The following is a 57,671-nucleotide window of genomic DNA, read 5'->3' on the forward strand; positions in this document are numbered from 1 at the left end:
TTTGAAGAAAGTCGATCGTGCCCAATACGGAACTTACGAGAACAGGTACATTATGCGCGGCTTCCCCGGCTTCGAGGCCATGCTCAAAAGCGGAAAGCGCCTCCGGACGGCGGCCTTGAAGCAGCAGCAACCTTCCCTTTAAACCTTGATAGCTGCAAATCTCCCTTAAATAAGGGGTTTCGGCCAGCATGCCCTCGATCCGCTTCGAGCAGCGTTCCGCCTCCGAAATATGCCGCGCTTTCAGATGAACGTACAGTTCCGACGTGGCCACATGTACCTTAAAACCGTCAAGCTCACCGGCAAGTCCGTCAATCACCCGGTAAGCCGCTTCGATCTTGAGCAGGTCTTCTTCAAGGCGTCCGTTGTCGGTATAAAGTCCGATGATGTTCAGCATTCCCAGCTCCCGGTGCATATGAAACGGTAAAATTCCGGCTTTGATGGCCCGCTCAAAGTAATCCAGGCATTTCTGCGGCTCTCTGTAAAAAGCGAAATAGGAAACCAGCAGCCAATACAATTTATCCCGATCCTCCGCGTCGGGGCTGTGCAGAAACCAGTCCAAGTCCGCCTGCACAAAACGGAGAAAAATCAAATAAAAGGCATCAATGTTTACGCCAAGCAGTTCCTGCTGGTTGGCCAGAGCCAGCATCGATTGGCTTTGTCCCAGCTTTTGATAGGTATCGAGCAGCTGCGCGATCTGCTGCTGCAGACCGCCGTCCGACCGCGATGGAACGGCAATCGTCGGGGTTTCCTGCACGATCAGGCTGTAACCGAGTCCACGTACGGTAACCAGCCGGATCTGCCCGCTCCACCGCTTCAGCTTCTTCCGTAGGCGGTACACATGGTCGTCCACGGTGCGTTCGCCGGGATATTCCTCTCCCCACACCTGATCGAGCAGCTGCTCCCGCGTGAAGGGCCGGCCGGCATGGCGGTACAGAAACTGAAGCAGCGCGTATTCCTTAGCCAGCAGCGTAATGGTATCCGACTTGTATGTGACGGAATAATCGTTGGGGCGAAAGTCCAGATAAGCCATGCCGCTCTCCTCTCCTCATTGCTTGGTATTTATCAGTAACCCCATTAAATCATATACAGGATTTGACAGACAAGATATCGTTTGACGGCGCTGTGTTCATTTTTAGATTCTCGCAAAAAGCATGGTAACGGCAATAAGAAAAACGCCTATCGACATATTCCCTAAGAAGCCAAGACGCCGTCTCTTAAAGGGTGGTATTATTCTTGCAATATCGGAAAGTAGGCAGCGGCTGTAGTTCTTACTTGCTGATATTATAAAAAAGCCGCCCGCAATTCCCTAAGGGAAATTGGGGCGGCCTTTCCGGCCATAACATGCGTGCTTTGCGCGCCGTTATTTGATGCTGTCGCCGACTTCCTTCACCATTTCCTGAACGGACAGCAGACCGCCGCCGGAGAGGTACCAGTAGTTCGGGTCAAGATAGACGATATGTCCTTCTTTGTATGCATTCGTGTTTTTCACTAGATCGTTTTCTACGGTTTGCTTCGCTTTTTCTCCGTCTTTATCGGTGGCTACCGCGGCGTCGCGGTCCACGACAAACAGATAATCCGGATTTTTCTCGGCAACGTATTCGCTCGTTACGCTTTGTCCATGCGTCGATACCTCGATTTTGTCATCCGAAGCGGCAAATCCGAGAACGTCATGAATGAGGCCGAAACGGGATTTCGGGCCGTATGCGCTCAGCTTGCCTTCGTTGGAAAGGACGATCAGCGCTTTTTTGCCGGAAGCTGCAGCTTTGTCATGCACCTCGGCGATCGATTTGTCGATGGCTTCGAGTTCGGTTTTGATTTCGTCTTCCTTGCCGAAGATTTGACCGACGGTGGTCATGTTTTCCTTGAACGAATCCATGTAACGGGTCGTGTCCAGCCCAAGGTATACGGTCGGAGCGATTTTGTTCAGTTCTTCGTACGCTTCGGATTGTCTGCCGGAAATGATGATCAGGTCCGGATCCAGCGCGTTGATTTTTTCGAAATCGGGTTCTTTCAGACTGCCGACGTTTTGATAAGCATCTTTATCTTCATATTTGGACAGGTACGGAGGAATGTTGGCCTGCGGCACGCCGGTTACCTTCACGCCCAGCTTGTCGAGCGTATCCAGGATGCCGAAGTCGAATACGACGACCTTCTGCGGGTTTTTCTTCACTTTCGCTTCGCCGAGCTTATGTTTGATCGTCAATTCTTCCGAAGCGGAGGCATCGGAGGAGCCGCCGGCTGCATTGGCCGAAGTTTCCGTTACCGGCGTTTCCGCCGTCTTGTTATTGTTGCCGCAAGCCGCCAGCACGAACACCAGCATCGCGGATAGGATCAGCATGAACAAGTTTCTTGTTTTCAAGGGGGTCACCTCATTTATATTTTTTTAATTTTTACTTTCGTGCACGGCAGCCGCTACGGTGCCAATGTGCAATATTTCAATCACTCAAACACTTATATAAATAATGCGACGCACAGCCGTCCTGCCGGGCCCTGGCAAATTTGGCGAGCATCGATCTCAATACCAACGTCGGGAGACACAAGTCTTACGCAAAATAAACGCAAATCCGGTGATCGTTGATCGTTTCGATCTGGATATCCATGCCGTACACCTGCTTCAGCACGGACGAATCGATGATTTCCGCCGCCGGTCCTTCCTTGACGACCCGCCCGTTTTTGAGGGCGACGATATCGTCGGAATACACCGAAGCGAAGTTGATGTCGTGAATGACGATAATGACGGTTTTGCCGAGCTCGTCGACCATCCGCCGCAGCACCTTCATAATTTGCACCGAGTGCTTCATATCTAGGTTGTTCAGCGGCTCGTCGAGGAGCACGTAATCCGTGTTTTGCGCGATGACCATGGCGATAAAAGCCCGCTGCTGCTGGCCGCCGCTCAGCTGATCCAGGTATTGGTGCTGCAGATCCTCCAGCTCCATGTAGCGGATCGCCTCGTCGACGTATTCCCAATCCTCCGGCTTCAGCTTGCCCTGCGAATACGGGAAGCGCCCGAAGCTCACAAGCTCGCGGATCGTAAGCCGCACATTGATATGGTTGGATTGCTTGAGGATCGATATTTTTTTCGCGAGATCCCCGCTTTTGCACTTGTCGATCGGATCGCCTTCGATCAGGATGTCGCCTTCGTCTTTTTTGTTCAGGCGGCTGATCAGGGACAGGAGCGTGCTTTTGCCCGCGCCGTTCGCGCCGATGAAGGAAGTGATTTTTCCCTTGCGGATCGTGACGGACACATCGTCCAGGACCGTTTTGTTGTTGTATCGTTTGGTTACGTTTTTGACCTCGATCACGACGATTTACTCTCCTTTAGCAGCAGGTACAGGAAGTAGATCCCTCCGGCCAGATTGATGATGACGCTCAGCGTCGTAGAGAACGTAAATACCCGCTCGACCAGCAGCTGTCCGCCCACCAGGGCGATGATGCTGAGCAGCATGGAGCCAAGAATGAGAAAATGGTGTTTGTAGGTTTTCATGAACTGGTAGCCGACGTTGGCGACGAGCAGGCCGAGGAACGTAATCGGTCCGACGAGCGCGGTCGAAATCGAAATCAGGATCGCCACGACCACGAGCATTCGTTTGACGACCCGGTCGTAATCGACGCCCAGGTTCACGGCCTGGTCTTTTCCCAGGGCAATGACATCCAGATACTTGGTATAACGCGCAAAATAAATCGCGGTACCCGCCATCAGCACAATCGACAGAATCAGCAGCTCGGTGTTGATGTTGTTGAAGCTCGCAAACATTTTGTCCTGGACGATCTGGAATTCGTTCGGGTCGATCAATACCTCCATGAAGGTCGACAAGCTCTGGAACAACGTCCCGAAAATCAGCCCGAGCAGCAGCAGAAAGTAGATGTTTTGCCCCTCCCGCTTAAACAGCAGCTTGTAAAAGACCATCGAAAAAATTCCCATCAGTGCGACCGAAATGATGAAGTTCGCGTTTTTGCCCATCGCCGTAAGCCCTGCCGAACCAAATATGTACACCATAAACGTTTGGAACAGCATATACAGCGAATCCAGCCCCATGATGCTCGGCGTCAGGATGCGGTTGTTCGTAATGGTCTGGAACACGACGGTCGAAAAGGCGATCGCCCCGCCGGTAATCATCATGGCCAGCACCTTTTTGCCCCTGCGCGGAAGGATGTAGTCCCAGTGGCCTCCGGCCTGGATCAGCATGAACACGGCGATGAGGGCAAGTGCGATGACTGCCAGAAATATCAGCTTTTTTTTCATGACGCATATGCCTTTCTTCTCAGGAGTAGGAAAATAAAGATCGCGCTGCCCAAAACGCCGACCGTCAGACCGATGGAGATCTCATACGGATAAATGATGATCCGGCCCAGGATGTCGCAGAATAGGACGAACACGGCTCCGAGCAGGGCGGTATGCGTCAGGTTTTTTTTCAAATGGTCGCCCTGGTACATCGTCACGATGTTCGGGACGACCAGGCCAAGGAACGGAATCGTGCCGACCGTCAAAATGACGACCGACGACACCGCCGCGACCAGCACCAGCCCGATGTTGACGACGGCCTTGTAGTTGAGGCCCAGGTTGACCGCGAATTCCTCGCCCATACCCGCGATGGTGAAGCGGTTCGCGAACAGGTAAGCGATGATGAGGAGCGGGATGCTGACGTACAGCATTTCGTAGCGCCCTTTCAGCACCGTCGAGAAATCGCCCTGCAGCCAAGCGGACATATTCTGGATCAGGTCGTTTTTGTAAGCAAAAAAGGTCGTGATCGAACTGACGATATTGCCGAACATCAGTCCCACCAACGGAATGAAAATCGCATCCTTGAACTTCACCCGGTCCAGAATGCGCATAAAAATGAACGTGCCCAGCAGCGCAAACACGAACGCGACCAAAATTTTCTCCAGCGTGCTCGCGTTCGAAAACAGCATCATCGCGACCAATATGCCGAACCTTGCGGAATCCATCGTTCCCGCCGTCGTCGGCGAAACGAATTTGTTGCGCGTCAGCTGCTGCATGATCAGGCCGATGATGCTCATGCTGGTGCCGGCGATGATAATGCTGACGAGCCTTGGCAGACGGCTGATCCACAGTACCTGCTGCTGCTCCGGAGTCAGATGGAACAAATCCCACGGCGCGATGTCTTTGACTCCCACGAACAGGGAGATGATGGATAAAACGATGAATGCTGCCCACAAGTACCAAATTTTCATAAGGAATCAGACTCTTTCTATCCAGACTATATGTCATCATATTACATATAATAAGAATGATATTCATTCTCAATTAGATGGATTCTGTTATCATTCTACCAGCTGAACCAGTTTTGTCAATCGTTAAAGTGTGATCAAATCAAGGAATTTTAGGAGCAATGCAAAATTACGGAACGGCGGAAAGGCCGTAACCGCAAAGATTACAGCCTGCCCGATTTGTTGTTTTATGCACAAAACTGTATACAATTTATGCAAACACCGTCAGCAGCACCGCGACCGTGTTGGTCAGCCCGTGAACGATCATGCCGGGAACGACGGAGCGCGTTTTTTCATAGGTCCAGGCAAAAATCAGCCCGCTGGCGAAATTGAGGGGCAGCGTATTATACGTCGGGATGTGGGCGACCGTAAATAATGCGGAGCTGAGAAAAAGCGCCCACCCCGGCCCGCAGCGCGTTCGAAACCAGCGGTATAGAAAACCGCGATAGAGGATTTCCTCATACACCGGCGAGATCACGCCTCCGGCCGCAATGGCGATCAGGATGCCCAGCATGTTGGCATGGCTTTGCAAACTTTCGGTTTTCCCGTTTTCGTAGCCGCCTCCAAGCAGCGACATCAGCAGCAGCATGACTGCCCCAAGCGCCAGCACCGCAGCGGACCACAGCACAATGGGGCCCCAATACCTGCGCGGAAAAGAACGGAGACCCACCTCGGACCATCCGGCTTTATGCGGATAGAGCGCAATAAGATATAGGCTCGCCATGTACACGACGCTCAGGACGAACCCCATCAGCGTGCCCGCATACAGCGTGTTGTCAAACCACTGTTCAAGAAATGCGTATAATTTGACCTCGACCAGCCATGGCACGAGCACAAAAGCCAAAAATACGATGGCGGCCAGCTCTTTGACCGACCAGGGATCTTTGGGCCAAGCTTGTTTGTTGGTTGTTTTCATTTGCGATTCCCCCTATATTTTCCTTCGGTTATCATGTAGTCTACAAGGTGACGCAACGTCACCTGCAAGCACAAATTTAAACCTTAAAGAAAGCGGGGTCTGATCGACATGGGCCATACATGGACGACGGGGCAAGCGGCCGCGAAGCTTGGGGTGTCCATCCGCACCATCCGCTATTACGACCAGATCGGGCTGGTCACCCCCGGGATCAAGGAAGCGGGCGGCAGACGGCTTTATACCGAAGAGGATTTATTGCGCCTCGAAAAAATATCGCTGCTGAAGTCCTTGTCGCTTCCGCTCGAAGAAATCCGGCATCTGCTTGACGAGCTGTCCATCGGGCAGATTTTGGAGGCCCACCGGAAGCATTTGAAAACACAACTGGAGAATCTGCAAGAAAGCTTGGACAATACGAACGCTTTGCTGAATCTTCTCGAAGCGGAGGGCATGATCCGGTGGGAGACGCTGCTGCCGCTGGTGAAAGGATCAAAGGAGCGTACCGTAAGCTGGGAAGCTTATTTTGAAGATGAAGAGCTCCGCGTACTGAAGACGAAACTGCCCCGCCTCGAGGGCAGCGATGAATCGACGCGCGGCTGGGTGCGTGTAATCGCCCGAATTGAGCAGTGTTTACGAGAAGGTCGCGGACCGAAATCCGGCGAGGGAAAGGCGATTGCCGAAGAAATCGAACGGCTGTCCGAGCTGACCTTCGGCGGCGACCGGAAGCTGATGGAAAAGTTCTGGAAACTGCGCCGGGACCCCGCCTCTTCGAAGCAGGGCCTCGCCCCGATCCGGGAAGAAGTGCTTGCTTTCGTGGAGGCATGCCTCGCATCCCATGAATTCCATTCGCCCTCTTCGGAAATCGTAACAGGGAACCCCATTTCCGAAACAGAAGGGAGCGTGAAGGCAACATGACGGACAGCACGCGCGATTTCGTAAACAAGGTCCACGAGCAGCAGGAAAACCAGCGCAAAAACAAGCAGCGCGCCGCAGGCCAGCCCCAGGCCCAGCTGCAGAACAAACAGCACAGCACGAATAAGTAAGACGCAAATAAGCACCTGGCCTTCCATTGCGGAGGCGGGTGCTTTTTGCATGCTCTCCCGCCGGCGCCGGCGCATGCTTCGGACGTTGTCCCGTCCCCCTAGCCATTCCTTGTAACGATCCGCTTCCTGAGAACTTGCAGGGAAAGACGGGGCTAGGTCGTCTAAATCAATAACAGGCACGCGCGGGCGCGGCCAGACCAAGGTCTAGGGCTTAGACTGGACCACGGTCAGTTCCGAACGGTCTTCCGTTTCTTATAGAATGGACAATAGACGGAAACTCATTCCTGTACATGCGGATTTTGTATTGCCATTTGAATAAATATCCGGACATTTTCCGGCGATTAGAGATAAAAGGAGACTGAAACGATGGAGTGGATGAATCAACTGTTTGAACAATACGGTTACCTGGTGTTATTCCTCGGATTATTTTCGGAGTCGCTGGCGCTCCCTTTCCCGGGCGAATTGGCGATGGCCATATCGGGCCACATGTCCTCTTTCGGGGATTTCCATATCCCCTTCATCATTTTTTATTCCTACGTGGGCGCGATCATCGGCACGACCGTCACCTTTTTTGTCGGCTACAGGCTGGGGACTCCCTTCCTCGAACAGTACGGCAAATATGTGTTTCTCAATCAGGCGCGCTTGGCCAAGGTCAAGGAATGGTTCGGAAAATACGGCAACAAGCTGATCCTGATCAGTTATTTCGTGCCGGGGCTCCGCCATTTTACGGGGTACGTCTCCGGGGTGCTCAAAATCCGCCCGCGCACCTTTTTCGTTCTGAACTGCATCGGCGGATTGGTATGGGTTCTGGTTTACGTCATGATCGGCAAAATCTTCGGCCCGAACATCGAGCAGCTCCTCCACGTCGCCACCCGTTATTTTGCGCTGTCCATGGTCATTTTGGCCGTTGTCGTGGCCGCGTTGTTCTGGTTCAAGAAAAAAAGAAGCATGGCAAAAGGGCGCCTGTAATTTCAGGCGCCTTTTTCGTTAATCCCGGGCCGTTCCGGCGGCATCCGCCGCGCTTTCGAGGTTTTTGAACTGGCTTTCGAACATGCGGGCGTAAAAGCCCTGCCGCCGCATCAGCTCGTCATGGCTGCCCTGCTCGACGATCTCGCCATGGTCGATGACCATGATCGTATCGGCATCGCGGATCGTGTTCAGCCGGTGCGCGATAATGAAGGTCGTCCGGCCCTGCATCATCTGGAGCAGCGCATCCTGGATATGCAGCTCCGTCCGGGTATCGATGCTGCTGGTCGCCTCGTCGAGGATGAGAATGGACGGCCTTGCAAGCAGCACGCGGGCGATCGCCAGCAGCTGGCGCTGGCTTTGGCTCAGGTTGCCGCCGTTCTCGGACAGCACGGTATCGTATCCGTCCGGCAGCCGCCGGATAAACACGTCGGCATTGGCCATGGCCGCGGCCTCCCGGACCTCCTCGTCCGTCGCTTCCGGCTTGCCGTATTTGATGTTTTCCTTGATCGTCCCCGAAAACAAATACGTATCCTGCAGCACGAATCCGAAGCTGCGCCGGAGGCTGTCCCGCGTATAATCCCGAATGTCCGTCCCGTCGATGCGGATCGAACCGCCGGTCACGTCGTAAAACCGCGTCAGCAGGTTCACGATCGTCGTTTTGCCCGCTCCCGTCGGCCCGACAAGCGCCGTGCTGCTGCCGGGCTTTGCGGTAAAGCTGATATTTTTCAGGATCGGAACGTCCGGCCTGTACCCGAAGCTTACCTGATCGAAGACGACCTCGCCCTGAATCCGCTCCAGCGCCTTGGCATGTTCGGCATCAAGCGGCTCTTCGCGTTCATCCAGCACTTCGAAGACGCGCTCCGCGCCCGCGATCCCCGATTGAAGCAGGTTGTAAATGTTGGCGAGCTCGTTCAGCGGCCGGACGAACTGCCGCGAATAGCTGATGAAGCTCGCGATAACGCCGACGGTGATCAGGCTTTTGACGGCCAGAACCCCGCCGACGAGCGCCACGGCGGCAAAGCCGATATTGTTGATCACGTTCATCATCGGCATCATGAAACCGGAACGGATCTGCGCTTTTAAGCCCACCTCGAACAGCTTCCGGTTCACGCCCTCGAATTCCTCGATCGCTTTGTGTTCATGGTTGAAAGCCTTGACCACTTCCATCCCCGAAATGCTTTCTTCGATATGTCCGTTCAGCCTGCCCAGCTGCACCTGCTGCTCTTTGAACAGCACCTTCGTTTTCCGGGTGACGGTCCGCGTCAGCCAGAACAGGATTGGCACGGTAATGAGGCTCGCAAGCGTCAGGATCGGGCTCAAGACGATCATCATCACAAGCGACCCGATGATGGTGATGACGCCGGACATCAGCTGAACGGTCGATTGGGAAATGGTCGAGCTGACATTGTCGATATCGTTCGTCAGGCGGCTCATCACTTCGCCGTGCGAGCGGGCGTCGAAATACGATACCGGCAGCTTCTGCAGCTTCCCGAACAGCGCCCGGCGCAAGGAGGCGACGATCCGCTGCGATATGCCGGCCATCAGCCAGCCCTGCAGGAAGCTCAGCACGGCATCGGTTACGTACGCGGCGGCCAGGACGGCGATCAGGATGCGAAGCAGATGAAATTCGACGCCGCCGATATCAAGCGACATCGCGTCGATCGAGCGGCCGATCAAATACGGGCCGACCAGCGTCACGCCCGCGCCTATGACGATAAACAGCATAATGAGCGACAACAGGCCGCGTTCCCGGCCGATATACCCCCACAAACGCTTGAGCGTTCCCGCGAAGTTTTTCGGCTTTCCGCCGGGACCCCTGCCCATCATTCCCCGCATGGGACCCGGTCTCCCCCCGGGAGCGCCGGCCCCCTGGGGCGGGGGAGGAGCCTGCTGCTGGTCGCGTGCGGCATCATTGCGCGGCATTCGGCTGCATCTCCTTTCCCAGTTGGGACTTGTAAATCTCCTGGTATACGCGGCAAGTTTGCATCAATTCCTCATGCGTCCCGCTGCCCGCGATTTCCCCGCGGTCCATGACGACGATCCGGTCGGCGTCCATTACCGAGGTAATCCGCTGCGCGATCAAAATGCAGGTCAATCCCTTCGCATACGTTCGCAATGCCTGCTTGATCCGTCCTTCGGTCGCGACGTCCACCGCGCTGGTGCAGTCGTCCAAAATCAAAATCTCCGGTTTTCGGACAAGCGCCCGCGCGATGGAGAGCCGCTGCTTCTGCCCGCCGGAAAAGTTGACGCCGCCCTGGCCGATCCGGCTCCGGTAACCTTCCGGGGAGGCCATGATAAAGTCGTGCGCTTCCGCCGTCCGGGCCGCCTGCTCCAGCTCCTCGGCCGTCGCATCCTCTTTCCCCCAGCGCAGATTGTCTTCGACCGTTCCCGTAAACAGCATGATTTTTTGCGGGACGATGGCGATCGTTTCCCTAAGCTTGGCCGGGTCCATTTCCCGAACGTCCACGCCGTTCACTTTCACCGTGCCGGACGTCGCGTCGTAGAACCTCGGGATGAGGTGAACCAGCGACGTTTTGCCCGCGCCCGTCGACCCGATGATGCCTACGGTTTGCCCCGGCAAGCAGGTCAGCGTAAAATTCCGGATGACCGGATCGCCCGACGAACCGGCGTAAGCGAAGCTGACCTGCTCGAAATCGATCCGTCCCCGCTCCCCGGAGGCAGGCGCGGCATCCGCTCCTTCGCCCGGCATCCCGCTGTCCTCGGACATCACTTCGCCGATCCGGCCCGCCGATGCTTTCGCCCGAACGAACATGTTGAATACGTTCGAAATCATCATCAATGAAAACAATATTTGCGTCATATAATTGATGAATGCGATGATGCTGCCGACCTGCATTTGCCCGTTGTCAACGCGCAAGCCCCCAAGCCATAACACCGCGATGATGCCGAAATTGACCGCAAGCGATATGCCCGGACCGAATACCGACATGACGCGCATCGAGGTCACCGAACGGGCCGTAAGTTCGTCGTTGGCAGCTCGAAACTTCTCCACCTCGTAATCGAACCGGTTGAACGCCTTGACGACGCGCACGCCGGACAAATATTCCCTCATGACGCCGTTCACCCGATCCAGCGCGCGCTGCACGCGGATGAAAAACGGGAAGCCGATCTTCATATTCAGCACGATGAGCACCGCCACGAAGGGCACGACGACCGCAAGCACGACGGATAAATGGACGTCCAGCCGGACCGCCATGATTAAGCTGCCGAGCCCCAGCAAAGGCGCTTTGACGAAAAACCGCATCAGTCCGTTCACGAAGTTCTGCACCTGCGTTACGTCGTTCGTCAGGCGCGTGACCAGCGAGGCCCGGTCGAAGCGGTCCATCCGCTCGAACGAAAGCGACTGGATTTTGCGGAACAAATCGGACCTGACCTCGGCCCCGAAACGCTGCGACACATGGCTGGAAATGACGTTGCGGATCGATGCCGACAATGCGCCGATGCCCGTCACGAGCAGCATCAGTCCGCCCAGCTCGAATACCTTGTCCATGCTTCCTTTCGCGACGCCGTCGTCGATGACCTTCGACATGATGGTCGGCTGCAGCAAATCGCAAAACGCCTCCAGCGTCAAAAAGAGCACCGCCACGCAAAACAGCTTTCCGTATTTCCGGACATATTTCCGTAGAAATGACAAAGCGACACCCACCTCCCGCGGTTTAGGGCCGTATTTTCCGAACGCCCCGCCTCTTTATGTATGTACATACATATTCGCCGATCGGGACGGCATCCGTCAATCTCTCAACCATGCATCGAAAAAGTTTTTGTACCCTTCCTTCATCACCCGGCTGGAAAACTGGTCGAACGCATAATAACGGTTGTCCATCGAATGGGACTGCGGCAGCGCGGCCGCCATGTTCACGAGCTCGAACCAGTTTTCCTCATGCCCTGAAAAGGAATGACGCGCATTGATATGGCGGTAGCATGGATGCTCCGGTTTCACGACGATTTTGCCCATCGCAAGCGCCTCCGTGAGCGGCATGGCAAACGTATCGAAACGGGAGCAGTTCCAGTACACCTTCGCGGTGTTCATCAGCGCAAACACCTCGTCCTGGCTCAGCGCAAACCGCAGCCGCACGTTATCGGGAACGTCGTATTTTTTCATGCTTTCCCGGTAACGCTCGCCGCCGAACACCATAAACACTTCCTTGTCCGGATTCTGCTTCGCGTATTTCAGCACCAGATCTGGCCGCCGATTTTCCTCGTCCCTGCCGATCCATAAAATGCGGTTATGCACGACCTGTGAAGGGTCAAAATGCTTTTGCGCCAGGCTTTCGCTGAATCCGATAGGGATGACGTTGACGTCGGTAATCCCGAAGTTTCTGGCAAATTCCTCTTTTAAAAATTCCGTCTGCACGATCGCCTTGTCCACGATTTGATAAAAAGGCTTCATCATTTCGTATCCCGTCAAAGCCGGATCCGGAAAGCTGTGCGGAAAAAGGACGCTTTTTTCGATGAACATCTTCAGGTACGTAAACCCGGACACCGTGTAGATGACATGCTCGATGCCCTGTTCGTGGATTTGGTCCAGCACAACGTCGTAATTGACCAAATCCCCCTTTTCGTGCTCGTATCCCGGCAGCCAATCATACCCGCTGACATGGCGCTCCGGGGAAATGAACACGATATCCACGCCCAGCTCCTGCCCGATCGCTTTCAGGCGGTCCGCAAACACGCGCGGCCCCTGGTTTTCGCGAAACTGGATTTTTCTCATGACCAGTCCGACTTTTTTCATATGTCTAATCATCCTTTTTTGCTGTGTCTTTGGTTTAAGTTAAAAGCGGCAGCGCCAGCAGCGCCATTTCCAGGCAGACGCGCCGCTCGGGCTCCAAATAGTCTTCGCCGAGAATCTCCATCAATTTATCGAGCCGGTTGTAAAGGGTCTGCCGGTGGATATACAGCGCTTTGGCCGTGTCGTTTTTGGAACCCATGCATTTCAAATACATGTCGAGCGTCTGCAGCAGATGCAGATGATGCTCCTGATCATAGGCAATCAAGGCGCCGAGCTGGTCCTGGACGAACGATTCGAGCGCTTCCGCCGGGATGGCCTTCAGCAGCCGGTATACCCCGATCCGGTCGTAAAAAAGGGCATCCTGAACCGCAGCCCTTGATCTCGCCACCTCGAGCACCTGCTCCGCTTCCTTGAAGCTCCGGTGCATATCCGTCATCCGGTTGCGGACGAGGCCAAACCCGGCGTGCAGCCGGAATACAGGCGCCCCCGAAGCCGGATGCTGCAGCCGTTCCACGATTTTGCGGATCGTCTGCTGCAGGGAAACCGGCGTATCCTCTCTGGCGGGTTTCTCCCGCGCGCACAGCACGTAAATCCTGCGTCCCTTCTGCATGAGCAGGTTGTGAAGGGCGTATTTTTTCAAAAGCGCGCGCAGCCGAACGAGCAAATCCTGCTGATCCGATTCGACCTTGTCCCGGTCCGGCTCTTCGTCTCCCCCGCCATATTCCGCTTCGATCATCCCGCCGGCAAACCACATTTCGCTTTGCTTCGGCGGCCGCAGCCCCATGCGCATCCGCGCTTCCTCTTCGTCCTCGATCTGGTGGTTCAAAATGTCCTGGATCAGCTGATTCTGGTCGCGGAGCATTTTTTCCTCCAGAAAAAGCATTCTAAGGAGGAGCGAAGCCAGCGATTTGGCGGTGTAATCCAGCAGCAGCGTCAGCCTCTCCTGCACCTGCTGGCGGGGCAGCACCAGCCCGACATGGGCCAGCGTCTGCCCGAGGCAAATGACGGGCTGCGTCAGCAGCAGCCTCTCCTGCGGCAGCTCGAACATGCCCGCCTCCTGGTGGGCGGATTCGTTTCCTTCCACGCGCTGCCGGTAAAAGGCGGCAATTTCGTCCGCAGCGGCCGGGGATATGCCGCGGGGCATAAATTTATTCGTATCCACGGTGGAGTAGTACACAACCTGCTGCTTGGCGTATTCATATAATACATGGAGGATGGCGTTCACGTCGGTGCTTTGAAGGGTGATCTGCTGAAGCCTGCGGGAAAAGGCCTCCAAATCCTTCAGCATCTGGTGCTGCTGGTTGATGAGCAGGCCGTGGATATCCTGGGTAATTTCCACGAACCGGACAGGCTGCTCGAACACGATCAGGGGAAAATCGGATGCGTCTGCAAGTTCGATGATTTCGGCCGGGATGTTTTCGATGCTCGTGCCCAGCTCCACGCACAGCCCCGCCGCTTCCTGGCGGATGAGCTGCTGCATGTAGGACAGGCGCTGCTGCTCATAATGGCGGAGCCAAAGCCCGGTCGTCATGATCAGATCGTTTTTCGTGACGTATGGGGCCACGTTGGCGATTTCCAGGATGTGAACCCATCCGACCTTGCGGCCGGTTCCGCCCGCGCCTGCGATCAGCCGGGCCTTCCGAAATACGGGGCGTTCCAGAACGTCCCTGATATATAGCGTAAATTCGCCCAAAGCCGTCACGTCCCCTCTCGTTAATGGAGTCATTATAGAAGTTTGGAGATCCATTTTCAATATGGGCGACATGCCCGCCCGGCTGAACAAAATGTCCTGTCATGTGATCTATTCCATTGACAAGACGTATGATGCTTCACCGCAAAATCGATTGTAAACTTTTACTGTCAAGGTTTTGCGCGATTTGATGGAGCTTGCATTTATTTTTAGGAGAAGGTGATCTGTCATGAACATCGGAATACCGAAAGAGATCAAAAACAACGAAAATCGGGTTGCCGTTACCCCGGCAGGCGCCTTGGAGTTCGTCCAGCACGGCCACAAGGTCCTCGTCGAGCGCGGCGCCGGTCTTGGAAGCGGATTCACGGACGAAGAATACCATGAAGCAGGCGCGGTCCTGTTGGCGGAAGCCAAGGATGTATGGGATCAGGCCGACATGATCATGAAGGTTAAGGAGCCGCTGTTAAGCGAATACGGATATTTCCGCAAAGGGCTGATCCTGTTCACCTACCTGCATCTGGCTGCCGAACCCGAGCTGGCCAAAGCGCTTGTCGCCTCGGGCGTGCATGCCATCGCATATGAAACGGTCAACGTGAACGGCACGCTGCCGCTCCTGACGCCGATGAGCGAAGTGGCGGGACGGATGGCCGCGCAGATCGGCGCGCAGCTGCTCGAACGACCGCATGGCGGCAAAGGCATTTTGCTGTCCGGCGTTCCCGGCGTTGCCAGAGGCAAGGTCACGATCATCGGCGGAGGCGTCGTCGGCATGAACGCGGCCAAAATCGCCGTAGGATTAGGCGCTGACGTGACGCTGCTCGATTTGAGCATTCCGCGTCTGCGCCAGCTGGACGATATTTTCGGCAACCAGATCCATACCCTCGTCTCCAGCCCGGCCAACATCGCCAAGGCGGTGGCGGATACCGACCTGCTGATCTGCGCCGTTCTCATTCCGGGGGCCAAAGCGCCCCGCCTCGTCACGGAAGCGATGGTAAAAACGATGAAGCCCGGTTCCGTGATCGTCGACGTCGCGGTCGACCAGGGCGGCGTGGTCGAAACGATCGACCATATCACGACGCACGACAACCCGACTTACGTCAAACACGGCGTCGTCCATTACGCCGTCGCCAACATGCCGGGCGCGGTGCCCCGTACGTCGACGCTGGCGCTTACGAATGCGACGATGCCTTTCGCGCTCAAGCTTGCAGGCACGGAGCTGCGGCAGCTGCTTGCGGCGAACCCCGCCATCCGCAGCGGCGCAAACGTCATTAACGGCCGCGTGACGCATGAAGCGGTCGCCCGCGATTTGGGATACGACTACGTCCCGGCGGAAAAAGCGTTCAGCCAGGTGACGATTTAACCTATGCCGGCAACGAAAAACAGGGTCCCTTGCGGCGGCCCTGTTTTTCCTTTTCATATGATGGCGTGCACCTAGATCAAGGTGCCCTTTCTCAGCATTTTGATAGGATGATCGTTGACGACCAAAGGCAGCATCTTCGTGCCGCTGACCATGGGCGAGCTGCAGTGTGCGCAAACCGGCTCCTGCTCAAAGGCAAAGTTATCCCGCATCCAGCCATTGCAGTCCTCGTTGGTGCAGGACCAAATCGCCGTATCCGCTTGAGGAATCTCCTCAACCACTTTTTTTCCGAAGTACATTTAATCCCATCCTCATCCTATATTTTCGTCAGCATCCCAGCTGTTTCCTTAGTATGACCCGGAAGGGCTGAATTATGTTCCATGCATAAAGAATGGATCGGCCAGCCCTCCGCCACTAAAAAGGGATGGTCTGTCTTACTATATATATTTCGTCATCCTACTAATATTGCATCTTTTTTACGGCATGCGCGAACGCCGCGGGTTCATCCAAAGCGAGATAAATGCTTTCGACCTGCCGCGGCATGAACAGCAGCCCTTGCACCGTCGTCGTTTCGGTAAGCGTAATTTTGACATTTGGGGTGACCATCGGCAAAACGGAATGTTTGCTTTCCGCCTTGCTTGGATGAAATTCGAGTGCGGTGTCCACGGCTGCAATCCATCGGTAAGGGATATCGGCCTGAATACGCATGCCGTAGCGAATCCGAAGCCCGTCCCGATGCATTTCGATCGGCTGAATCGCCGAAGCGCGGCAATCCGCCCACAATATAAAAAGCAGCCAACAATCCGCCGCTGTCAAAACCCACGCCGCGATTTCAGACCATCGCATCACCAGGACATGGACGCCGAAGGCTTCAATGGCAATGACATGCGTAAACACGGCCGCCATCACGATTTGTCCTGACTTGCGGTGATAGGAAAACGCGGCGGTGCCGGGCTGCTCCGGCTTCATTTTTCTTTTCCATGAAAAAAATAAATAATAAGCGGCCAACAGATCATTGACAACCAACGAGGAGAGGATCGACGGTTGTTTCATGCGTTGATCAAAGCTTAGCCTCAATGCTTCCGCTGGGTCTCCGCCGGTACGAAGCCCCTCGCGTAACCGTTTGGCCAGTCCGTATACCAGTTTTGCTTCCGCGCCGATCAGCGCCGCTTCCAGCGCTGCAATCAGCATCTTCAAAGGCAGCGGGGCATGTTGCAACAGCTCCCGTCCGGATGCGGGAAGCGCAAACCAAGCCAACAGAATGCACGGGATCAAAACTTGGAGAACCTTAAGCCAGCCTCTTTCCTTTTTTCGCGCAATCAACAACCAGTACATAAAAGGAACCACAAGGACAAAATCGAAGAGGAGCGCATAACTTAACCACTTCTGGTCTGAACCGAAAGGCGTACTTCGAACAACGTAGCTGTCCGACAACATCATGAGGCACATGCAGCCTATAAATAGAGGCACGGCCCAATTGGCGGATTTGCGCGACGTCATAGCCAACCACCACCTTAGCAAGGAAAATTTTTGACGGTGTTAAAACTTCTGGAAGTATCCCCTTTTAATATATAATATGCCTGCGGAATATCCCAGAGGGAATCCGTTGACAATTCTGTGTAGCTGCAAGAAAAAACCACCCGACGGGGTGGCTCTTCATCTCATCATTTCTTTTCCATTTCATAATAGGCCTGATCCGCATAGGCCCGGTCGTTTCCCTTCAAGTAAGCCCGCACGATGCCCGGATTTTTAACTAAACACCAATCCCCATACTGGTCGAATTTTCGGCAGGACGTCGTCATCAGCGCTTTCGTGACGGTACCGTATTTTTTTCCGTTCTGTTTGCCCCATTTGTTCAGGCGGCTGGCAAATTCGATATCTTCGGCCATGAGCATCTGTTCGTTAAAACCGCCCACCGCGTCAAAGTCCTTTTTGTACCCCCAGAAGAGGCCTACGGTTAACGGCCCGTATTTAAAAAGGAGCGGAACGATCAGCACAAGCGCCGACATGGCGATGCCGAGCGAATTCCGTTCAAAAGCCGAGCGGACGCCGCCGCCGATATATTTGCCCGTTTGCAGCATCCGGTCGATTTCGGTCAGCATATTGTCCGTCACCCAGCTGTCGGCGTCGATCGTCACGATGATTTCCCCTCTGGCGGCCCCAATGCCGGCGTTTCGGATCTGCGACAAGTTTTTGTGATCGACCGGCAGCGTGACAGCGCCGTAAGATTGGGCAATATCGGCCGTCCGGTCGGTGCAGCGGTTGATCATCACGATCACCTCGACCTGCCCCGGATAAGGTTTGGCGGCGGCAGCTATGGAATCGAGGCAGCGGCCGATATATTTCTCCTCGTTTCGTGCCGGAATAATGACGGAAAACTTAATGGATTGATCGGTACCCGATGCAAATGGGCTATTCATGATTCATCGCTCCTCAAGGAATAAATTATTTTTGAATCCCTTCGAGTAATAGCTTGGTTGCTTTGCGGTAAAACCGTTTGGCGTCTTCCTTGCCCATCATCTGGATGTGGTCGCTGAGGCCTGAAAAATAGCCTAGAATCATCATGCTCAGCTCCTGCGCGTTGCCGCCTTTCCACTCGCCGCGGTCGAGACCGGCTTGCACGAGCCGCTCGAAGCGTTGCATATACGCCATCATTGTGCCGAGAAACCGCTGCCCCGCCTCGGAATCCGCGCCGACGCGGCTTATGAATTCCTCTCCCGCCTTATTGAGCGGCTTTTCGAGCGTGTCCACAAAATAATCCGCGTACTTATACAGCTGCTCCGTGGCCGTCATTGTCCCGTCGATCGCCTGGTCCCAGTTCTCCCACGACGCCGTAAACGCCTGGTCGGCGATATAAATGAACAGATCCTCTTTGCTGTCGAAATGGTGGTAGAGGCCTCCCCTGCTGCAGCCGGCGGCGCTGCAAATATCGCTCATGGAGGTTGCCGCGTAGCCTTTCACCGCAAACAGCCCCTTAGCGGCTTCCACAATATCCCGTTTCGTTTGTTCCGCTTCGTCTTTGCTTTTTTTCATGATCGCAATGCCTTTCCCATTAATGCGACCGACTGATCGGTCTGTATAAATTGTATTCCATGTATTTCCTTTTGGCAATATGTATTTGTGAATGTTTGACGAGCGGCCGATCAAAAATCAATCGTTACGTCCAAGGAAGTGTAAGCGTTGTACTTATATAGGGTCATGGGCACAGAGCAAGGAAATGCCTCCTTGTTGTCGAAGAAGTATAATAGACAAACCAGGATAGGAGCAACAAAACATGATTCGCAAACTGACGCCGGAAGAGCTGGAGACCATCCCCGCTTCGCTCGACCGCGAGAGGCATTTTTTATATTATTCATATTTGACGTTCCGAAAGCCGCGCACGACGCATTACGGGCAATTTACAGACCAAGGCGAGCTGCTTGGCGTGTTGGCCTTTCTGGAGGGGCTTCCGTTTTATGCCTTTTCCGTATTCCCCGTGCATCCAGCGTTTGATTTTCCGGCCGTTCTCGCGTTTACGAAAAAAGAACTCCGGCTGCCGGACGAGGCGATCGGCAATTTCATCGTGCACGAGGAGGACATGGCCGCTCTTCGCGGACAAATGGCGTTCGCCAAACCTCCGGAAAAACTGTTTCTCATGAAGCATATACATCATCAGATGCTGCCCGCCGCGGATCCGCGGGTCCAGCGTTTGGAGCCATCCCGCTTTGACCGGATTGAGGCCTTGATGAAAAAGATCGGCACCATGGCATTTTCGGCCGAAGAGCTTCAGCACCCTTTCTATGGCGTCATGGACAATGAGCGGCTTGCCGCCGCAGGAGGGTATCACATTTACGGCGCGGATTACGTGGAGCTCGGTAATATCGGGACGGATCCCGCTTTCCGGAGACAAGGCTTGGGGAAAATGGTTTGCGCAGCGCTCACCCGCGCAGGAGCGGCCGCGTCTCCGAACGTTTACCTGAATGTTTTTGAAGAGAATGAAGCCGCCATCCGGCTTTATCGATCCATTGGCTACGAAACGGTTGCCATTCAGCACATCATCCAATTTTTCATGCCTGCTGATAGCCATAAATAACCCTTGCGAAAGGAAGTGATCCCGATGTCCGATTTCAACGACGAATTCAGCTCCATGCTCATTCTGGACCGGATGAACCCCGATCCGCAGCAGGATGCGCTGTATCCGTTCGCGCTCGACGAACTGCTGTGCAAGGAGACCGGCAGAGGCGGACCGCCCTTGCTGCATATTTGGCGCCAACCCCGCTCCTTTATCATCGGGCTGCGCGACAGCCGCCTGCCGGGGGCGACCAAAGCCTGCGCCTGGCTGGAGGCGCTCGGGTACAAAACGGCCATCCGCAATTCCGGCGGCGCGGCCGTGCCGCTTGACGCGGGCGTCGTGAACCTGTCGCTCATCCTGCCCAAGCAGGGCAAAGGCGACGAACGTTTCCGCGGCGATTTCGAGCGGATGTATGCCCTCATTCGCGAGGCGCTGGCCCATACGGGCGTAACGGTCGACAAAGGCGAAATTGCAGGGGCGTATTGTCCCGGGGATTTCGACCTGAGCATCGGCGGCCGGAAATTTTGCGGGATTGCGCAGCGTCGCCAGGCGCATGCCTTCGTCGTGCAGGCCTTTGTCATCGCCGACGGCTCGGGGCAGGAGCGGGCCCAGCTCGTGCGGGAATTTTACGACCGGGCGGGCAAAGGGGCGGACCCCTGCGATTTCCCGCAGGTGGACAGCGGCAGCACCGCTTCCCTCGCCGAACTTGCAGGGCTCGGCCCCGGGGCGGCGGCAAGCTTCGCGGATGCGGTCAAAAACGTCGTCCGCAGCCGCCAATCCGCCGAAGGCATCGCCGAATCGGCCGCGCGGCTGACGCTGCCGGGCACCCGGGAGGTTACCGCGATGGCGGAGCAGCTTAAGCAGCGTTATGCGCCGAAGGAACAGGTGTAACCAAAACATCGGCCCGTGAATTTTATATCAAGAAAGACGGCGACATCTGCAAGATGCCAAACCCGGCAACCGGGCATGTCGGCGGTTACGGAAATCCATCAAGCGAAGCTTCCCGGATGCCCAAGGGCTCCCATAGGCTTCGCTACTTTTATGCGGCGGCGATGCCCTCTCGTGTCCTTGCCTCGGTCCACAGACGGAGAATGATTTCCTTCTCGCGCCGTTATCCGGAAAATTCAGGATATTGTACACTCATATCAATTCCCGCGCCCTGAGAACTCCGAAAAGTCGCCAGGACGCATGTACCGGATAAAATTTTTAGGAAATGAGGCAAACCCCCTATGGAACTTTTCCGCAACGCTATTTTTGTCAGAATGTTTTTGGCCGCCTTCGCGTCCCAGCTCGGCTCGATGGTCGGCAGCATGGCTTTCGCCTTCTATTTGGTCGACCGGTTCAGCAATCAGCCGGCTTACGCCTCGGTTGCCGAACTGATGTATTCGCTGCCGACGCTGGTCGTTTTCCTGTTCGTCGGCGTGCTGGCCGACCGGCTGGACCGCAAACGGATCGCTGTGCAAAGCGACTGGATCCGGGCCGTTTTGTCCGTCGTCCTGCTGCTCTGCATTCATCAGAACTGGATCATCGCCGCCTTCGCCATCCTGTTCCTGCGGAGCGCGATTTCGAAATTTTTTACCCCTGCCGAGATGAGCTTGATGCAGGGCATTATGAAGCCGGAGCAATATGTGAAGGCGTCCAGCCTGAATATGTCGATCATGGGCATCTTCATGCTGTTCGGCATGAGCATGGGCTCCGCCGCTTACTATTACCTCGGCATCGAAGGAGCCATCATCATCGATACCGCAAGCTTCATCATATCGGGCATCCTGCTTGCGACATGCCATTTTCCGGCCGAAGTGCGCCAGCCGAACGGCAAAGTGAAGCTGCGCGACCTCAACCTGAAAAGCATGGCGGCCGACTTTGGCGCGGGCTTCCAATACATCGTCCGTTCCCGGCTGCTCCTTGCGATCATTCTCGGTTTCTTTTTCTTCGGCATCGTCAACGGCGTGTTTTCGATCCTCCCCTTGTTTACGATGAAATACGAGCTCAGTCCCGACCGCTATCAGGTGTATACCCCGCTGGTCATGGTTTTCCTCGGCATCGGTTACCTCGTAGGCAGCGCGTTTAGTTCCCTGCTGATTAAAAAATGCGGCAAGGTGGCCGTGCTGATTACCGGACTGTTCCTTACGATGGCGCTGACCCTTGCTGCCGGACTCTCCGGAAACATTCAAATTTACTTGGGGGTCATGGTCCTGCTCGGCATCATCCTGGCTCCCATCAACGTGGTGCTCGGCGGTTGGCTGCCGGAGCTGGTCGAGCCGCAAAGCATGGGCCGCGTCAGCGCCTGGATCGAGCCCCTGAACACGACCGGGCAGGCGATTGCGCTCGGCTTCATCTCGGTGGCGTTTCCCGCGATCGTGAACGTTACGGCGCTGTACTGGATTTTGGCCGTCAGCATGCTGATCGTCAGCGTATATTACCTGATCGCCCTTCCGGGGCTCCACCGCAAGCATCAGCGCGCCATGAAGACGGAGATGACCGCCTAATTTAGGCATTTTGTCCAAACGCAGCATTTGACTTTCTGGGAGAAATGTTTATGTTTAGATATCAGGACGCCAACGTTCGAAACCGAAATCACTCGCGATCCTGATACCGCAACAATAACGCGCCTCCCGGATGCTTCTCCGTTCTTCTTCGGCGAATGAAGGCTGACAACGCGTGCACCGGGAAGCAGAAAAACGATAGAGGTGAACCGGCCATGCGGCTCCTGGTCATAGAAGACGATAAGCATTTGTCCGATACAATCTGCGCAACGACGCGGGATTTGTACGAGACGGAGCAGGCCTTTGACGGCGAAGAGGGCTTGTATCTGGCGGAGCAAAACATTTATGACGCCATCGTTCTGGACGTGATGATGCCGGGACTGAGCGGCTACGAGGTGCTCGGACGCCTCCGGCAGCAGGGGATTCTGACGCCGGTGCTCATCCTGACGGCCAAAGACGGGATCGACGACAAAATCCGCGGCTTCCAACAGGGAGCCGACGACTACCTCGTCAAGCCGTTCCACCGCGAGGAGCTGCTGCTGCGCCTGGAGGCGATCCTGCGCCGCTCCGTCGGCGGGTTCAAGCAGCATACGCTGCTGTTCAAGGAGCTTAAGCTGAATTTGAAAAGCCGCGAGGTTCAGATCGGCGAGGCGCCGGTCCTGCTCAACGGCAAACAAATCGACCTGCTCGAATATTTGATCAACAACAAAAACATCATTTTGACGAAGGAGCAAATTTTCGACCGCGTCTGGGGCATGGACTCCAGCACCGCCAACACCGTCATCGAAGTGTACGTGAGCAATTTACGCAAAAAATTCAAGCCCTTCGGCTACGACAAGTACATCAAAACGATCAGAGGCATGGGATACATGCTGACCGAGAACGGAGACGACCATGAATAAAAACAAAGTCATCCGCAGCCAGCAGCTGCGGTTCATGGTCTATACGCTGATCGCTTTTACCCTTCTGTTCGGCATGTTCGGGGCGATCATTTTCGGCCAGATCCAATCGACGCTGTACGCCAAAACCGACTCGGACCTGATGGCATCCAAAAGATGGCTCGAGACCGGCGGAGCCGGCGCCGAACGCGGCAAAGAACCGATTCGCGACAAATACGGCTTCCCCCCTGCCAAAGGCCGGGGATTGAACCCGCGGGTCATTCCGCTCCTGTGGAGCGACGGGCACATCGCCAATGCCGAGCAGATCGGCTTCATCATTTACAATCATTACTTCAGCGAAATGAGCTTCGATCCCGCCACCATCGGCGCCATTTCCAACGTGACGGTGCAAGGCAAATACCATTTCCGGACCGTTTCCGTTCCCTATCCCGCGGCGGAGGGGAGCTATGTGCAGCTGCTGGTCAACGTGGACCCCGAGCAAAACCTGATCGACAATTTCAAACGGATCATCATTATGTGTTCGGCCTTATTTATCTTGCTGTCGATTAGCGCGAGTTACATGTTGTCCCGGAAAATGATGAAACCGATCATCCGCTCCTGGGACAAACAAGCGGAGTTCGTGGAAAATGCCTCGCATGAGCTGCGGACGCCGCTGACGATCATCCAGAACAAGCTGGAGCTGCTGCAGACGATGCCGGAGAAGAGGATCATCGATACGTTCGAAAATATCGCCCTCTCCCTCTCGGAAACGCGGCGGCTGTCCCGCATGACGGCCGACCTGCTGACGCTGGCGAGAGCCGATTCGACCGAAACGCAGCTGGAAAAGCAAACGATCGATCTGGACGAATTCGTGGACAACGTATGCGGCCCCTATAAGGAAATCGCCGAGCTGTCCGAAAAAAGTATGCAGCTTAGGCTGCACAGCCGGACCCGGCTGAAGGCGGACCCCGAGCGGCTGCACCAGCTCCTTGTCATTCTGCTGGACAATGCCCTGAAATATACCGGCGAACATGACAGCATCGCCATCAGCACGTACGTCAAAGAAAACAAAGCGTTCATCGAAATCAGCGACACCGGCATCGGCATCAGCGAGGAAGGGCTTTCCCGCATCTTTGACCGTTTTTACCGCGAAGACCGGGCGCGGTCGCGCGAGCAAGGCGGCTCCGGGCTCGGCCTCTCCATCGCCCAGTGGATCGTCCACAGCCATCACGGGACGATCCAGGCGCTGCATAACGAGCCGAAGGGCGTCATCTTCCGGATTCGGCTGCCGAAGCAGTAAGGCTTTATATGAATCCATAAAAAAATCAGCCCGTTCCCATTCCCGGTCCGGGCTGATTTGTTATGTCCGAATACGAATCCTGCGGCCCCATGTTATGCATAAGCACTCTCGAAGCCCGAATGCAGAAGGGCAGCCTTGTATCCTCTACCTTTTTCCGCCTCCCCGCACTCTCCTCGACACCAGCCTCACCAAATCCACCGTAAGCGCCGGCAGCGACACCCAAGCGGGATAAGCCAGGAAACGCGGCTCCCATTCAGGGGAAAATTTCTCTTTGTATCTCCGCAAACCTTTGAATCCGTACCAATGGCCGCCGTATTGGAATACAAGAGCCGCAAGCTTTTCCTCGCGCAGCGCGCTTTTGCTCTCCCCGACGCTGGACAAGGGCGCATTGCCGAGGTTGAAAACCTTGTATCCCTGGGCCTTGCACCACTCCAACAGGCGGATAAACAGAACATCCATCGTGCCGTTCGGGGTGCCGCTGCGGTGGCGCATCAAGTCGATCGACATCGTCCGGCCCCCGTCGTATCCCGGGGCTAGCGACGCAAACGCCAAGATCATGCCCTGATCGTCCCTGAGAACCGCAATCGGGGCTTGTTCCAAGTAGGTTTTATCGAACCAGCCGAGCGAAAAGCCCTTCTCCCTCCGCCCCTTGATCCATTGATCCGAGACCGTCCGAAGTTCTTCGAACAACGGATCGGCAAAAGGCGGGTGCACCACTTCGAAAACATATCCCTCGCGATCGAAACGGTTGCGGACGCTCCGCAGGTCGGCTGCCTTTTTGCCGCTGAGGGTGAAGTTCTCCAAAGGAACGAGCGCTTCTTCCCCCAATTTAAAAAAACGGTAGCCGTGTTCATGGTAAACGGGCAGAAATTCGGGCGTCGCCTGATAAAACACGACGGACATCGCGTATTCGTCGGCATACTGCTGGAATTCGGCAATGGCGTCCGGCACCAGCTTCATCGGTCCGATCGGGTCGCCCAGCACCACCAGCTTGTCCCTTGACTTGGCATAAGGAAGCAGCACCTGACCGTCCTGGGCCCAGAAAAAGCTTTTGTCTCCCGCAAACAGCATGTGGGTGAGCATATTGCCTTGTGTGTCCCTTAGGAAAAGCCGGAGCTTCTCAAGCTCCTCCGGCCCCGCCCCGGTCGCGATATTCCGGTTCGGGCGCAGCAGCATCAGCATCGTCAGCAGCAGCCATGCGCCTGCCAGGCCAATGCATGCCGTCATGGCATACGGTTTCGGCCCGAACATCCAGTGGATGCGATCGGCCGTCGGCAGATGCCTGAGCCAGCCATGGTGGACATGGCTTCCGATCCAGTAGTACGCAAAAGCGATGACCGCCGACAATGCATACCAGAGCAGGCAGCTTCGGAAGTCGACGACGGCGCCCTTGCGGTAAAACCTCGACCGGGACATCCAAAGCGCAAGGCCGACGATCAGCAGAAAAATCGCTTCCTCGAAATCAAACGCCTTCGTAAACGTAAAAATCGCGCCGGCAAGCAGCAGAACCCCTGTCCAAACATATGCGCGGCGAATCCGCAGCGAAATGCCCCGGGAAAGAATGATGAGCATAAACCCGACAACGACCGTCAGCAGATGGGAGATGCGCATGATGGGCATCGACAGCAATTCCTCCGTCAGTTTCAGGCGGTAGAGCAAGCCTGGCATCGCAGCCGAGAGCAGGAGCGCGAGGCCGCTCACGAACACCAGCTTCCCGAGCGCCCACGCGCCCAGATCGCTTAAGAACCGGAATTGCCCCGGCCAACGCCACAACCGCTGCCACATGTTCAAAGGGAACTCCGGGGTCGCGTTTTCCCCGGCCCGCTTGGCCGCGCTGCCCAGCTCAAAGGCCGACAGGATCAGGCCGATCAGCCACGGCACGATGTAATAAAACAGCCGGAACAGGACAAGCACCGCCATGGCCCGGCCGGAAGGGAAACCCATCTGCTCCAGCCCGAGCAGCACCATCAAGTCGAACGCCCCGATGCCTCCCGGCGCCATGCTCAGAATGCCGGCGATCGCCGCGACCGAATACATCCCGATCACGTCCCGGAAGGATACGTCGTGCAGGACGCTGCCGGCGATCATCCAAAAGGTGATGCCCGCGCAGGCCCATTCCAAAAGCGAGGCGCTGAGCGATACGCCGACCGTCGTCCACGGCGTTCTCCCTTCCCCGCGGTTAAACCATTTCGCAAACAGAGAGGACCGCTGCATCAGGACAAATAAAGGCAAATACAAAGCCATCCCCCAGACGGCAAAAACAAGCCACCCATGCTCCTGCAGGAGCCCGTCCACGTTGAAAAGCCCAAAGATGATCCCCCAGGATAGGACCGACAGCCCGGTCACGACGACCGGGGAAAGGAACACGACGGCGGAAGCCATCAATACCGGCGATATCCCGCTTCGTTTATATAAAATCGTCCGGAGCCCGGCCCCGGTCAATCCCGCAAATCCGATGATGTTGTTAAACGTGTTGGCAATCCACGCATACCGAAACGTGCTCCAGAATCCAACCTTTAACCGAAAATGGCGGCGGATCATAAAATCGTAAAGGCTCATCACCGCAACGGAAAAAAGGGCAAACAGGAAAATTTCCGCAACGGACGAAGCCGGGAGCCGGCGCAACTCCCCAAATGTGCGTCCAATGGAAATCTGGGACAGCTCCCTTTTCCCTTCCCAGTAGACGAATCCGATCACCGCAAGCGGGATGAGCAGCCGAACGGCTTTGATCCTATATATGGATGCCAGGACGCGGAAAATTTTGTACCGCTCCAGCTTTTCCTTCATCGTCAAGCACCCTTTCACTTGAAAAGATTGGAATCTAAGTCCTCTCCTATCCTAACAATAAAGCCATTCCGACACAAACCTCTGTCCAATGCCCAAAAAGAATATTTACATTTCTATAAAAATAGATATAATAAAACCCATGGATATATTATTAACGATCAAAGCATTGTCAAACGAAACCCGGTTTAACATTTTGGAATGGCTAAAGCATCCGGAGGAGCATTTTGGACCCCAGGAGCATATGCCGGCATCATGCGATTTCAAGGGCGGCATTTGCGTCGGTTCCATTTCCGCGAAAACGGGGCTGGCCCAATCGGTCGTTTCGGGTTATCTCGTCAAATTGCAGAAGGCAGGCTTGCTGGAATCCCGCCGGGCGGGACAGTGGACTTATTACAGACGTAATGAGGAGGGAATCAGCCGCTTTATCGAACAACTCAAGAAAGAGCTTTAGGCTTAAGAGCTTTCGTTTTCATGGTCTGCCATAAGCATAAAGCTCCTTCTTTTGATCATATATATCTATTTTTATAGAAATACAGAAAAATATAATCTAGATTTTGGGAGGATCCATACATGAGCAACTCGCAGCAAAACATCCGCTCAACCGCATCCTTGTTTAAGCCCTATACTTTGGGCAGCCTGACGATTCCGACGCGGGTCGTGATGGCGCCGATGACCCGCAGCTTTTCGCCGAACGGCGTGCCCGGCCCGGATGTGGCGGCCTATTACCGCCGCCGCGCCGAAAACGGCGTCGGCCTCATCATTACCGAAGGCACGCTGATCGACCATCCGGCAGCCACCGACGATCCGAACGTGCCGAACTTCCATGGCGAAGCGGCCTTGAACGGCTGGGCGGAGGTCGTCAGACAGGTCCATGAAGCCGGCGGCAAAATCATGCCGCAAATCTGGCACATCGGCATGACGCGCCCCGTTGGCGCCCAGCCGAATCCCGAGGCGCTGCCGATCGGTCCATCCGGACTCGACCTGAACGGCAACCCCGTGACCGAGCCGATGACGGTGGCGGAAATCAAGCGCGTCATCCAGGCTTATGCCGATGCGGCAGCAAACGCGAAACGGATCGGATTTGACGGCGTGGAGATCCACGGCGCCCACGGGTACCTGATCGACCAGTTCCTGTGGGAAAGAACCAATCGGCGTACCGACGAATACGGCGGCGACATGATGAAGCGCGCCCGCTTTGCCATCGAAGTCGTGGCAGCCGTCCGTGCGGCGGTAGGACCGGACTTCCCGATCGCCCTTCGCCTCTCCCAATGGAAGACGACCCATTACGACGCGAAGCTGGCGGATACGCCGGAAAAATTGGAGCAGCTGCTGACGGCATTGGCCGAAGCCGGCGTCGATATTTTCCACTGCTCCACCCGTCGCTTCTGGGAGCCGGAATTTGAAGGCTCCGACCTCAACTTCGCCGGATGGGCCAAAAAGCTGACCGGCAAAACGGTCATCACCGTCGGTTCCGTCGGCCTGGACGAAGCGTTCACGAGCCTATTCACCGAAGGCAAAGGCGCAGGCCAAAAGGACATCGACGAGCTGCTGAACCGCTTGGAAAAACAGGAATTCGACCTGGTGGCCGTCGGACGGGCGCTGCTGGCCGATCCCGAATGGGCTGCCAAAGTCCGCGAAGGCCGTTTCGGCGACCTGAAGCCGTTTTCGCCGGAAGCCCTGAAAACCCTGGTGTAAGGCAGCCCGCTCCCCCTCTGTGGCGATCGCCTTTACACCTTCCATATAGATTAAAGAACCGGAAAGAGCTTGCGCTCCTTCCGGTTCTTCTGCTTTATGGCCATCAATTTTGCCGCGTTTCATGAAGCTTCTTCTTACATCGGCTTGCCATCGGCATCCGAGCCGCTGACATGGACCGCTTTCAGCTGGTGTCCGCGTTTCTGCCCGAGCCGCTCCGGCATCGTGATCAGCGCCGGAACGAGCATCGGCAGCAGAATAAAGCAGAGCACGACCAGCCCCACGATGACCGCGGTAGCCAGCTCAATGAGCAGCACCAGGCCGGATGGAATAAGGGTCGCAAACGTTCCGCCCAAAATCACCATCGCCGAAATGATGACGCCGCCGACGCTTTTCGCCGCTTTGACGATCGCTTCGCCAGGGTTCATGTCGCCATGCTCCCGGTACCGTTCCATCAGGAAGATGCTGTAGTCGACCCCTACCGCCACGATCACGATAAAGGAGAAAAACGGTACGAACGAGGACACCCCGTCGGCTTTGATGATATACGTCGTCACCAGATTGGAGGCGCTCATCGCGACATAATAGGAAGCGATCAGCGACAGCACGATAAATACCGACGGCCAGAAGGAACGGATGACGAACAACAATACGATAAACACGCTCACGATGACGATCACGGCCGTGCTGTTGAAGGAATTCAACTGTTCCTTGTTCATGTCGTACGTGGTTGAGCTTGGTCCGGCCGCCCCGTAGCTTGCGTTGTCCAGGACGGTTCCCTTCAGGCTGCCGGCGACCGTGTCGTTGATCTTTTCGATCGTGGCCAGCGCCGCCGGAGAATACGGGTCATCGTCCAAAATGACGAGCAGCTTCGTGATTTTCCGGTCCTTGGACATAAAGCTGTCCTCGGCCTTTTTGAAGTCCTCGCTTTCCAGCGCTTCACGCGGGATAAAGAACGTCTTCGAACCGCTGAGCTGCGTCAGGAAATCGCCGGTTTTGCCCAATCCCTCGGAAATGTCCCCGAGTCCGCTGCCGCTCTTGTCGATGCCTTCCTTCAACTGCGACATGCCGCCGGTAAGGCCGGAAAGCCCGTCGATCAGCTGTTTCTGGCCGCTTTGCACTTCTCCGAGCGCAAGGTTCAGCTTTTTCATGTTCGCCTCGATCTCCCGGGAACCGCTGCTGCCCTGCTCAAGGCCTTTTTGCAGCTCCGCCGCGCCCTTTTGCAAAGCCGCAAGTCCGGCGGACATCTGCTTCTGGGCCGCCTGGATTTGGCCGAGTCCTCCCGCGGCCACGCCAAGGGAACCGTTCAGCTTCGCAAAATTGGATTCCAGCTGCTGCAAGCCCCCGTTCAGCTGGGCCAAAGAGGACGCCAGCGTCGCGCCGGTCGCTTTCAATTTCGCGTAATCCGGATCTTCCGCCAGCTCGCCGTGTTTGGCGCCCAGTCCTTCAATCAAAGCGTTCATGCCCGCCAAACCTTGCTCGATTTGCGGAATTTGCCCGCCGAGCTGCTTATAACCTGCCTCCAGCGCCGCGTAACCCTTCGAAATTTCCGACAGGCCCGCGCTGATTTTGCCCGTGTTTGCGCTGACGGCATCCAATCCGCCTTTTAATCCGGCGATTCCTTTCTTCAGCTCGCCCGCGCCGCCGGCGCCTTTACCGATGCCCGCGGCAACCTGGCCCAGGGCGTCCGTGATTTGGTCATAACCGTCTTTGACCTGTCCCGTGCCGTCCACCAGCTGGTTGGCGCTCGACGTATCCGGCGCTGCCAGTTTGCCCGCGATCTGATCCAGCCCGCTTTTGATTTGATCCACGCCTTTTTTGGAAGCCGAAATGCCGTCCGTGACCGTTTCCGACTGGCTGCTGATATAAAATTCGTCGATCGGCTTCGACTGCGGCTGCGTCACGCTGGCCACCGTTTTTACCCCGTCGATCGCTTTCAGCTTGTCGGTCAGCTTGTCGATGACGCCCAATGCTTCATTGTTGTCCATCGCCTTGTCGTCTTCGATGACGACGCTTGTCGGCAGCGCCTGCCCCCGGCTGAAATGCTCGGCTACAAGGCTGAAGCCTTTGGTGGACGGATAACCGTCTCCCAGTTCCTTAAGCTGGTCGAAGGAAAGTTTTTGCGCGCTCGTCAGCAGCGCCGGAATCATCAAAATGACGATGATCACCGTCACGACCACCGGATACTTGACCGAGACGGACGTAAGCTTCGCCCAGAATTTGCTTTCCTTATGCCCCGCATCCTTTTTCGAGGGCCAAAAGAGCTTCGGACCAAACACCTTCAGCATAAACGGCGTCAGCGTCAGGATTTGCAGCACGAGCACGACGGTGCCGATCGCAACTACATTGGCGGACTTATAAATGCCGAAGCTTGAGAAACTCAATCCTGCAAAGGCGATAAAAACGGTGGCGATGCTGTAAATAATCGTTTTGCCCGCCGTTTTGTACGACGCGACGATGGCCTCATCCACGGTCCGCCCATGCGACAACTCCTCTTTGAAACGGTTGAACAGCAAAATGTTGTAGTCCGTACCGATCCCGAACAGGATAAGCACGAGCAGCATTTGCGTCACGCTGGTGACGGGGAAGTCCAGCTTGTCGATGATCTGCGCCGCGATCCCCATTGAAACCAAGTAGGTGATGCCGACCGTCAGCAGGGACACGAACGGCGTGAGAACCGAACGGAACATGACGATCAGCACGACCAGAATAAAGATGACCGTAAGCGCCGCGCTTTTTTCCACCCCTGCGGTCGTCGCTTTGATATAGTCGTTTTGGATAAAATCCTCGCCGCTGAAGTAGTACTGCACGTTCACGTCCTTCAGCGCGTCCTTGAACTGCTGGTCGATTTCTTCGATGTTGCGCCCCATTTTATCCAGGCTGAAGCTCACCATCAGCGTCGTGTTGTCCCCGGAGACGAGGGACGATTTCGCATCCGGCGTCGTAAACGGATCGATCAATTGGCTGAAGCCGAGCTCGGATTGATGTTCGATCATGTTGCGGATCCCCGCCTCGATCTCCTTCATGTCCTGATCCGTCAGTTTGTTTTCCCTATGAAATACGATGATGTCGCTGGTGCCGGTAGTGCCCGTCATTTTGTTGAGCAGCTTGCCTGCAACCTTCGACGGGCTGTCTTCCGTAAGCGGGTCCTGCCCCCGCTCATGCAAAATGGCGTTCACGTCCGGCTGAAACACGGTCAGCAGCACGGTAGCCACAAGCCAAAGCGCCAGAATCGCCCAGCGCCATTTGATGATTTGCCGCATCCTTTTGTTTTTCCTCCTCGGCTGAATTGTTAGTAAACAGGTGTTCATTTTTCAAACAAAAAAAATAGGGCTTCCTATGCATCTTACAAAAACAAGAAAAAAATTATTCATCCGCAAAGAAATCCGGGCCCCGATTTAGTCGGGAAGCCCGCACATCATGCCTGTATGATACAGACGAATAAACTCGTTGACGAGCCGCTTGACCGTCTCCCCATCCTCATGCTCCCGCAAAATCAGGCAGACGCCTTCGACGATGGTTCCCGCCAGCATCCGCGCGCTTTGGCGCTGCTCGGCCGTCAGCTTCGCCGCGTGTTCGCGGCCGGAAGCAAACGCATCCTCCAAAATCGTGGCGACAAGCTGCACCATATCCGCTTTGACGCCGCTGTACTTCGATCCCGAGCTGCGGTTCATCAGGATGGTCAATTCCGCGCTGTACGCATCAAACAGCCCGATGACCGTATCCTCGATCATGCCGAAATACTTCATTTCGCCGTTGCCGTCGATGTAGGAGCGGTCGAGCTCGTTTTTCAGACTCAGAAGATAGTCCAGCAGTTTCTCGTATACCGGCTTGACGAGCGCTTCGAACAGTTCCTCTTTGTTTTTGAAGTAGCGGTAAATGTTGCCCGTCGTGATGCCCGCCGCCGCCGAAATCCGGCGCATGGAGGCATCCGCGTAATCATGGGATTTGAATTCGGCCAAGGCAGCCCGCAATATGTTTTGACGAACGTCTTCCTTTAGCGTTTGCATAAATAAACACCTGTTTACTATTATTTTGATAAAATTATTATATAGCGCCGGCATGCCGGTTGGCAAATCGCGGTCAACATCGACATACGAAGGAGGGTTAAGCCCGGCAGCTACCGGGTTCAACCCTCTGTCCGGGAAGGGATGTTGCTTGAGGATGCGCGTGGGGAAATGACGGGGATGCGTTGGGAGGATGTAAAGACTTGCTTTCTTTTATCAGATTACCAAGAACAAGTTTCAAAAAAAACTAACCAAAGTTAGATTTTTCCATAAAAATTCGTTTTTCCGGGTCATAATTATGGATGGGTATGGCATGAAAAACGTCGTTTTCTGTTGATTTTTGATCCTTACCCGTTGTTGTAGCCGTCCCAATCGAAATCATCGACCTTCACGAACCTTCCCGTTGCCGGATCCCTTTCATAGGCGCATTGCGGCGCGTCATCGATGAACTCGAGGATCGAATCGTCCATATTCAGCACGACGCCGATGGAAACGACCTGCAAATGGTCGGCATGTTCCCAATAGTCTTCTTCTTCATACCCGCTCGATGCGGTCCATCCGGTGTCGCCGTCCCGATTGGGAAAGTCCCTCAGCAAAAAGTTGAATTCTTTCCTCGCAAGCACATCGCGGCTTACCACGATCCTGTTGTCGAAATAGTAATCCCACCGCTGCTCCTCGGGGTCCTTATATTCGGTGTCGCACACATGCTCGCCGCGAAAATGAACGGTTTCGCCCCGGACCGGCTGCTCCATGCTTACCGGCTCGTTCACCAGCGTGCCTGCAAAACGGTCTCCGTCCCTTTCCGTAATTTCGACCCACATCCGTTCGCAAACGTAGTCCTCTTCCGCGTCGGACATAAAAAGAAGTCTGACCCGATCGCCTTCCCCAAGCTTTTCGATGACTGAAGGCGACGGGACGTAAAACGTATACGGCGCTTTTTTATGGCGTTCCAGCGCGCTGTCGAGATACCAAGCCATTGTTTAGAGTCCCCGCCTTTTTGCAGTATTTTGAATCCAATCTTTTCATCACTATAAAACCTGTACTCCGGGGATTCAATAGCCAATAAAAAAGCCCCGCCAAAACGGGGCATCGCCTTCGCAGCCGATAATCTTTCTTCAAATATGTTCGACATCGATGTGATATCTTCGTTTCAGATACTGGTGAATCCGCTTGAAGTCTTCCGGCGTCAGCTCCTTCAGCCGTTTCCGGTCTGCTTCGTACCCGAGGATGATTCCGATCGTCTGGGCCGCCAGCGCGTTGTTGGCCATGATCCGCGACGAACCGTATGCTTTGATGTCGGCTCCGATGTTTTTTCCGACGACGAGCACGTTGTCGTATTCCTTCAGCTCGAAAGAGCGGAGCGGAATCCCGTAGGCATCCGGCACGCCGAAGCCGATTCCGTGCGGGATGTGCACCGTTCCCTGCAGGTCGACCGGATAAGCGCCGATGCTGACGTTATCCCAAAACATCCTGCCGCCCATCACGTCCTCGTATTTGAGCACGTATTCCGTTTCGAACCGGTTGAAATCCCGGATATACAGGTAGCTTGGAAATCCGTTCAATTCGGCCTGTTCAAACCCGGGGAGACGGGAACGCAAATATTCCAGGATACGCGGCGCCTCCGCCTCTCCCTTTCGCATCGCCTCTTTGACGGAGGCATCGCTGGACGGATCGACGTTATACATGATTAAGGCGTTAATGATGACCTTCCCGTCCCCCTGGTTCGCCATGTTGAGGCCACGCAGCCGGACGAGCTTTTCGGCGGGAACGTATTGGGCCATGACGTTGCTGAACCCTACCGCGAAGTTCCAGTCTACGTAGGTATTGGGGCCAAAAACCTTCCGGACGTTGGACAGCGGGTAATGCTTCAGCACCTCTTTGCTGAGTTTTTTCCAGTCGACGTTTTTAAAGTTCAGCATATAAGTAGCGCCCATATAGTCGGGCTTATGGCTTTTTTCGATCGTCTCCATGCCCGGAATCCGCCGTTTATGCTTAAGCCGGCCCGTCAGGGCATTAAAATCGGTGTTCTCCACCCAATACCCGGCCTCCACCTTATAAGTCTTCCGATCCCGGTCCTTATAGGTGAGCGATTTCATCCGATGGCCTTTGCCTGCGGCATCTTCCTCCACGCCGCTGATGGTAATGCCGCTTTTAAGCGTTATATCTTGAATCAGCTTATCGTAATAAGCCTGGAATTCGTGCAAGTCGCGGATTTTGCCCTTGTTGTACCCGTCAAACAGTGCCTTGAGCTCGCCTTGTACCAGGCTTTTGCGCTCCTTGTTCATAGGCTCGTCGAGAAAGAGCATTTGCCCTTGGATCAACTCTCCTCCGGGTTTCTCCCGGGGATCGAGGATCAGGACGCTCCGTCCGAGATTTTGGGCTTCCTTGGCGAGGAGTACCCCTTGAATTTCGCTCCCGATGACGACGATGTCATAACGGCTGCAGCCTTCCCCGCAGGATTCCGGCTGGCTGATCCGCGTCAATCCGCGCGGAAGAAAAAAGGTCATGATGAGCAGGGATACCATGCCCAGGAGCATAAGCTTCCACGTTTTTTTTGACCGACGCACAGGCAATAATCAGCTCGCTTCTTGATAAGATGAAAATGAACTTTAAACATCATAATGCACAAAATTTTGTTTTCCTATTTATTACTTTTTTTCAAATCGCCTCCGTTCCCAATATACAATATTTAACACTCCGCTTACAATCCAAAGAATGATTCTTAAGAAATATATGCTAAAATATTGATTTATCTTCCATTTGGCCCATCAAAAAAGCCATCCTGTTAACAGGACGGCTTTAAACCGAAAAAAGTTACCCGATTGTAAAAATATTGAAAAATTTAACTTTGGTTTTGTTGATGGTTTTTCTTTCGGCGGGCCATGCGTCCGAAGACGCCCAAAACCGGGAGCAGCAGCACGCCCGCGGTCAAAACCGAAGCCCGCACGGACAACCGGCTGCCGACCCATCCGACCACGGGGCCGCCCGCGGTTTGGCCGAGCGCGTCGGATTGGCTGACCATGGACAGCACGGTAGCGCGCGTTTTGCTTTCCAGGTTCATGTTCAGCCATGTATCGTATACGGGCTCGCTAACGGAACGCGCCGCGCTAACGACGAGCACCGAAAGGAGCGCCCAAACGAAATTCGTTGCGGCTGCCAGAGACAGGATCGCCGCTACGCGGATAAGGGTGAACCAAAACATCGCGACCGATACCTTGCGCCGGCTTGCCATGTCCATTTTTTTCTCGGCCAGGCGAACCCCGGCCAATCCGAGCAGCGTTGCCGCCGCGGACACGATGCCGAACCAGGCAGCCAGCGGCACAGGCAGATCCGGCAATCCGATGCCGGTGATCAGAAGGCTCTGCCACAACCGGTCGTATCCCTCCGAAGCCGCGCCGCCGAGCAGGGTTACCGCCACCATCGCCAGGAGCAGCGGCTGCCTGCGCACTACGCCAGCCCCTTCAAGCCAAGTGCCTAACATTCGTTTGAAATGGGACTCTTGGAGGGCATGCTCTTTTCGCATGAATTTAGTTTCCTTCATCCAAAAGACGAGGGCGACCCCGAGCGCGGCATACAGGAAGCCTCCGGCCAAAAACGTCAAGTTCGGAGAGGCCGTGGACAGGCCTACGCTGCATGCGATGCCCATAAGCGAAGCGATCAGCGACATGCGCTGCGACTTCATCAATATGGTTCCGGCGTGCTCCTCGCCTGCTTCGTCCACCATCCAAGCGGTGTTGGCGCCGCTGACGAACGTCCATCCGATCCCGAACAACAATTGCGAGATGACCACCCAAGCAAAAACGGAAATGACCGAAACAAGGCCATGAAGCCACAGAATGCTCCCTTCCACGGCAAAACCGGCGCCAAGAATGAACATGCCGATGATGACGGAGACTTTGCGGCTGTACGTGTCCGCCACCACGCCGGTAATGCCCTCAAAAATAAGCACGGTCAGCTCCAGGATCGTTCCCATCAACACCAACTCGAACGGGTTTAGCCCCAAAGACGAGACATGGTAAATCCCGCTGGTCGTAAACATGATGCTATTGCCCAGCGCCATCATAAAACTCATAAATACATAAATTTGTGACGCAGATTTAAAATTCAAGACAGACTCCGCCCTTCTGGCAGGCGGTGCGTCACGTGAACACATATCGCGAATATCTTTGATTATTCAAAGATCGAAAACACTTCTGCTATGACGTGCGCATCACGCTGCCTGTTGTTTTTTAAAAAACGTTTCCTTTGCGTATTGCATCCGTATAGCTTTTGAGACATGTAGATAACCTCCTGTCGGGATTCCAGGAATCCCTCTGATATTAGGACCCTGCCATCAAAAGCAAAATGATTTGCTTTTATGGCAAACTGCCCCCAAATTAATTTGATTATACGCGGTGTTAAGCCTCCGTCACAACCATCTTTCCGCCCCTTTCAATGTCAGATCCGATCTCACCATTCTTTCATGTTCCATCATCCCGGACAACACCTGCGTATCCTTGAGGAGGTTGCCCGTCAATATGCACAGCGCCGTCTCCTCTTTGTCGATGACCTTCTCCGCCATAAGCTTGCGGAGGCCCGCCAGGGAAGCGGCCGACGCCGGCTCGCAGCCGATCCCGCTCCGGTCGATGGCTTGCTTCGAAGCCAAAATCTCCTCATCCGTCACGCTGCAGGTGACGCCCCGGCAAAATTCCAATACGCGGCGCGCAGCCTTCCAGCTTGGCGGGTTTCCGATATTCAGCGCGGAAGCGACCGTCTGCGGCTGTGGTTCAGGGCGCAGCTCCTCGGCCCCCGCCGCCATCATCTTATGAAAGGGGCTCGCCCCTTCGGCCTGAACCAGCGCGATCCTCGGGCGCTTCGGGATCATCCCGAGCGTCCACAAGTCTTCGATCCCTTTGCCGATCGCGGTGACGTTGCTGAGCGCGCCGCCCGGCACGACGATCCAGTCCGGCAGATCCCAATTCAAATATTGGGCCGCTTCATAGATGATGCTTTTCTGGCCTGCGATCCGGAACGGATTGATCGAATTGCAGACATAAAGCCCCAAGTCCTTGGCATGCCGCTCCAAAAAAGCAATGCCGTCATCATACGTGCCGCCAAAACGGATCACCTTCGCCCCATACGCCAACGTTTGCAGCACCTTATTTTGGGAAACGCCGCTTTCCGGCACGAATACGTACGAAGAACTCTCCCCCATGGCGGCATACATGGCCAGCGACGCGGACGTGTTGCCGGTCGACGAGCAGGCAAATCGCGTATATCCGAGATGCCGGCCATGGGAAACCGCGACGGTCATTCCGTTGTCTTTAAAAGAACCACTGGGGTTCTCGCTTTGAGCTTTGAAGTACAGCCCGCGAATCCCCAGGCTTTTTCGAATCGTTTCCGGCGCGTACAGGCCGGTATTCCCCTCGTATTTCGTCACGATCCGGTTCTCGGGAAGTTCCGGAAAAATCAATTCCTTATACCGCCATACGCCGCTTGCGTAGACCGACATCCGTTCCCCTGACCGTTCCCGGAAAATCCCCTTCAGCTTCTCCCCGTCCAGCCCGGTCACATCCTGCTTGACCTCCAGCCTGCCGCCGCATGGGCATTTTATGATGAATTGCTGCCAATTCCGCGTATGGCCGCAGTGAACGCATTCCAGTTTCATTTGCCGGTTCATCCTCTCCGTTTTGGGCTTTGGCTCCAAGATCCCCTTGCCCCAAGCCCTGCTCAGGATTAGAATAAGCAGAAACATCCTATAAATCTAATATATTATATTTGCTTTTTCATAAAATTTTGTTATGAATCGACCACCCAAGCTGCAGGAAAGGACGGAAACCCGATGAACTTACATGCCCTGAGGTTTTTTAGCAAAGTGGCGGAAACCGGCAGCGTGACGCTGGCCTCCGAAATGCTTAGAGTCAGCCAACCGGCGGTAACGGCACAAATCAAGAGGCTCGAGCAGGAGCTTGGCATCCGGCTGTGGAGTCCCCAAGGCCGCGGCGTGGCCTTGACCGATGCCGGGCGAATGCTGGCCACCGAAGCGCAAAGGCTGTTTGACCTGGAACGGTCGATCGAGGAACGGCTGGAAGGAATCCGAGCGGGCACGGAGGGCAGTTTGCATATTTCAGCGACGTATTTGCCCGCCAACTTTTTGCTGCCGAGGCTTGTTGCGGAGTATAAAAAGCAGCACCCCGCCGTGGAGCTGGAATGGACGACGACCAACTCCGCCCGGGCGCTTGAGCTGCTCCTCCATTACAAGGCAGACGTCGCCATCGTCGGCGGCATTCGCGAGGAACATCCGCTGCTGGACAAGACGCCGCTTCTTGAGGATGACATGTGTTTTGTCGTTCACCCGGGCCATCCCCTGGCCGGCAAGGATGTCCCGCTCGCCGAGATGCTTCGGGAGCCTTTCATTTACCGCGAAGAGGGGAGCTTTTCCCGCGAGCAGCTTCTGGCATTGTGCAGCGTCCGCGGGCTGCCCGCCCCGGCCGTCGGCCTGCGGATGAACGGGCTTCACGAAACCCTGCGCGTCGTGATGGAAGGCTACGGCACCGCCCTGCTCTCCGCCCTCGAAATCGAATCGTATATCACGGCGGGGCGATTGGCCAAAGTCCATGTGCGGGATGCCAAGGTGGGCAACCCCATCTCCGTGTTCACGCGAAAGGAGCCGCTCCCCCCTGCTGCCCGGCGTTTTTATGAGGCGGTCATCCGAAGCTCCAAGGGATAATGCACACCTTGAAAAGCGTAGTACAAATTAGAACAACTCTCGTCAAAAAGCGTCAAAAAGGCCCATTTTACGTGTTTGGGTACAAGAGGGGGCTCTGGTTCAAATTAGAATGTAGCCGGCAGGATTCACCGAAGAACTAAACCGGACAGCTCGAAATTCAACAGTCATTTGAGGGAGATTTCAAAGCATTTTGGCGGGAGTGCGTGCGAGGGGCGGAATAACGAACCATAAAGTTGAATGCGCGTAGAATGAGGGAGGGATGTATGGCCTCGTAACGGATTTTGCGGAGGAAGGGGGAAGGCTGGTTCAACGAGATCATGGGGGTAGAAGCCGCATGGCTCAAACCAAGCCCCGGATGGAAAAGGACCGAGCCTTGCTGGGAATGCCGATTGTTCAACCTTATAGGCATAAAAAAGAACAGCTTTCCAAGCTGCCCTTTTGAACTTATATCGTAAGATGCCCCAAAATGCGTCTTTTTATGGAAGATCATCCATCATTGCTGTTCCTTCCGCTAAATGCGTCAAAATCAGCCAAGCCGCGCCGACGGCACCCGCCTTATTGCCCAGCTGCGCAGGGCGCACATCCGCGTCCAGCTTCAGTTCTGCCATCGCTTCCAACAACAAAGGCCACCAGAGCTGCTTGGAGTCGATCAGCCCGCCGCCCAGAATGACTGCCTGCGGATTCAAGCCTAAGTGAAGATGGTTGACCGCAATGGCCAAATGTTCCGCAAAACGCCTCATGACGTCCATCACCTGAGGGTCGCCTTTAACGTAGTCATCCAGCACTTCCATCCCGGACGCGTAGGATTTGCCCGCGGCTTCGCTCGCCAGCCGCACCAGGGCGGTTCCGGACAGATACTGCTCCATGCACCCGCGAACGCCGCAATTGCAGGGACGTCCGCCCGGCACCAGAATGGTATGCCCAAACTCGCCTCCGTTCCAGCGGGCCCCCCGATACAGCCGGCCGCCGACCATGTTGGCTCCCCCGACGCCTGTTCCAAGCGTCAACATGGATACGTCGTCCAAATCTTTTCCCGCTCCGAGCCAGACCTCGCCGGCAAGCGCCGCGTTGACGTCATTGTCCACGAATACCGGCAAGCTGCGGGCATCCTCCAAATAAGCCTTGAGGTTCGTCCCCTGCCAGCCCGGCAAGTTGTCGGTTGCATAGACGACTTCGCCCCACCGTACGTCCACCCGGCCTGCGGTGCCGATTCCGATCCCTTGAACGTCGGCATGTCGCGCGAGCAGCCGATCCAGGAGCGTCAACAGGTTGGCCACAATCCGATCCTTGCCCTCCCTGGCATCGGTTTCGATTTTCCCCTGATCGAAAAGCCGTCCCGTGCGATCCACAACCATGCCTTTGATGGAAGTTCCGCCAATATCGATGCCGATGACCTTCATCCTTTCCCATCCTTTCGCGTTTGATGGCCCGCTATTGCACTCGTCCTTTCCCGAAGCCGCGGATCGCCAGCGCAAACCTCTCCGTGATCAGCTTCGGCCTCGTGATCGCCGACCCGACGACGACCGCATGAGCCCCGAGTTCCAGGCTGTACGCCGCCTGCTCCGGAGTATGGATCCTGCCCTCCGCGATCACCGGAATGCGGATTTGCCGCACGGCCTCCTGCAGCAGCTTGAAATCCGGGTCCTTTTGCCGCGGCGAATAAGGCGTGTATCCGGAGAGCGTCGTTGAAACACAGCTCACGCCGATCGATTCGGCATAAAGCGCTTCCTCCAGCGTCGAAATATCGGCCATGACTTTTTGTCCATGGCTCTTCATGAAAGTTACCAGTTCCTCCAGCGTTTCCCCGCCCGGTCTCGATCGGCCCGTCGCGTCCAGGGCGATGACGTCCACGCCGACGTCCATCAGCTCGCGCACCTCGCGCAAGGTGGGCGTAATATAAATCTCGCTGTCTTCATAATCCCGTTTAATGATGCCGATGACCGGAAGTTTCGTTGCCTTCTTTATGGCGGCGATATCCTGAACGCTGTTGGCGCGGATGCATATCGCCCCGCCCTGGTCGGCAGCCAGCGCCATTTTGGCCATCATGTCGCTCCCGTGAAGCGGCTCATCCTCCAATGCCTGGCAGGAAACGATCAGTCCGCCCCGAATGTTCTCGAAAAAATGATCGCTCATGGCTTCATCTCCTAACGCTCTACTTGCAAGTATAGCGGAACTTTTTTCCACCTTGTTCGCATTCATTATAGCAGCGATTAGAGATTTTCTCCAATAATAATTTTATTATGGGAGATTTTTTTCTATCAGCGACAAGCGCTGCCTTGGGCAAAAGAAAAAGCCCCGCCTCCCGGCAAAAGGGGGCATGGGCTTCATTTTCCGAAAAAACGCCGCGATTAATCCTCGTCCACGGCAATTCCTTTATCCATCAGATAATCCATCTCGGCATCGAGTACGGCTTCGACGGTCATTTCATCCAATTTGACGTCTTTGCGGCTCATGACATAGTCGACCAAATCGTCGCTGTCGATTTCCACTTCGCCATGTTCATTCGCTTCGGCAGTGTTGATGTACGTCTTTTCATGTTTCAGGACAACCCTGATGCTCTCGGGCTCAGCGCCCGTCTCAGCCGCTATGTACTGCACAAGCTCCTGCTCGTTGATTGTGCCGCTCATGGCTTTTCATCTCCTTATTTCATGTCCTAGGGAACATTGTAACATAAAAAGCGTCCGTTTCCATTTTTTCATGCAGCATTTTTACAAAATTTACAAAACTTTAACAGGAATCCGGACCGGCCGGCTCACAAGATCCACTCGGCGGCGAACCCGGCCCACCCGCCAGCGATGCAGAGGAAAATGCATCAATCTTTAGTTTTCCCATCTCATCGCTTCTTTAAGCACCCTAAAGTTCATAAGATTGGCAGAGAGCTACTCCCATTGAGTGACATGTTATGGCGCGCAAACGCGAAAAGCGCCCACATCATCCCAAAAATCATGTAAAATGGGAACATCCAAAAGAAAAAGAATTTCGGCAAGAGGAAGGCAGGAGTAAACATCGTGTTCAAAAAAGCAATCGATACATACTGGAGTCCTTACCTGGTGATGGCGATCGCCGGCGTGCTGAGCGCGCTGTACTTCGGCATCACCGGTACCGTCTGGGCCGTGACAGGCGAATTCACCCGCCTGGGAGGGCATATCCTCGAATGGTTCGGCGTCGATGTTTCGGGCTGGGCCTATTTTAACTTAGTCCATATGGAAGGAACGACGTTCACCCGCACGGACGGCTGGATCGTCTGGGGCATGTTCATCGGCGCGCTGCTGATGGTGCTGCTCAGCAACAATTTCAAAATCCGGATGCCCCGCCAAAAGCGCCGCCTGCTGCAAGGGCTGATCGGCGGGTTCGTAGCCGGCTTCGGGGCGCGCATGGCGCTCGGCTGCAACCTCGCCGCGTTTTTTACCGGCGTGCCGCAGTTTTCGCTGCATGCCTGGTTGTTTATCGTGGCGACGGCCGTCGGCACCTTCGCGGGCGCCAAAATCGTCGGCACGTCGTGGTGGAAGGGCAAGCCGGTTCTGCAAAAGGGCAACACGGCGCACATCGTCAAGGAACGCAAAAAAATCCAGCCTTACATCGGCGGCCTCATCGGGCTGGCGTATGCCGGACTGATCATCTATTTTTACGCGGACGGCAAAACGATGCTCGGCACCGCTGCCTTGTTCGGCGCGGGTTTTGGCATTTTGATTGAAAGAGGGCAAATTTGCTTCACTTCCGCATTTCGCGATTTGTGGATCAGCGGGCGCGCCACGATGACCAAAGCGATTACGCTGGGCATGGCAGTCAGCTCGGTCGTCACCTTGATCATCATCGTCGCCGGCGGGATGGACCCCGTCACCAAAATAGCGGCGCCAAGCACGCTGATCGGCGGTTTGTTGTTCGGCATCGGCATCGTCATGGCCGGCGGCTGCGAAACCGGGATGATGTACCGTTTGATGGAAGGGCAGGTCGTGTTCCTGCCGGTGTTTATCGGCAACATTGCCGGAGCCACCGCGCTGGCGTACGGATGGGATCATCTCGGCATACAGAAGGCGCTGGTGTCGATGGGCAAACCGGTCAACCTCATCGAAGCCATGGGCCCCGCCTGGGCGCTCATCCTTACGCTTGTCCTGCTGGCGGCGGGCTTCGTCACGGCCGTCCTTTGGCAAAAAAATTACCGCTTCGGCGTCGGTTTCAAGAAAGGGGAAACGCATCATGTCCATTGATTATACGCTTGATCTTCGCGGGGAATCGTGTCCTTACCCGGTCATTTATACCCTGGAAACGCTGCAGGGAATGAAAAAAGGGGAGCTGCTGCAGGTCATTGCCGATTGTCCCGCGGCTTTCCGCAACGTGCCGGAGGAGGTCGTCAAACACGGCTACACGCTGGAACGGGAGCCGGTCAAAAACGGCCGCGAGCTGCTGTTTTATATCAGAGCCTAGACATAACGCCCCTGTAAAGCGGCGCCTGCGGCTTCATAGCCAATGCAGGATGTAAAAAAGGATTAGGTGCGACTCTCCCGCCCTAATCCTTTTCGATATCTAAATGTTCCGCTACCCAAGCCATAAACGGAACACGTCCCGGCACGTCCAAATCCTTCAAATGAATAAATACGTCGCGGTCGGCCTTCATCATGATTCGGATCCAATGGTCGTAAATCTGTACCTTCTCCACGTCTTTGACCTCGAACGTCCGGGTTGCTTGAACATTCGCGATCGTGACCTTGCCGTCCTGAATGCGGATATAACGGGCATAAACGTGCAAGAACCGGAAAGACAGCAGTACGAGCGCCGCCATCAGAATCACGTTCCAGACGCCCTCCATCCAGGTATAGTCCGAGGACCACTGCAGCAGGAGCCGAGTCAATGCCGCCAGCAGCAGCAGTCCAAACAGCGCAATGTTCATCTTGTTGCCTTTAAATTGTGCAGTCATCGTTTGAAACATCCCTATCCTATGATTTCTTTTCTGCCCGAATATGGGAACAGGTCTTCACTATAACCCTATTTGACGTGCCTGCACAAGTCGATCGTTAAAAAAAAAGCCCCTTCGCCCGCATCCGGGAAAGGGGAGCAGAATCGTAGGTTTGCCCTCCGGCCAATGCAAAAAGCCCCTCCCGGATTTCCGGAAGGGGCCTTCGCGCGAGCTTATCGATTTTAACGGTACGCTTGCCGTTTTCTCCGCATCCCGCGAGCTTACGACGCGCAGCTTACCCTACTTTAACGAGCATTTTGCCGAGGTTCGCACCTTCAAACAGCTTCAAGAAAGCGTCAATAACATGATCGAAACCTTCGATGACCGTTTCCTCATATTTCAGCTTGCCTTCAGACAGCCATTTGCCGAGCTCCACCATTCCTTCCTGCTGTCGGGAAGCATAGTCTCCAAGAACAAAACCTTTCATCAGCGAGCGGGTCTTGATGATTTTCGTTTGAATGCGAGGACCTACATCCGCGTCCGTGGTGTTGTAGGAGGAGATGGCGCCGCAAAGCGGAATCCGCGCATAGTCGTTCAGCAGGTTCATGACCGCGTCCGATACCGGGCCGCCGACGTTGTCGAAATAGACGTCCACGCCGTTCGGGCAGGCTTCTGCCAGCGCTTTGTCCAAATCCGCCGTCTTGTAGTTGACCGCAGCGTCAAAGCCAAGCTCGTTCACGAGATAAGCGCATTTTTCGTCCGTTCCGGCGATGCCGACGGCGCGCGCGCCTTTGATTTTCGCAATTTGGCCGACAAGCATGCCGACGGCGCCGGCGGCGCCGGAGACGACGACGGTTTCTCCCGCCTTCGGCTGGCCGATGTCGAGCAGTCCGAAGTAGGCGGTGAGCCCCGTTAGGCCAAGCACGCTCAAGTAAGCGGACAACGGCGCGATGGATTCGTCGACCTTGCGGACAAGCTTCGCGTCCACCACGTTGTACAGCTGCCAGCCCAGCATGCCGATCACTTTGTCTCCCGGCTTGAACTGATCGGATTTGGACTCGACGATTTCCCCGACGATGCCTCCGCTAATCACTTCATTCAGACGGTACGGCTCGACATAAGATTTGGCATCGCTCATCCGGCCGCGCATGTAGGGATCGACGGAAAGGTAGATGGAACGGACCACGACTTGTCCCTCGGCTGGAGCCTGGACGGGCGCTTCGCGGAATTCGAAATTGTCCATGGAAGGCAAACCGACCGGACGGGATACAAAAACGATGGATTTATTCATTAGCTGACTCATTAAACAGAAACATCTCCTATGTTCTTATTTTGTGGTTCAAGGATGGTATAAGATCCTTCATTCAAAAGAAAACCTTCCGCAGATGGCGCGCAAAATTCCATGGCTTTGACAGTCTTAAGTCAGATAGTTTTAAAACTTTAAAACTATCTGCCGGAAATAAGGGTTTCCCGTCCATCATAAGGTGTCCAGGAAACCCGGCAAAAATTCGTTAAACGTATCCTCTTTGAGTTGGCTGAGCCGATTTTGGCCCGCACGGCTCACGTCGATCAAGTCGGCTTCGTATAAAATTTTGAGATGGTAAGACACGTTGGACTTGTCCATTCCCATCGCTTCCCCGATCGTCCCGCAGGTGTTGTTGCTGCGGTGGGCACGCAGGTAACGAATCATTTCAATCCGTTTTACTTCCGACAGCGCCTTGAAAATTTTGGCCCGCTTTTCGTCTTCTTTTGATAGTTTGATTGTCATACAACTATACTAGTACCCGCTTTGGAAGAAGTCAAACCGCCACGGCTTCCTTTTTATGGGTGGCGGGACATCCAATGAGCCGCAAGGGCCGTCGCTAAGTTTTATCGATATAGGAGTCGTCGCTTGTTCTTGCTTACTTCCGTTCCATCAAATATTGAACGATCTTCTGCTCCTCCGGGCCCTGGCCCGTGAACTGAGCCTGGTAGCATACGCCCTCGTCCAGCCAGAAATAGCTCACCAGATCGGTTTCGTTCGGGCTGCTTAACGGACCGTCCACTTTGTATTTGTCCGACCGTAGAACTTCCCTGCCGCCAATGAGGATCGGCTGCAGTTTAACCTGATGACGTTCGCCGTCGATTCGCTCGAAGGAGACCGTATTGCCTTTTTTCATATCCTCGTACATCTGCCCGTTCAGCATTTGCGTGAATTTGACGCTCTTAATGCCCGAAGTCTTTTTCTCTTTATCCGTTTTGTCCCGGTCCTTCGGGTTGTAGGTCACTGCAAGCAGCTTCCGCATGGAATCCGCTTGGTTTTCCGGATAGTTGAAGTTTACTTTTGTTGAAACATACGATCCGGTTGCGATGAAACCTCCGGGCAGCCGGCGCGGAAAAACAGCGTTGTAACCGATCAGTTTTTGCGCCCGCCGGATATCTTCGGTATCAAACAGATAGTTGATGGTTTTCCCGTGATAGTCATTGTTTTCATACAGATGGTTCAGCTCCGCATCCGGGGATTTCATTGACGAAATCATCGTCTCTAAATCGCTGCTCGGCATCCGGTCTAAGCACCGCATCTGATACGTGACGCCTTGATCCTTCCAGACGTAGTAATACTGCTCCGGCTGCCCTTTCCACCCGGTCATGCGGAGGGTTATTTTGAGCCCGTTTACGCCCGGGAGCGCAATCGGCTCTTTTTCGACGACGAGACCGGCCTTTTCATCGTAGCTGCCTTTTTCGGATTCGGCGATCCTTTCATAGGCTTCCTGCAAACCGGAGCTGCGCGTCATGTTCAAAATAATTTGTCCAAAAGTCGTCGTCTCGGTGGCTTTTAAGAAATCAAACCGGATTTCGGAGCCGGCCAACGATGCGAGAGGTTTTAAATCAAACGTCACGGCGTCAAAATGATAGCCTTCCGGCAGCTTCGCGGGCACCTTAAACGGGAACGGCGCCATACGCGCCGCTTTCTCCAGGTTATCATATTCGCGAAAGTCTTCCGGAAACAGCACCTCATTCCCGCCCCTTTCGGCATGAACCCACTCGGCACCGTCCGCTTCCGTTACCTTTCCGTTGGTCAGCGTTAAGGTGCCGATCAGCAGCATAAGCAGGATCGCCAGCATGGAAAATTTATAAGAACCCTTTTTAAAAGATTGAATCATCCGAATCCTCCTCACAATGTCCTTTTCGCCGGTCAAGCCCTTAAAATACAGCAGCTGAGGCTGGCTTCCCCGTGAAGAGTAACGTTTCAAAAAACTGATGATCGTCATGCCGTAGGCCACGGCCTCCGTTTCGCCCAGCGCCTCGAGGACGCAGGCATCGCATGCCAGCTCGCGGTCGGCCTTCATTCTGCGCATGATCAGCCACGCAAACGGGTTCATCCAATGAACGGCAAGGACCAGGCTGCCCAGCATGTTCCAGGCCGTATCTTTTCTTTTGTGATGGGCCAGCTCATGCGCGATGACATGCTTCAGGCGGGCGGCATCTTCCGGTTCATGACCGAACCCTTCGGGCAGGTAAATGGCAGGACGCCGGATTCCCGTGATGTACGGACTGCGAACCGACCCTCCCGAATAAACGGAAACTTCCCGCTTGATCGAAAATAAACGGCGGCATTCCTCCACTACGTTCAGGATCTCAGGGTCGGCGACGCGAAGGAAATGTCTATGCCGCCCCTTCATACGCAGCAAATACATCAAATGATAGGATAAAAATGCTGCAACGCCAGCCAGCCAAACGACGGACAATGCGCGCACCGCGGGATGCGATTCGGTTTTGGCGGCCGCCGCTCTCTTTGGAGAGTCTTGCGGCACGAAGGTTTGTGGGATGTTCCCGTCACGTGCTTTCGTTGTATAATGTGGTTGGATCAATGTATTTTGTGTGCTGTTTTCGGCTTCGGGAGCAGGTTCGTCCTGCCAAAACCAAAGCCCGGAAACAGCCTTTTTTATGTCTGCGGCTTCGGGCATCATGTTGAACAAACTGACCGGGCTTTCCGGAACTGCCGGCAGCATCAGCCTCGCCAGCACGATCAGCCATAACGCATACCTTAGACGGGCGCCAATACGCCTGCGCAGGACATGCTGGACCGCCATGACCAGCACGGCGGCGAGACTTGCCGTCAACGTGGATAGGGCGAACCATCCGAAGAGGCTTTCGGCTACACTCATTTGGAATGACCTCATTTAATTTCAATTTCACGGTTTTGGCCGTGATGCGTCCTGCGAATCTTTCCCCTGCTTTTCCGTCAAAATCCTCTGCAAACGTTCGATCTCCTGATCGGACAGCGGGGTCTCCTCCAAAAAATTGGTCATCATCAGCCCGGCCGCCCCGTTAAACACGCGGTTGAGAAAAGACCGGCTTTCCGCCCTCACGCATTCCTTTTCCGAAATGAGCGGGGAATACAGGTAGCTTCGCCCCGACTTTTCATAGCCGAGCGCTTTCTTTTTCACCAGCCTATTGATAAAGGTCCGCACGGTCTGATCGCTCCATCCCATGCCTTCCGGCAGCTTGTGCGCGATTTGCTCGGCGGTCAGCGGGCTCTCCTTCCAGACGATTTTCATGATTTCCCATTCCGACTCCGAAATTTTCGGCATTGCTTCCATCCTCTTCACCTCCTTTCCGATAGGGTTTAGCTATTACAAATGTAAATATAACGGATATCCCAAACTATTACAATTGTAAATTTAAAAAAGGCAAAATAAAAAGCGTGCCCGGAAAGTCTGCAAAACTTCCTGCACGCCATAACATCAACGCGATTCTTTGACAGCCACAAAAATGTCCACGACGGTATCCTCCGGGTTAAAATCGCGCACATCATACCGTTCGAAATCGCCGGAATACGTCCGCTCCAGCTCCGCGTTTTGAAAAAACGCCCAGATCTCCTGCCAAAGCTCGATCACCACCCGCTGTACCGGCCCCCGCTTCGACGTAAACTTGATGTATGCCGCTTCCGGGACCGTCGCGGAATTTTCTCCCCATCCGCTTACGGCCCGTTCCGTCTCATGGCCAAGCAGCAGCGTGTACTCCCCGTTTACGTCGCTTTCGTAGTCGGTATATAAGGCGTAAAGAACAGACGGATTTTGAAGTCCCGGCTTCTGCTGAAGCCCGCTGGCGAAATATCGCTCCCATAAGAACGGTATTTGCGCTTCTGGACCGCTTTCCCGCAGGTTGGACGTCCGAACGGCGACACCTGTCAGCGTCATGGCAGGCATATGCGTCATTGTTTCATGCATCGTGTGGTTACATCTCCTTTGGATCAGATGCACCCATTGTACCCGGCCGAAGTGGACAACAGGGTGTCCGCGTTCCGATACAGCCGTAAAATATGTTCCGCCCGCCGAACCACTTCTTCGGCCGCCTGCGCCGGTTCCTCAATGACGACATGGCCGCCATAGCTGAGGATCATGCCATAAAACCATTCATCCAGCGGAAAATCCCCCTGCACGCGCAGGCTTCCGTCCTCCAGGACATGGACCTGATGATGGTCGAAGGCATCTCCAACCCGGTGCCTCACCGCAGCGGAAAAACGAAGGGTGATGCCGACCGCGGCAGCTTCGGACCAATCGGGCTTCCAATCAAACTGCTCCTGCGGCGGCAGCTCCCGCGGTTCGAACCGTTCATCCAGCACTTCGATGCCCTGAATGCGCGACAGGCGGAAGGACCGGAAATCCCGGCGAAGCAGGCAATAGGCTTGTACGTACCACACGTTCCCTTTTAAAATCAGCCGTCCCGGCTCCACCACCCGTCCGCTGTCCGTGCCGTTCATGTTGATGTACTGCAGCCGGACCCGCCTGGATTGCTCCATCGCCTGCCGCAGCAGGCCCAGTTTGCCTCGGGCATCTTTTCCTTGGCCCCAAGGGTTCAAATCGAACAAAAGCTTCTCGGAATAAGCCGCGCCCTGCCCGGAACCGGACCTGCGAAGCAGCGCCCCTACCTTTTCCAGCAGCCCGTCCAGCGCGCGGTCGTCGAGGGCAACCTTGACGCCTTTGACGGCTGCAAAAATGGAAGCGATCTCGTCGAAGGTCAGGTGCTGTCTCGAGATCGTATAATGCTCCATCAGCTCGAATCCGCCGCTCGCCCCCGGATAGGCCGCGACCGGGATGCCCGCCCGGCTTAACGTATCCATGTCCCTATATATGGTTTTGGTCGACACTTCAAACCGATCGGCCAGTTCTTTGGCGCTGACCCTTCCCCGATTGAGCAGCAGGACGGTCATGGCTAATACGCGGTCTATTTTCATGCGTTTTTGCTCCCTCCTAGGTCGTCCCTGCTTCCGGGCCTTCGAAAAAAACCGATAATCTACGCCGCATCGGCACTTCATTTTCCGCAAACTGGCGGTGCCTGTGCCCGTTGGCCCCGGAAGGATGCGGGAATCCCCATAAAACCTGCTCCTCCCTGATCCTTTCCTGTTCCGCGAACCGCCGAAGAACCCGTTCCACGGCCCTGCCCAGCGGGATCATCAGCGCTTCACGCAATTCCTCCAGCTCTTCGCCTACGGATAAAGCCTGCTGCCGGAGCAGCGGCGAAGACCATATGTCGGGGTGGGCCCCCGTATAATTGCGCTTCTCCGCAAACACCGGATAACGCAGCAACGAGATCGTATGCAGCAAATGCCGGGACTCCCCAAAAAGCGCGCTGCTGGACGAAATCTGCAAATATTCCGGCAGCCCCAGACGATCCAGCATGTCTTGGAGGTGGCTGCGCATCGAACCTGCAAACCCGGCAGCCTGTTTGGCCCGGCGGCAAACCTCTTCGTCCGGCAGACCTTCGGCGAGGGCCGTATGCGCCGCTTGAAACGCCATCTTCATTTGCGTCCAGCCGGGCGTAATCCCGATGATAACGATTCGCGCGGAACGGTTCAGGTATTCGTTATGGGGTGCGTAAAACATTTCGAGCTGCCCCTCCGTCGCCATGAGAAAAACATCCGTCAACAGATCCTCTTTCCCCAGGCTCCGTCCGGATGGCAGCGATCCTATCGCCTGCTTATAATGCTGAAAAAACGGTGCGAACTTCAAGCCGTCAGCCTCCTGCGTTCTCTGCCCTAGTGACTATGAAGCCCCCGTTGAGGCATCTAGGTCATAAGACGTTCCTATCCTCAGCTTACCCCAAAAACCGAACCTTCGCACGGGCGTTTCGAGGAATGACGGGCTGAAGCCAATTGGCTTCCATGTTGAAAAGGGGTTTGCCTGCGGAGCTTTCCTTTTCAAGCATCAGCAAGAAACCCGATCCGGACGCATCCGAATCGGGCCATTTCCCGTACATGGCGGTTTAAAATCATTGGATATACACGGACTATCGTTTGGAACCATCCTCCGGCTTCGTCCCAGCCCCGTACCGGACCTGGTTATAACGTCTGACCACCTGTTCCACCTCATGGGGGGCGAGATTGGTATATTCGGTTTTGGCGGAGATCAGATCCGCGTTTTCGGACGGGGTAAGGCTTGAACGGAAAGCATACCCCTGCTTGACGGCACGGCGGATCAGGCTCGCGTAAGCCCGGCGCGGGTCCCCGCTCCCGGCCCCGGCTGCATCGTCGTTACGCCTTCTCCACCGCCTTCCGGGCCGCTTCTGCACGGGTTCGATTTTCTCCACCTCGTCGACGTAATCCCCTTCATCCAGCGTCGTCCGCCGGATCTCGCGCATCAGCCGCAGCCGCTGCGCCAGCCGGGCCAGCCAGGCGCGAAGGCTTTCCGGAAGCCAGCGCCGCAGCAGGCGGTATAACAGGAACAACAGGACGAGCGCCACGGCTGCCGCCAGCAGGTAAAACAGGAGCTGGCTTGCGACCTGTACCCAATGCGGCGTGGGGGACGCTGGAGGAAGCCCAAGATCGGGCTGCTGGGGTTGAGCCGGCGGTTCCTGCACCGCTTGCGGCTTCTCCCCGCCGCCCAAGCCGCGCAGCCACTCGGCCAGCCAACGCCTGGCATAGGCCAGCCCCTCGCCGAGACCGTTCCACAAGCTTAGCAGCGCGATAACGGCGATGGTCAGCCACGTCATCCGGCGGTTTCTGGCCACAATCCGGCGGAGGAGCTGACGGTCGGTCTCCTGGGCGTTGGAGGCATCGCGGACGCGGTCTCCGTTCCAGCGCAGCAGAACGGCAAACAACGTAAACAAGCTCATGAAATAAAGCGAGATGCGGTACGGCTCAAGGGCGCCCACCCTGGAGGAAAAGCCGTACACGATCAAAGCGGCCCCAAGCCCGGCCAACGGAAGCTTCAGATCGATTTCCCGCCACAGTTCCTTGCGACCGACGACGAGTCCGCGAAACACGGCGATGAACGAAACGAGCGCCGCCAGAACGCCCGCCCGAAGGCCGGTTGCCGCCAGCGGAATCAAGGCGGCGGCGATCAGGGCCGCGGCAGGCAGCAGCGCTTTTCCTCCCCGGGCCTGCCGGATGCCCGTCAGCGTCCCCGCAGCATGCAGCAGCCAAATGAGCGGCAGCAGCCAGCCGGGAACGAGATCCATCGCAAACGCCATATAAAGCAGCAAAAACGGATAACATGCCGCCGTCTCGAGGAGCGAGTTCCCGAGCACGGACAGCACGCGCCGCATGGCCGTGCCTTTCTCTTGCTTCATCATGCCCCCGCCTCCTTGGTCCCATCGTATACATCGGCGATCGATACGCGATGGCCCCGCTGCTCCAACTTCCGAACGGCGTCCCGGATCGCGGGGGAGACATGGGGCGTTACAAGGAAGTAGTCGATCGCATCCGTCCTCTCCGCTTCGGCTTCAAGCCGGAGAAGCTCATGAAACGGCATTTGGACTTTCATCTCGACGGCGGCCATCGCCTCCAGCACGGCCTCCAGGTGCGCTTGGCCGTAATCCGGCATCAGCTCCGACCGGCTGGCGTCGGCATGGGGCGAAAGACAGGCGTTGCTCGCAAACCCGGCAGCCATCCCCTGGCGGATGAGCGCCGCGGCGCAAGTCGCCGCATAGGACAGCGCATCTTCGATGACCTCAGGTTTGGTCACCACGCTCCACATCTGCTCCGACACCTCGATATTGAGCAGAATCATCGCCTTCGGATCGGCCGAGTAGCCATGCTGATGTACCTGGAGTTCTCCGCTTCTGGCGCTGGCTTTCCAGTGGATGCGATTCATCGCGTCTCCCGGCGCGTATCTTCGGACTCCCGTATACAGAAACGGATCCTCGACGATCCAGCGGCGAACGGCCAGCTCGCCCTGCCAGGTTTTCCAGGAAGACGGCAGCTCTTCGTCCCTGCGCAGCGACGGGTAAACCACCAGCCGTTTGTTCAGGTTCACTTTCAGGGACGGCGTATACATCGCAAACAAATCGCTGCCGGTCATCGTTGCCGTATCCATGCGGAAGATGCCCCGTCCACGGCACTGAATCTGGTGCGTCCGGGTAATCCGCGTTCGGGCGGGCAACGAGAAAAAGCTCGTATGGTTTTGGTAAATCTCGCCTTCGCTGACCCACGTTTCCTTGCTGCGCTTGAATCCGAGCGATGCGGGCAGCATCGCTTCCAGCCGCAGCCAAGGGATCGGCACGCGGCGTTTGTTTTCGATGACCTCCACCATCTCGATCCAGTCCCCTGCGTAACATGTCCGGGTACTGAAATGGCGGTCGTAGTTCAGTTTGCCGAGCGCATATTTCCCGAGAACAAGTCCCTGCAGCACCATGACGGCGCCGCAGGCAAGGAACAGCCATAACACCGCCATCTACTTCACGCCGCTTTCGAGTTCTTTTTCGCTTGGAACCGGAATCCCGTTCAAAATCCCCGCGAGGATGCGCTCCGCATGGCTTCCGGCTTCATGCCGCTTTCTCAGCACCAGCCGGTGCGACCATACCGGCAGCAAAAGCTGCTTAATGTCGTCCGGCAGCACGTAGTCCCTTCCCTGCAGCGCCGCATAAGCCTGGGCGGCGCGAAGCAGCGCCTGCGTCCCGCGCGGGCTGATGCCGAGCGCCGTTTCGTCATGGCTCCGGGTCGCTTCGGCCAAAGCGACGATATAACCGAGCAAATCGTCGGCCACCCGGACCTGTCCGCACAGCCGCTGCGCTTCAAGCACCTCTTCGGCCGTTGCCGTCCGCGCAGGTTCCCCCGGCTTCAGGCTGCCCGCGGCGGCCGCCGTCCTTTTTAAAATTTCGACGCCCTCCGCCGACGATGGATATCCCAGCTTCATCCGGATCAAAAAGCGGTCCATCTGGGCTTCGGGAAGCGGAAACGTCCCTTGGTTGTCCACCGGGTTTTGCGTCGCAAGCACCATAAACGGGCTTTCCAGCGGCATCGTTCGCCCTTCGATGCTGATCTGCCGCTCCTCCATGCATTCCAGCAGGCTGGACTGCGTCCGGGGCGTGGCGCGGTTGATCTCGTCGGCCAGCACGATGCGGGCGAACAGCGGCCCGGGCCGGAAGTGGAATTCCCCGTCCTTTTGGTTGAAATAATGAATCCCCGTCAAATCCGAAGGGAGCAAATCCGGCGTGAACTGAATCCGCTGAAAGCTGAGGCTGAGCGACGCCGCCAGGCTTTTGGCCAGCAGCGTTTTGCCCGTCCCCGGGACGTCCTCCAGCAGCACATGCCCCGACGCCAGCAGCGCCGTCAGCAGCAGATCGACCTCGCGTTCCTTGCCGACGATCACGTTAGCGATGTTTTGCTTCAATTTTTGCCCGAGCTGATGAACGATCTCCATATCGATCCCCGTCCTTCCTCCTTGCCTCCATTTTGATGCCTTCGATTCCAATCGAAGCCGGCGCCAAATATATAAAAGCGCTTGCAACATGGAGGGAGTGTATGTTGAAATTGGAACTGCCCTGTATTCCGGTTTCCTTTCTCAACCATTTTAACAAATAATTCGGGCAAATGGAGACTATAAAACGTTCCCGGCCGAATTCGCGGCGAAGCCCAACATTGACTCCTGCGCCATGCCATCGGTAATATGGGCTTAAGAGGTGATATGACTTGGACACAATGCTGATTCTTGGCGGGATCATGCTGTTTCTTGCGGTAGCGCTTGGCGCTTTCGGAGCGCACGCCCTGAAGGAACGGTTGAACGAAAGCCAGCAGAAAACATACCAGACGGGAGTGCAATACCATTTGGCCCACGGGCTTGGCCTTGTGCTGATCGGTCTTTATGCGGGCATGGCGGAGCAATCTTCCCTGGCCGTGCTGGCGGGTTGGTTTATTTTTGCGGGGATCGTTCTGTTCTCCGGCAGCCTGTACGCGCTTAGCCTCACCGGCATCCGGAAGCTCGGCGCCATCACGCCGCTGGGCGGCGTGGCTTTTTTGGCCGGATGGGTGTTGTTTATCGTTGCGGCGGCGCAAGGGTGAAAAAAAGCTTTAACGCATGGCCGTTTTTGACCGAAAAAAGAGCGCATCCCGGAAGTAAGGGATTGCGCTCTTTTGATTCGTCCGACAAGATTACTCGTTTGCTGCCCGGTTTGCCTTTGCCCCGCGCGCGCGGTCGCTTTGGATCTGCTTGCTGCGCAGCTGGCCGCAGGCCGCATCGATGTCCGTGCCATGCTCAAGCCGCACGCTGACGCTGATATTGTTTTTTTTCAGCGTATCGTAGAAGGCGGTAATCGTCTCCTTGGAACTCCGCTGATACTGGCTGTGCTCGTCGACCGGATTATACGGGATCAGGTTCACGTTCGCCAGGTTCCGGCGGCTGCCTACCAGCTCCGCCAGCTCCTGCGCATGCTCCGGCTGGTCGTTAACGTCCTTCAGCAGGATATATTCCAGCGTGATTCGGCGTTTCGTTTTCTCCAGGTAATAATCGATCGCCTCCATCAGCGGCTCGATCGGATACGCCCGGTTGATCTTCATGATTCGCGTGCGGATCTCGTTGTTCGGCGCGTGCAGGGAAATCGCCAGATTCGTTCCGAGATCGCTGTCGGCAAATTCGCGGATCTTCGGCACCAGGCCGCTGGTCGACACCGTAATGTGCCGCGGACCGATCGCCAGACCTTTAGGGTCGCGGATGACCCGGATGAAATTCGACATATGCTCGAAATTGTCAAACGGCTCGCCGATGCCCATCACGACGATATGGCTGACCCGCTCGTTATTTTGCCGGCCGTCCAGGAAAAGCTGGACCTTCATCACCTGTTCCACGATTTCGCCGCTGGTCAGGTCCCGGCTTTTGCTCAGCAGGCCGCTCGCGCAAAAGCTGCATCCGATATTGCAGCCCACCTGCGTCGTCACGCATACGGACAGACCGAATTTATGGCGCATCAGAACGGTTTCGATCAGGTTGCCGTCCTGCAGGCGGAACAGAAACTTAATGGTGCCGTCGGCGGATTCCTGGCGGGTATGCTCCTCCAACGTTTGAATCGCAAAATGCTCCTCCAGCAGCGTCCGGCATTCCGGCTTCAGCTCCGGCATCCCGGAAAATGCCGTCACGCGTTTGCGGTACAGTCCTTCCCAAACAAGCTGGGCGCGTGATTTTTTATGTCCATGCTCAGCCAGCCAAGCGGCCAGCTGGTCCACAGTGAGTCCATAAATGGATGGTTTGCTCATTGGTTTACGTTCCTCTTTTCCAAAAGCGTAAAATTCTCGTCCCTCTCTACTTTACCAGATTGGAACGAAAATCTGTCATTATTGTCCCAAAATTTCATTAGCAAAACAAGGGGAGACAGGCAGGATTTGCGGCAACCCTTGCGTTTGTCCACCCTTGCCCGGTTTTCCCGGCGCGCACAACCGTCCCTGCAAAGGGTGTCTTGCTTGCCTATAGGGATGCCAAAAAGGGTACTCCCGCGACTGGGGGCTTATGAAAAAGAAAACCTGCCGCTGTCAGCCAGCGGCGGGTTCATAGATTCCGGATGGATCGTCAAATTGCCAAAAACCGTTCGAGCCGTTCCTTTTGCCGCAAGTGATGCCGGAAATGCATTTCTACCAGCATGAACCACTCGGCCGCATGTAAAGCGCCGAAACCGGGGTGGACCAGCTTGTTTTGCAGCGGGGCCTGATGCACCAAAGGCTCGGCGTCTC

The 57,671-nt window shown here is 55.5% G+C and carries 52 protein-coding genes (2 of these 52 cut by a window edge); 15 read left to right on the top strand and 37 right to left on the bottom strand.

The features are described from left to right. From AC27KL_RS22430 to AC27KL_RS22455, 6 genes are all read right to left on the bottom strand, one after another. Window positions 1-1,030, bottom strand: the 5' portion of a protein-coding gene (locus tag AC27KL_RS22430; protein ID WP_487171117.1) for a winged helix-turn-helix domain-containing protein. The gene continues 131 nt to the left of window position 1, outside the view; only the first 1,030 of its 1,161 coding nucleotides appear in the window; its start codon is at window positions 1,028-1,030; the stop codon falls past the left edge of the window. A 330-nt stretch (window positions 1,031-1,360) separates the two neighbouring features. Further along, entirely contained in the window at window positions 1,361-2,338 is a 978-nt protein-coding gene (locus AC27KL_RS22435) for a siderophore ABC transporter substrate-binding protein (RefSeq protein WP_487171206.1), read from the bottom strand. Between the two features lie 205 nt (window positions 2,339-2,543). Then, the gene (locus tag AC27KL_RS22440) at window positions 2,544-3,302 is read right to left on the bottom strand and encodes an iron ABC transporter ATP-binding protein (RefSeq protein WP_487171118.1); all 759 of its coding nucleotides are present in this window, start codon (window positions 3,300-3,302) and stop codon (window positions 2,544-2,546) included. Further along, entirely contained in the window at window positions 3,299-4,243 is a 945-nt protein-coding gene (locus AC27KL_RS22445) for an iron chelate uptake ABC transporter family permease subunit (RefSeq protein ID WP_487171119.1), read from the bottom strand. The genes AC27KL_RS22440 and AC27KL_RS22445 overlap by 4 nt, the downstream gene beginning before the upstream one ends. Continuing rightward, window positions 4,240-5,193 (bottom strand): ABC transporter permease, encoded by a 954-nt coding sequence (locus tag AC27KL_RS22450; protein WP_212951155.1) that lies wholly within the window; start codon window positions 5,191-5,193, stop codon window positions 4,240-4,242. The genes AC27KL_RS22445 and AC27KL_RS22450 overlap by 4 nt, the downstream gene beginning before the upstream one ends. 247 nt (window positions 5,194-5,440) lie before the next feature. After that, window positions 5,441-6,145 (bottom strand): CPBP family intramembrane glutamic endopeptidase, encoded by a 705-nt coding sequence (locus AC27KL_RS22455; protein ID WP_487171120.1) that lies wholly within the window; start codon window positions 6,143-6,145, stop codon window positions 5,441-5,443. Window positions 6,146-6,253: 108 nt separating this feature from the next. On the opposite strand from AC27KL_RS22455, the gene AC27KL_RS22460 reads away from it, so the two are divergent. The 3 genes from AC27KL_RS22460 to AC27KL_RS22470 all read left to right on the top strand — a co-directional run bounded on the left by AC27KL_RS22460 (window position 6,254) and on the right by AC27KL_RS22470 (window position 8,151). Beyond that, the gene (locus tag AC27KL_RS22460) at window positions 6,254-7,054 is read left to right on the top strand and encodes a MerR family transcriptional regulator (protein ID WP_487171121.1); all 801 of its coding nucleotides are present in this window, start codon (window positions 6,254-6,256) and stop codon (window positions 7,052-7,054) included. Beyond that, window positions 7,051-7,182 (top strand): DUF4023 family protein, encoded by a 132-nt coding sequence (locus AC27KL_RS22465; protein ID WP_081991960.1) that lies wholly within the window; start codon window positions 7,051-7,053, stop codon window positions 7,180-7,182. Before AC27KL_RS22460 ends, AC27KL_RS22465 begins: the two co-directional genes overlap by 4 nt. A gap of 366 nt (window positions 7,183-7,548) precedes the next feature. Then, window positions 7,549-8,151: a DedA family protein gene (locus AC27KL_RS22470; protein WP_487171122.1), complete on the top strand. Its 603-nt coding sequence runs from the start codon at window positions 7,549-7,551 to the stop codon at window positions 8,149-8,151. An 18-nt stretch (window positions 8,152-8,169) separates the two neighbouring features. Here the strand turns inward: AC27KL_RS22470 and AC27KL_RS22475 are convergent, their stop codons facing one another. The 4 genes from AC27KL_RS22475 to AC27KL_RS22490 all read right to left on the bottom strand — a co-directional run bounded on the left by AC27KL_RS22475 (window position 8,170) and on the right by AC27KL_RS22490 (window position 14,603). Beyond that, the gene (locus tag AC27KL_RS22475) at window positions 8,170-10,074 is read right to left on the bottom strand and encodes an ABC transporter ATP-binding protein (protein ID WP_487171123.1); all 1,905 of its coding nucleotides are present in this window, start codon (window positions 10,072-10,074) and stop codon (window positions 8,170-8,172) included. Then, on the bottom strand, window positions 10,061-11,806 hold the full coding sequence (locus AC27KL_RS22480; RefSeq protein WP_036706206.1) for an ABC transporter ATP-binding protein: 1,746 nt from the start codon (window positions 11,804-11,806) through the stop codon (window positions 10,061-10,063). The genes AC27KL_RS22475 and AC27KL_RS22480 overlap by 14 nt, the downstream gene beginning before the upstream one ends. 96 nt (window positions 11,807-11,902) lie before the next feature. Next, the gene (locus AC27KL_RS22485; RefSeq protein WP_487171124.1) at window positions 11,903-12,904 is read right to left on the bottom strand and encodes a glycosyltransferase; all 1,002 of its coding nucleotides are present in this window, start codon (window positions 12,902-12,904) and stop codon (window positions 11,903-11,905) included. A gap of 34 nt (window positions 12,905-12,938) precedes the next feature. Then, window positions 12,939-14,603, bottom strand: coding sequence for a PucR family transcriptional regulator (locus AC27KL_RS22490; protein ID WP_487171207.1), 1,665 nt, complete (start codon window positions 14,601-14,603; stop codon window positions 12,939-12,941). A gap of 217 nt (window positions 14,604-14,820) precedes the next feature. Between AC27KL_RS22490 and ald the strand changes: the two genes are divergently transcribed. Further along, window positions 14,821-15,948, top strand: coding sequence for an alanine dehydrogenase (gene ald, locus AC27KL_RS22495; RefSeq protein ID WP_212951163.1), 1,128 nt, complete (start codon window positions 14,821-14,823; stop codon window positions 15,946-15,948). A 71-nt stretch (window positions 15,949-16,019) separates the two neighbouring features. Here ald and AC27KL_RS22500 read toward each other — a convergent pair whose 3' ends face one another. The 4 genes from AC27KL_RS22500 to AC27KL_RS22515 all read right to left on the bottom strand — a co-directional run bounded on the left by AC27KL_RS22500 (window position 16,020) and on the right by AC27KL_RS22515 (window position 18,978). Further along, window positions 16,020-16,244 (bottom strand): cold-shock protein, encoded by a 225-nt coding sequence (locus AC27KL_RS22500; RefSeq protein ID WP_339322650.1) that lies wholly within the window; start codon window positions 16,242-16,244, stop codon window positions 16,020-16,022. 160 nt (window positions 16,245-16,404) lie between these two features. Continuing rightward, entirely contained in the window at window positions 16,405-17,445 is a 1,041-nt protein-coding gene (locus AC27KL_RS22505) for a hypothetical protein (RefSeq protein ID WP_487171125.1), read from the bottom strand. A gap of 164 nt (window positions 17,446-17,609) precedes the next feature. After that, a complete protein-coding gene (locus tag AC27KL_RS22510; protein ID WP_487171126.1) occupies window positions 17,610-18,365 on the bottom strand; it encodes a glycosyltransferase in 756 nt (251 codons plus the stop codon). A gap of 25 nt (window positions 18,366-18,390) precedes the next feature. Next, on the bottom strand, window positions 18,391-18,978 hold the full coding sequence (locus AC27KL_RS22515; protein ID WP_212951168.1) for a TetR/AcrR family transcriptional regulator: 588 nt from the start codon (window positions 18,976-18,978) through the stop codon (window positions 18,391-18,393). A gap of 241 nt (window positions 18,979-19,219) precedes the next feature. On the opposite strand from AC27KL_RS22515, the gene AC27KL_RS22520 reads away from it, so the two are divergent. The 5 genes from AC27KL_RS22520 (at window position 19,220) to AC27KL_RS22540 (ending at window position 24,660) form a co-directional block, all read left to right on the top strand. After that, window positions 19,220-20,017, top strand: coding sequence for a GNAT family N-acetyltransferase (locus AC27KL_RS22520; RefSeq protein WP_487171127.1), 798 nt, complete (start codon window positions 19,220-19,222; stop codon window positions 20,015-20,017). Between the two features lie 24 nt (window positions 20,018-20,041). Further along, on the top strand, window positions 20,042-20,887 hold the full coding sequence (locus AC27KL_RS22525; RefSeq protein ID WP_487171128.1) for a lipoate--protein ligase family protein: 846 nt from the start codon (window positions 20,042-20,044) through the stop codon (window positions 20,885-20,887). 338 nt (window positions 20,888-21,225) lie between these two features. Beyond that, window positions 21,226-22,485 (top strand): MFS transporter, encoded by a 1,260-nt coding sequence (locus tag AC27KL_RS22530; protein ID WP_487171129.1) that lies wholly within the window; start codon window positions 21,226-21,228, stop codon window positions 22,483-22,485. A 212-nt stretch (window positions 22,486-22,697) separates the two neighbouring features. Further along, complete coding sequence (locus AC27KL_RS22535; protein WP_339322655.1) at window positions 22,698-23,384, top strand: response regulator transcription factor; 687 nt, start codon at window positions 22,698-22,700, stop codon at window positions 23,382-23,384. Next, window positions 23,377-24,660, top strand: a complete 1,284-nt coding sequence (locus tag AC27KL_RS22540; protein WP_487171130.1) for a sensor histidine kinase — start codon at window positions 23,377-23,379, stop codon at window positions 24,658-24,660. The genes AC27KL_RS22535 and AC27KL_RS22540 overlap by 8 nt, the downstream gene beginning before the upstream one ends. Window positions 24,661-24,804: 144 nt before the next feature. Here AC27KL_RS22540 and mprF read toward each other — a convergent pair whose 3' ends face one another. Next, window positions 24,805-27,447 carry a bifunctional lysylphosphatidylglycerol flippase/synthetase MprF gene (mprF, locus tag AC27KL_RS22545; protein ID WP_487171131.1) on the bottom strand — a complete coding sequence of 881 codons (2,643 nt, stop codon included), beginning with the start codon at window positions 27,445-27,447 and terminating at the stop codon, window positions 24,805-24,807. A 139-nt stretch (window positions 27,448-27,586) separates the two neighbouring features. Here mprF and AC27KL_RS22550 point away from each other — a divergent pair, with 139 nt between their 5' ends. Together AC27KL_RS22550 and AC27KL_RS22555 are read left to right on the top strand one after the other, a co-directional pair. Further along, window positions 27,587-27,898, top strand: a complete 312-nt coding sequence (locus AC27KL_RS22550; RefSeq protein ID WP_160042885.1) for an ArsR/SmtB family transcription factor — start codon at window positions 27,587-27,589, stop codon at window positions 27,896-27,898. 119 nt (window positions 27,899-28,017) lie between these two features. After that, window positions 28,018-29,142, top strand: a complete 1,125-nt coding sequence (locus tag AC27KL_RS22555) for an NADH:flavin oxidoreductase (protein ID WP_487171132.1) — start codon at window positions 28,018-28,020, stop codon at window positions 29,140-29,142. 134 nt (window positions 29,143-29,276) lie between these two features. Here the strand turns inward: AC27KL_RS22555 and AC27KL_RS22560 are convergent, their stop codons facing one another. The 6 genes from AC27KL_RS22560 to thrC all read right to left on the bottom strand — a co-directional run bounded on the left by AC27KL_RS22560 (window position 29,277) and on the right by thrC (window position 38,793). Next, window positions 29,277-32,402 carry an MMPL family transporter gene (locus AC27KL_RS22560; RefSeq protein ID WP_487171133.1) on the bottom strand — a complete coding sequence of 1,042 codons (3,126 nt, stop codon included), beginning with the start codon at window positions 32,400-32,402 and terminating at the stop codon, window positions 29,277-29,279. Window positions 32,403-32,537: 135 nt separating this feature from the next. Then, window positions 32,538-33,149 (bottom strand): TetR family transcriptional regulator, encoded by a 612-nt coding sequence (locus AC27KL_RS22565; RefSeq protein WP_487171134.1) that lies wholly within the window; start codon window positions 33,147-33,149, stop codon window positions 32,538-32,540. Window positions 33,150-33,493: 344 nt separating this feature from the next. Then, window positions 33,494-34,123: an immunity protein Imm33 domain-containing protein gene (locus AC27KL_RS22570; RefSeq protein ID WP_339322661.1), complete on the bottom strand. Its 630-nt coding sequence runs from the start codon at window positions 34,121-34,123 to the stop codon at window positions 33,494-33,496. 138 nt (window positions 34,124-34,261) lie between these two features. Beyond that, window positions 34,262-35,713, bottom strand: a complete 1,452-nt coding sequence (locus tag AC27KL_RS22575; RefSeq protein ID WP_487171135.1) for an FAD-dependent oxidoreductase — start codon at window positions 35,711-35,713, stop codon at window positions 34,262-34,264. Between the two features lie 275 nt (window positions 35,714-35,988). Next, window positions 35,989-37,254 carry an MFS transporter gene (locus AC27KL_RS22580; RefSeq protein WP_487171136.1) on the bottom strand — a complete coding sequence of 422 codons (1,266 nt, stop codon included), beginning with the start codon at window positions 37,252-37,254 and terminating at the stop codon, window positions 35,989-35,991. 300 nt (window positions 37,255-37,554) lie between these two features. Beyond that, window positions 37,555-38,793 carry a threonine synthase gene (thrC, locus tag AC27KL_RS22585; RefSeq protein WP_487171137.1) on the bottom strand — a complete coding sequence of 413 codons (1,239 nt, stop codon included), beginning with the start codon at window positions 38,791-38,793 and terminating at the stop codon, window positions 37,555-37,557. Window positions 38,794-38,967: 174 nt separating this feature from the next. On the opposite strand from thrC, the gene AC27KL_RS22590 reads away from it, so the two are divergent. Beyond that, window positions 38,968-39,855: a LysR family transcriptional regulator gene (locus AC27KL_RS22590; protein ID WP_487171138.1), complete on the top strand. Its 888-nt coding sequence runs from the start codon at window positions 38,968-38,970 to the stop codon at window positions 39,853-39,855. A gap of 476 nt (window positions 39,856-40,331) precedes the next feature. On the opposite strand, the gene AC27KL_RS22595 is transcribed toward AC27KL_RS22590, so the two are convergent. The 3 genes from AC27KL_RS22595 to AC27KL_RS22605 form a co-directional block, all read right to left on the bottom strand. Next, entirely contained in the window at window positions 40,332-41,255 is a 924-nt protein-coding gene (locus tag AC27KL_RS22595; RefSeq protein WP_487171139.1) for an ROK family protein, read from the bottom strand. Between the two features lie 31 nt (window positions 41,256-41,286). Then, a complete protein-coding gene (locus tag AC27KL_RS22600) occupies window positions 41,287-41,988 on the bottom strand; it encodes an N-acetylmannosamine-6-phosphate 2-epimerase (protein ID WP_487171140.1) in 702 nt (233 codons plus the stop codon). A gap of 215 nt (window positions 41,989-42,203) precedes the next feature. Continuing rightward, window positions 42,204-42,482 carry a hypothetical protein gene (locus AC27KL_RS22605; protein ID WP_036706178.1) on the bottom strand — a complete coding sequence of 93 codons (279 nt, stop codon included), beginning with the start codon at window positions 42,480-42,482 and terminating at the stop codon, window positions 42,204-42,206. 426 nt (window positions 42,483-42,908) lie between these two features. On the opposite strand from AC27KL_RS22605, the gene yedE reads away from it, so the two are divergent. Next, a complete protein-coding gene (gene yedE, locus AC27KL_RS22610; protein WP_487171208.1) occupies window positions 42,909-44,063 on the top strand; it encodes a selenium metabolism membrane protein YedE/FdhT in 1,155 nt (384 codons plus the stop codon). Beyond that, a complete protein-coding gene (yedF, locus tag AC27KL_RS22615; protein WP_036706176.1) occupies window positions 44,053-44,280 on the top strand; it encodes a sulfurtransferase-like selenium metabolism protein YedF in 228 nt (75 codons plus the stop codon). The genes yedE and yedF overlap by 11 nt, the downstream gene beginning before the upstream one ends. 82 nt (window positions 44,281-44,362) lie before the next feature. On the opposite strand, the gene AC27KL_RS22620 is transcribed toward yedF, so the two are convergent. From AC27KL_RS22620 to AC27KL_RS22670, 11 genes are all read right to left on the bottom strand, one after another. After that, window positions 44,363-44,770, bottom strand: a complete 408-nt coding sequence (locus AC27KL_RS22620; RefSeq protein ID WP_487171141.1) for a hypothetical protein — start codon at window positions 44,768-44,770, stop codon at window positions 44,363-44,365. 274 nt (window positions 44,771-45,044) lie between these two features. Beyond that, window positions 45,045-46,052 (bottom strand): NADP-dependent oxidoreductase, encoded by a 1,008-nt coding sequence (locus tag AC27KL_RS22625; RefSeq protein ID WP_339322669.1) that lies wholly within the window; start codon window positions 46,050-46,052, stop codon window positions 45,045-45,047. A gap of 174 nt (window positions 46,053-46,226) precedes the next feature. After that, window positions 46,227-46,517: an ArsR/SmtB family transcription factor gene (locus tag AC27KL_RS22630; RefSeq protein ID WP_036706172.1), complete on the bottom strand. Its 291-nt coding sequence runs from the start codon at window positions 46,515-46,517 to the stop codon at window positions 46,227-46,229. 133 nt (window positions 46,518-46,650) lie between these two features. Then, complete coding sequence (locus tag AC27KL_RS22635; RefSeq protein ID WP_487171142.1) at window positions 46,651-48,897, bottom strand: M56 family metallopeptidase; 2,247 nt, start codon at window positions 48,895-48,897, stop codon at window positions 46,651-46,653. Window positions 48,898-48,924: 27 nt separating this feature from the next. Further along, a complete protein-coding gene (locus AC27KL_RS22640) occupies window positions 48,925-49,332 on the bottom strand; it encodes a BlaI/MecI/CopY family transcriptional regulator (protein WP_339322671.1) in 408 nt (135 codons plus the stop codon). Window positions 49,333-49,476: 144 nt separating this feature from the next. After that, window positions 49,477-49,962 carry a GyrI-like domain-containing protein gene (locus AC27KL_RS22645; RefSeq protein WP_487171143.1) on the bottom strand — a complete coding sequence of 162 codons (486 nt, stop codon included), beginning with the start codon at window positions 49,960-49,962 and terminating at the stop codon, window positions 49,477-49,479. Between the two features lie 23 nt (window positions 49,963-49,985). Then, on the bottom strand, window positions 49,986-50,969 hold the full coding sequence (locus AC27KL_RS22650; RefSeq protein ID WP_487171144.1) for a helix-turn-helix transcriptional regulator: 984 nt from the start codon (window positions 50,967-50,969) through the stop codon (window positions 49,986-49,988). Window positions 50,970-50,985: 16 nt separating this feature from the next. Beyond that, window positions 50,986-51,744 (bottom strand): uracil-DNA glycosylase family protein, encoded by a 759-nt coding sequence (locus AC27KL_RS22655; RefSeq protein WP_487171145.1) that lies wholly within the window; start codon window positions 51,742-51,744, stop codon window positions 50,986-50,988. Window positions 51,745-52,021: 277 nt separating this feature from the next. Continuing rightward, the gene (locus AC27KL_RS22660) at window positions 52,022-53,305 is read right to left on the bottom strand and encodes a hypothetical protein (RefSeq protein WP_487171146.1); all 1,284 of its coding nucleotides are present in this window, start codon (window positions 53,303-53,305) and stop codon (window positions 52,022-52,024) included. Then, the gene (locus AC27KL_RS22665; RefSeq protein WP_487171147.1) at window positions 53,302-54,405 is read right to left on the bottom strand and encodes a DUF58 domain-containing protein; all 1,104 of its coding nucleotides are present in this window, start codon (window positions 54,403-54,405) and stop codon (window positions 53,302-53,304) included. The genes AC27KL_RS22660 and AC27KL_RS22665 overlap by 4 nt, the downstream gene beginning before the upstream one ends. Then, window positions 54,406-55,374 carry an AAA family ATPase gene (locus AC27KL_RS22670; protein ID WP_339322677.1) on the bottom strand — a complete coding sequence of 323 codons (969 nt, stop codon included), beginning with the start codon at window positions 55,372-55,374 and terminating at the stop codon, window positions 54,406-54,408. It lies immediately after the preceding gene. A gap of 269 nt (window positions 55,375-55,643) precedes the next feature. Here AC27KL_RS22670 and AC27KL_RS22675 point away from each other — a divergent pair, with 269 nt between their 5' ends. Further along, window positions 55,644-56,012 carry a DUF423 domain-containing protein gene (locus AC27KL_RS22675; RefSeq protein WP_036706160.1) on the top strand — a complete coding sequence of 123 codons (369 nt, stop codon included), beginning with the start codon at window positions 55,644-55,646 and terminating at the stop codon, window positions 56,010-56,012. Window positions 56,013-56,102: 90 nt separating this feature from the next. On the opposite strand, the gene rlmN is transcribed toward AC27KL_RS22675, so the two are convergent. Next, entirely contained in the window at window positions 56,103-57,200 is a 1,098-nt protein-coding gene (gene rlmN / locus AC27KL_RS22680) for a dual-specificity RNA methyltransferase RlmN (RefSeq protein ID WP_487171148.1), read from the bottom strand. A 310-nt stretch (window positions 57,201-57,510) separates the two neighbouring features. After that, window positions 57,511-57,671: the final stretch of a DinB family protein gene (locus AC27KL_RS22685; protein ID WP_487171149.1), read on the bottom strand. Its footprint extends 370 nt past the window's final position; 161 of the gene's 531 nt are visible here — the last part of the coding sequence; its start codon lies off the right edge, out of view; the stop codon is at window positions 57,511-57,513.

Source organism: Paenibacillus sp. YAE3 (genome assembly GCF_057546105.1).

What these genes read in the sequence shown, in the direction of transcription:
- AC27KL_RS22665 (WP_487171147.1), bottom strand. Translation starts at nt 54,405, where the DNA reads ATGGCGGTGTTATGGCTGTTCCTTGCCTGCGGCGCCGTCATGGTGCTG.
- AC27KL_RS22620 (WP_487171141.1), bottom strand. Translation starts at nt 44,770, where the DNA reads ATGACTGCACAATTTAAAGGCAACAAGATGAACATTGCGCTGTTTGGA.
- AC27KL_RS22500 (WP_339322650.1), bottom strand. Translation starts at nt 16,244, where the DNA reads ATGTACTTCGGAAAAAAAGTGGTTGAGGAGATTCCTCAAGCGGATACG.
- AC27KL_RS22600 (WP_487171140.1), bottom strand. Translation starts at nt 41,988, where the DNA reads ATGAGCGATCATTTTTTCGAGAACATTCGGGGCGGACTGATCGTTTCC.
- AC27KL_RS22565 (WP_487171134.1), bottom strand. Translation starts at nt 33,149, where the DNA reads ATGCAAACGCTAAAGGAAGACGTTCGTCAAAACATATTGCGGGCTGCC.
- AC27KL_RS22645 (WP_487171143.1), bottom strand. Translation starts at nt 49,962, where the DNA reads ATGCATGAAACAATGACGCATATGCCTGCCATGACGCTGACAGGTGTC.
- AC27KL_RS22540 (WP_487171130.1), top strand. Translation starts at nt 23,377, where the DNA reads ATGAATAAAAACAAAGTCATCCGCAGCCAGCAGCTGCGGTTCATGGTC.
- AC27KL_RS22590 (WP_487171138.1), top strand. Translation starts at nt 38,968, where the DNA reads ATGAACTTACATGCCCTGAGGTTTTTTAGCAAAGTGGCGGAAACCGGC.
- AC27KL_RS22635 (WP_487171142.1), bottom strand. Translation starts at nt 48,897, where the DNA reads ATGAGTGTAGCCGAAAGCCTCTTCGGATGGTTCGCCCTATCCACGTTG.
- AC27KL_RS22570 (WP_339322661.1), bottom strand. Translation starts at nt 34,123, where the DNA reads ATGGCTTGGTATCTCGACAGCGCGCTGGAACGCCATAAAAAAGCGCCG.
- AC27KL_RS22435 (WP_487171206.1), bottom strand. Translation starts at nt 2,338, where the DNA reads ATGCTGATCCTATCCGCGATGCTGGTGTTCGTGCTGGCGGCTTGCGGC.
- AC27KL_RS22640 (WP_339322671.1), bottom strand. Translation starts at nt 49,332, where the DNA reads ATGGAAGCAATGCCGAAAATTTCGGAGTCGGAATGGGAAATCATGAAA.
- AC27KL_RS22525 (WP_487171128.1), top strand. Translation starts at nt 20,042, where the DNA reads ATGTCCGATTTCAACGACGAATTCAGCTCCATGCTCATTCTGGACCGG.
- AC27KL_RS22530 (WP_487171129.1), top strand. Translation starts at nt 21,226, where the DNA reads ATGGAACTTTTCCGCAACGCTATTTTTGTCAGAATGTTTTTGGCCGCC.
- ald (WP_212951163.1), top strand. Translation starts at nt 14,821, where the DNA reads ATGAACATCGGAATACCGAAAGAGATCAAAAACAACGAAAATCGGGTT.
- AC27KL_RS22670 (WP_339322677.1), bottom strand. Translation starts at nt 55,374, where the DNA reads ATGGAGATCGTTCATCAGCTCGGGCAAAAATTGAAGCAAAACATCGCT.
- AC27KL_RS22455 (WP_487171120.1), bottom strand. Translation starts at nt 6,145, where the DNA reads ATGAAAACAACCAACAAACAAGCTTGGCCCAAAGATCCCTGGTCGGTC.
- AC27KL_RS22460 (WP_487171121.1), top strand. Translation starts at nt 6,254, where the DNA reads ATGGGCCATACATGGACGACGGGGCAAGCGGCCGCGAAGCTTGGGGTG.
- yedE (WP_487171208.1), top strand. Translation starts at nt 42,909, where the DNA reads ATGGCGATCGCCGGCGTGCTGAGCGCGCTGTACTTCGGCATCACCGGT.
- AC27KL_RS22630 (WP_036706172.1), bottom strand. Translation starts at nt 46,517, where the DNA reads ATGACAATCAAACTATCAAAAGAAGACGAAAAGCGGGCCAAAATTTTC.
- AC27KL_RS22450 (WP_212951155.1), bottom strand. Translation starts at nt 5,193, where the DNA reads ATGAAAATTTGGTACTTGTGGGCAGCATTCATCGTTTTATCCATCATC.
- AC27KL_RS22535 (WP_339322655.1), top strand. Translation starts at nt 22,698, where the DNA reads ATGCGGCTCCTGGTCATAGAAGACGATAAGCATTTGTCCGATACAATC.
- AC27KL_RS22470 (WP_487171122.1), top strand. Translation starts at nt 7,549, where the DNA reads ATGGAGTGGATGAATCAACTGTTTGAACAATACGGTTACCTGGTGTTA.
- AC27KL_RS22510 (WP_487171126.1), bottom strand. Translation starts at nt 18,365, where the DNA reads ATGAATAGCCCATTTGCATCGGGTACCGATCAATCCATTAAGTTTTCC.
- AC27KL_RS22445 (WP_487171119.1), bottom strand. Translation starts at nt 4,243, where the DNA reads ATGAAAAAAAAGCTGATATTTCTGGCAGTCATCGCACTTGCCCTCATC.
- mprF (WP_487171131.1), bottom strand. Translation starts at nt 27,447, where the DNA reads ATGAAGGAAAAGCTGGAGCGGTACAAAATTTTCCGCGTCCTGGCATCC.
- AC27KL_RS22485 (WP_487171124.1), bottom strand. Translation starts at nt 12,904, where the DNA reads ATGAAAAAAGTCGGACTGGTCATGAGAAAAATCCAGTTTCGCGAAAAC.
- AC27KL_RS22475 (WP_487171123.1), bottom strand. Translation starts at nt 10,074, where the DNA reads ATGCCGCGCAATGATGCCGCACGCGACCAGCAGCAGGCTCCTCCCCCG.
- AC27KL_RS22625 (WP_339322669.1), bottom strand. Translation starts at nt 46,052, where the DNA reads ATGAGTCAGCTAATGAATAAATCCATCGTTTTTGTATCCCGTCCGGTC.
- AC27KL_RS22660 (WP_487171146.1), bottom strand. Translation starts at nt 53,305, where the DNA reads ATGATGAAGCAAGAGAAAGGCACGGCCATGCGGCGCGTGCTGTCCGTG.
- AC27KL_RS22560 (WP_487171133.1), bottom strand. Translation starts at nt 32,402, where the DNA reads ATGCGGCAAATCATCAAATGGCGCTGGGCGATTCTGGCGCTTTGGCTT.
- AC27KL_RS22605 (WP_036706178.1), bottom strand. Translation starts at nt 42,482, where the DNA reads ATGAGCGGCACAATCAACGAGCAGGAGCTTGTGCAGTACATAGCGGCT.
- AC27KL_RS22550 (WP_160042885.1), top strand. Translation starts at nt 27,587, where the DNA reads ATGGATATATTATTAACGATCAAAGCATTGTCAAACGAAACCCGGTTT.
- AC27KL_RS22520 (WP_487171127.1), top strand. Translation starts at nt 19,220, where the DNA reads ATGATTCGCAAACTGACGCCGGAAGAGCTGGAGACCATCCCCGCTTCG.
- AC27KL_RS22595 (WP_487171139.1), bottom strand. Translation starts at nt 41,255, where the DNA reads ATGAAGGTCATCGGCATCGATATTGGCGGAACTTCCATCAAAGGCATG.
- AC27KL_RS22515 (WP_212951168.1), bottom strand. Translation starts at nt 18,978, where the DNA reads ATGAAAAAAAGCAAAGACGAAGCGGAACAAACGAAACGGGATATTGTG.
- AC27KL_RS22505 (WP_487171125.1), bottom strand. Translation starts at nt 17,445, where the DNA reads ATGACGTCGCGCAAATCCGCCAATTGGGCCGTGCCTCTATTTATAGGC.
- AC27KL_RS22465 (WP_081991960.1), top strand. Translation starts at nt 7,051, where the DNA reads ATGACGGACAGCACGCGCGATTTCGTAAACAAGGTCCACGAGCAGCAG.
- thrC (WP_487171137.1), bottom strand. Translation starts at nt 38,793, where the DNA reads ATGAAACTGGAATGCGTTCACTGCGGCCATACGCGGAATTGGCAGCAA.
- AC27KL_RS22650 (WP_487171144.1), bottom strand. Translation starts at nt 50,969, where the DNA reads ATGAAAATAGACCGCGTATTAGCCATGACCGTCCTGCTGCTCAATCGG.
- rlmN (WP_487171148.1), bottom strand. Translation starts at nt 57,200, where the DNA reads ATGAGCAAACCATCCATTTATGGACTCACTGTGGACCAGCTGGCCGCT.
- yedF (WP_036706176.1), top strand. Translation starts at nt 44,053, where the DNA reads ATGTCCATTGATTATACGCTTGATCTTCGCGGGGAATCGTGTCCTTAC.
- AC27KL_RS22555 (WP_487171132.1), top strand. Translation starts at nt 28,018, where the DNA reads ATGAGCAACTCGCAGCAAAACATCCGCTCAACCGCATCCTTGTTTAAG.